This is a genomic window from Achromobacter sp. MUI-25009338, assembly GCF_057359325.1.
Genome location: NZ_CM170627.1, coordinates 221,851 through 278,781, shown reverse-complemented (window position 1 = coordinate 278,781; position 56,931 = coordinate 221,851). Strand labels below are relative to the sequence as shown.

General features: G+C 67.5%; 50 protein-coding genes (1 of these 50 only partly in view). 16 read left to right on the top strand and 34 right to left on the bottom strand.

What is annotated here, in order from left to right; all coding sequences use genetic code 11:
- On the bottom strand, positions 1–475 hold the start of the coding sequence (locus tag AC1IQ6_RS01290) for a TerC family protein (RefSeq protein ID WP_102773139.1). The gene continues 536 nt to the left of window position 1, outside the view; only the first 475 of its 1,011 coding nucleotides appear in the window; the start codon lies at positions 473–475; its stop codon lies beyond the left edge, outside the window.
- Between the two features lie 155 nt (positions 476–630).
- On the opposite strand from AC1IQ6_RS01290, the gene proP reads away from it, so the two are divergent.
- Positions 631–2,163 carry a glycine betaine/L-proline transporter ProP gene (proP, locus tag AC1IQ6_RS01285; protein WP_111826139.1) on the top strand — a complete coding sequence of 511 codons (1,533 nt, stop codon included), beginning with the start codon at positions 631–633 and terminating at the stop codon, positions 2,161–2,163.
- 98 nt (positions 2,164–2,261) lie between these two features.
- Positions 2,262–3,101, top strand: coding sequence for a hypothetical protein (locus AC1IQ6_RS01280; RefSeq protein WP_485865690.1), 840 nt, complete (start codon positions 2,262–2,264; stop codon positions 3,099–3,101).
- Positions 3,102–3,183: 82 nt separating this feature from the next.
- Here the strand turns inward: AC1IQ6_RS01280 and AC1IQ6_RS01275 are convergent, their stop codons facing one another.
- The 3 genes from AC1IQ6_RS01275 to AC1IQ6_RS01265 form a co-directional block, all read right to left on the bottom strand.
- A complete protein-coding gene (locus AC1IQ6_RS01275) occupies positions 3,184–3,774 on the bottom strand; it encodes a YceI family protein (protein WP_485865689.1) in 591 nt (196 codons plus the stop codon).
- Positions 3,775–3,917: 143 nt separating this feature from the next.
- Entirely contained in the window at positions 3,918–5,387 is a 1,470-nt protein-coding gene (locus tag AC1IQ6_RS01270) for an MFS transporter (protein WP_485865688.1), read from the bottom strand.
- Between the two features lie 86 nt (positions 5,388–5,473).
- Complete coding sequence (locus AC1IQ6_RS01265) at positions 5,474–6,271, bottom strand: AraC family transcriptional regulator (protein WP_102773520.1); 798 nt, start codon at positions 6,269–6,271, stop codon at positions 5,474–5,476.
- 168 nt (positions 6,272–6,439) lie between these two features.
- Between AC1IQ6_RS01265 and AC1IQ6_RS01260 the strand changes: the two genes are divergently transcribed.
- The 5 genes from AC1IQ6_RS01260 (at position 6,440) to AC1IQ6_RS01240 (ending at position 11,279) form a co-directional block, all read left to right on the top strand.
- Positions 6,440–7,960, top strand: coding sequence for an efflux transporter outer membrane subunit (locus AC1IQ6_RS01260; protein ID WP_485865687.1), 1,521 nt, complete (start codon positions 6,440–6,442; stop codon positions 7,958–7,960).
- Positions 7,957–9,486, top strand: coding sequence for an MFS transporter (locus tag AC1IQ6_RS01255; protein ID WP_485865686.1), 1,530 nt, complete (start codon positions 7,957–7,959; stop codon positions 9,484–9,486). The genes AC1IQ6_RS01260 and AC1IQ6_RS01255 overlap by 4 nt, the downstream gene beginning before the upstream one ends.
- 4 nt (positions 9,487–9,490) lie before the next feature.
- Entirely contained in the window at positions 9,491–10,579 is a 1,089-nt protein-coding gene (locus tag AC1IQ6_RS01250; RefSeq protein ID WP_485865685.1) for an HlyD family secretion protein, read from the top strand.
- A 229-nt stretch (positions 10,580–10,808) separates the two neighbouring features.
- Positions 10,809–11,030, top strand: coding sequence for a hypothetical protein (locus AC1IQ6_RS01245; RefSeq protein WP_111826144.1), 222 nt, complete (start codon positions 10,809–10,811; stop codon positions 11,028–11,030).
- Positions 11,031–11,060: 30 nt separating this feature from the next.
- Positions 11,061–11,279 (top strand): hypothetical protein, encoded by a 219-nt coding sequence (locus AC1IQ6_RS01240; protein ID WP_111826145.1) that lies wholly within the window; start codon positions 11,061–11,063, stop codon positions 11,277–11,279.
- A gap of 39 nt (positions 11,280–11,318) precedes the next feature.
- Here AC1IQ6_RS01240 and AC1IQ6_RS01235 read toward each other — a convergent pair whose 3' ends face one another.
- From AC1IQ6_RS01235 to AC1IQ6_RS01215, 5 genes are read right to left on the bottom strand one after another with little or no spacing between them, the layout of a single operon-like run.
- Positions 11,319–12,305 (bottom strand): fumarylacetoacetate hydrolase family protein, encoded by a 987-nt coding sequence (locus AC1IQ6_RS01235; RefSeq protein ID WP_485866542.1) that lies wholly within the window; start codon positions 12,303–12,305, stop codon positions 11,319–11,321.
- A 17-nt stretch (positions 12,306–12,322) separates the two neighbouring features.
- Positions 12,323–12,856 (bottom strand): VOC family protein, encoded by a 534-nt coding sequence (locus tag AC1IQ6_RS01230; RefSeq protein ID WP_485865684.1) that lies wholly within the window; start codon positions 12,854–12,856, stop codon positions 12,323–12,325.
- 18 nt (positions 12,857–12,874) lie between these two features.
- Positions 12,875–13,849: a Bug family tripartite tricarboxylate transporter substrate binding protein gene (locus AC1IQ6_RS01225; RefSeq protein ID WP_485865683.1), complete on the bottom strand. Its 975-nt coding sequence runs from the start codon at positions 13,847–13,849 to the stop codon at positions 12,875–12,877.
- Positions 13,850–13,880: 31 nt separating this feature from the next.
- The gene (locus tag AC1IQ6_RS01220) at positions 13,881–14,081 is read right to left on the bottom strand and encodes a hypothetical protein (protein ID WP_102773125.1); all 201 of its coding nucleotides are present in this window, start codon (positions 14,079–14,081) and stop codon (positions 13,881–13,883) included.
- A complete protein-coding gene (locus AC1IQ6_RS01215; RefSeq protein WP_485865682.1) occupies positions 14,081–15,670 on the bottom strand; it encodes an FAD-dependent monooxygenase in 1,590 nt (529 codons plus the stop codon). Before AC1IQ6_RS01215 ends, AC1IQ6_RS01220 begins: the two co-directional genes overlap by 1 nt.
- A gap of 150 nt (positions 15,671–15,820) precedes the next feature.
- Here AC1IQ6_RS01215 and AC1IQ6_RS01210 point away from each other — a divergent pair, with 150 nt between their 5' ends.
- Entirely contained in the window at positions 15,821–16,621 is an 801-nt protein-coding gene (locus tag AC1IQ6_RS01210) for a LuxR C-terminal-related transcriptional regulator (protein WP_102773123.1), read from the top strand.
- 3 nt (positions 16,622–16,624) lie between these two features.
- Here the strand turns inward: AC1IQ6_RS01210 and AC1IQ6_RS01205 are convergent, their stop codons facing one another.
- Positions 16,625–17,428 carry a nucleotidyltransferase domain-containing protein gene (locus AC1IQ6_RS01205; RefSeq protein ID WP_485865681.1) on the bottom strand — a complete coding sequence of 268 codons (804 nt, stop codon included), beginning with the start codon at positions 17,426–17,428 and terminating at the stop codon, positions 16,625–16,627.
- Between the two features lie 167 nt (positions 17,429–17,595).
- On the opposite strand from AC1IQ6_RS01205, the gene AC1IQ6_RS01200 reads away from it, so the two are divergent.
- The 3 genes from AC1IQ6_RS01200 to AC1IQ6_RS01190 all read left to right on the top strand — a co-directional run bounded on the left by AC1IQ6_RS01200 (position 17,596) and on the right by AC1IQ6_RS01190 (position 19,321).
- Entirely contained in the window at positions 17,596–17,820 is a 225-nt protein-coding gene (locus AC1IQ6_RS01200) for a CrpP-related protein (RefSeq protein ID WP_102773121.1), read from the top strand.
- Positions 17,821–17,929: 109 nt separating this feature from the next.
- Positions 17,930–18,799: an alpha/beta fold hydrolase gene (locus AC1IQ6_RS01195; RefSeq protein WP_485865680.1), complete on the top strand. Its 870-nt coding sequence runs from the start codon at positions 17,930–17,932 to the stop codon at positions 18,797–18,799.
- Positions 18,800–18,826: 27 nt separating this feature from the next.
- A complete protein-coding gene (locus AC1IQ6_RS01190; RefSeq protein WP_485865679.1) occupies positions 18,827–19,321 on the top strand; it encodes a DUF305 domain-containing protein in 495 nt (164 codons plus the stop codon).
- Positions 19,322–19,366: 45 nt separating this feature from the next.
- Here AC1IQ6_RS01190 and AC1IQ6_RS01185 read toward each other — a convergent pair whose 3' ends face one another.
- The 13 genes from AC1IQ6_RS01185 to AC1IQ6_RS01125 form a co-directional block, all read right to left on the bottom strand.
- Complete coding sequence (locus AC1IQ6_RS01185; RefSeq protein WP_485865678.1) at positions 19,367–20,584, bottom strand: pectate lyase family protein; 1,218 nt, start codon at positions 20,582–20,584, stop codon at positions 19,367–19,369.
- A 13-nt stretch (positions 20,585–20,597) separates the two neighbouring features.
- Positions 20,598–22,502 (bottom strand): CDC27 family protein, encoded by a 1,905-nt coding sequence (locus AC1IQ6_RS01180; protein WP_102773116.1) that lies wholly within the window; start codon positions 22,500–22,502, stop codon positions 20,598–20,600.
- On the bottom strand, positions 22,495–23,523 hold the full coding sequence (locus AC1IQ6_RS01175) for a KpsE/RkpR family capsule polysaccharide export protein (RefSeq protein ID WP_168202219.1): 1,029 nt from the start codon (positions 23,521–23,523) through the stop codon (positions 22,495–22,497). The genes AC1IQ6_RS01180 and AC1IQ6_RS01175 overlap by 8 nt, the downstream gene beginning before the upstream one ends.
- A 121-nt stretch (positions 23,524–23,644) precedes the next feature.
- A complete protein-coding gene (locus AC1IQ6_RS01170) occupies positions 23,645–24,364 on the bottom strand; it encodes an ATPase (RefSeq protein ID WP_102773114.1) in 720 nt (239 codons plus the stop codon).
- Between the two features lie 9 nt (positions 24,365–24,373).
- Positions 24,374–25,711 carry an ABC transporter permease gene (locus AC1IQ6_RS01165; RefSeq protein WP_102773113.1) on the bottom strand — a complete coding sequence of 446 codons (1,338 nt, stop codon included), beginning with the start codon at positions 25,709–25,711 and terminating at the stop codon, positions 24,374–24,376.
- Positions 25,712–25,718: 7 nt separating this feature from the next.
- A complete protein-coding gene (locus AC1IQ6_RS01160) occupies positions 25,719–26,879 on the bottom strand; it encodes a polysaccharide biosynthesis/export family protein (RefSeq protein ID WP_102773112.1) in 1,161 nt (386 codons plus the stop codon).
- A 42-nt stretch (positions 26,880–26,921) separates the two neighbouring features.
- Positions 26,922–28,979 carry a glycosyltransferase gene (locus AC1IQ6_RS01155; RefSeq protein ID WP_111826155.1) on the bottom strand — a complete coding sequence of 686 codons (2,058 nt, stop codon included), beginning with the start codon at positions 28,977–28,979 and terminating at the stop codon, positions 26,922–26,924.
- Complete coding sequence (locus tag AC1IQ6_RS01150) at positions 28,976–31,456, bottom strand: hypothetical protein (protein ID WP_485865677.1); 2,481 nt, start codon at positions 31,454–31,456, stop codon at positions 28,976–28,978. Before AC1IQ6_RS01150 ends, AC1IQ6_RS01155 begins: the two co-directional genes overlap by 4 nt.
- A gap of 39 nt (positions 31,457–31,495) precedes the next feature.
- Positions 31,496–32,755 (bottom strand): nucleotide sugar dehydrogenase, encoded by a 1,260-nt coding sequence (locus tag AC1IQ6_RS01145; RefSeq protein ID WP_111826157.1) that lies wholly within the window; start codon positions 32,753–32,755, stop codon positions 31,496–31,498.
- A 556-nt stretch (positions 32,756–33,311) separates the two neighbouring features.
- Complete coding sequence (locus AC1IQ6_RS01140; protein WP_111826158.1) at positions 33,312–35,777, bottom strand: TonB-dependent siderophore receptor; 2,466 nt, start codon at positions 35,775–35,777, stop codon at positions 33,312–33,314.
- 75 nt (positions 35,778–35,852) lie between these two features.
- Positions 35,853–36,815, bottom strand: a complete 963-nt coding sequence (locus AC1IQ6_RS01135; RefSeq protein ID WP_485865676.1) for a FecR domain-containing protein — start codon at positions 36,813–36,815, stop codon at positions 35,853–35,855.
- Positions 36,812–37,339, bottom strand: coding sequence for a sigma-70 family RNA polymerase sigma factor (locus AC1IQ6_RS01130; RefSeq protein ID WP_485865675.1), 528 nt, complete (start codon positions 37,337–37,339; stop codon positions 36,812–36,814). The genes AC1IQ6_RS01135 and AC1IQ6_RS01130 overlap by 4 nt, the downstream gene beginning before the upstream one ends.
- Positions 37,340–37,509: 170 nt before the next feature.
- The gene (locus tag AC1IQ6_RS01125) at positions 37,510–40,461 is read right to left on the bottom strand and encodes an autotransporter family protein (RefSeq protein WP_485865674.1); all 2,952 of its coding nucleotides are present in this window, start codon (positions 40,459–40,461) and stop codon (positions 37,510–37,512) included.
- 414 nt (positions 40,462–40,875) lie between these two features.
- Between AC1IQ6_RS01125 and AC1IQ6_RS01120 the strand changes: the two genes are divergently transcribed.
- Positions 40,876–41,343 carry a GNAT family N-acetyltransferase gene (locus tag AC1IQ6_RS01120; protein ID WP_485865673.1) on the top strand — a complete coding sequence of 156 codons (468 nt, stop codon included), beginning with the start codon at positions 40,876–40,878 and terminating at the stop codon, positions 41,341–41,343.
- Between the two features lie 114 nt (positions 41,344–41,457).
- A complete protein-coding gene (locus AC1IQ6_RS01115; protein ID WP_485865672.1) occupies positions 41,458–42,570 on the top strand; it encodes an FUSC family protein in 1,113 nt (370 codons plus the stop codon).
- Positions 42,571–42,589: 19 nt separating this feature from the next.
- Here AC1IQ6_RS01115 and AC1IQ6_RS01110 read toward each other — a convergent pair whose 3' ends face one another.
- On the bottom strand, positions 42,590–43,939 hold the full coding sequence (locus AC1IQ6_RS01110) for an alanine/glycine:cation symporter family protein (protein WP_102773102.1): 1,350 nt from the start codon (positions 43,937–43,939) through the stop codon (positions 42,590–42,592).
- A gap of 117 nt (positions 43,940–44,056) precedes the next feature.
- Here AC1IQ6_RS01110 and AC1IQ6_RS01105 point away from each other — a divergent pair, with 117 nt between their 5' ends.
- Positions 44,057–44,617 (top strand): LuxR family transcriptional regulator, encoded by a 561-nt coding sequence (locus tag AC1IQ6_RS01105; protein ID WP_102773101.1) that lies wholly within the window; start codon positions 44,057–44,059, stop codon positions 44,615–44,617.
- 16 nt (positions 44,618–44,633) lie between these two features.
- Here AC1IQ6_RS01105 and AC1IQ6_RS01100 read toward each other — a convergent pair whose 3' ends face one another.
- From AC1IQ6_RS01100 to AC1IQ6_RS01070, 7 genes are all read right to left on the bottom strand, one after another.
- A complete protein-coding gene (locus AC1IQ6_RS01100; RefSeq protein WP_485865671.1) occupies positions 44,634–45,413 on the bottom strand; it encodes an SDR family NAD(P)-dependent oxidoreductase in 780 nt (259 codons plus the stop codon).
- A 27-nt stretch (positions 45,414–45,440) separates the two neighbouring features.
- Positions 45,441–46,757: a TRAP transporter large permease gene (locus AC1IQ6_RS01095; protein WP_485865670.1), complete on the bottom strand. Its 1,317-nt coding sequence runs from the start codon at positions 46,755–46,757 to the stop codon at positions 45,441–45,443.
- A 9-nt stretch (positions 46,758–46,766) separates the two neighbouring features.
- Complete coding sequence (locus AC1IQ6_RS01090; protein ID WP_485865669.1) at positions 46,767–47,300, bottom strand: TRAP transporter small permease; 534 nt, start codon at positions 47,298–47,300, stop codon at positions 46,767–46,769.
- A 72-nt stretch (positions 47,301–47,372) separates the two neighbouring features.
- Positions 47,373–48,467 (bottom strand): C4-dicarboxylate TRAP transporter substrate-binding protein, encoded by a 1,095-nt coding sequence (locus AC1IQ6_RS01085; protein ID WP_102773097.1) that lies wholly within the window; start codon positions 48,465–48,467, stop codon positions 47,373–47,375.
- A gap of 37 nt (positions 48,468–48,504) precedes the next feature.
- The gene (locus tag AC1IQ6_RS01080; protein ID WP_479730795.1) at positions 48,505–50,055 is read right to left on the bottom strand and encodes a class I adenylate-forming enzyme family protein; all 1,551 of its coding nucleotides are present in this window, start codon (positions 50,053–50,055) and stop codon (positions 48,505–48,507) included.
- Positions 50,056–50,072: 17 nt separating this feature from the next.
- A complete protein-coding gene (locus tag AC1IQ6_RS01075; protein ID WP_111826165.1) occupies positions 50,073–51,251 on the bottom strand; it encodes an acetyl-CoA acetyltransferase in 1,179 nt (392 codons plus the stop codon).
- A gap of 96 nt (positions 51,252–51,347) precedes the next feature.
- Positions 51,348–52,757, bottom strand: coding sequence for an aminotransferase-like domain-containing protein (locus AC1IQ6_RS01070; protein WP_485865668.1), 1,410 nt, complete (start codon positions 52,755–52,757; stop codon positions 51,348–51,350).
- On the opposite strand from AC1IQ6_RS01070, the gene AC1IQ6_RS01065 reads away from it, so the two are divergent.
- A complete protein-coding gene (locus AC1IQ6_RS01065) occupies positions 52,756–53,061 on the top strand; it encodes a hypothetical protein (protein ID WP_146196899.1) in 306 nt (101 codons plus the stop codon). The two genes, AC1IQ6_RS01070 and AC1IQ6_RS01065, sit on opposite strands and share 2 nt — an antisense overlap.
- Positions 53,062–53,077: 16 nt before the next feature.
- Here AC1IQ6_RS01065 and AC1IQ6_RS01060 read toward each other — a convergent pair whose 3' ends face one another.
- From AC1IQ6_RS01060 to AC1IQ6_RS01050, 3 genes are all read right to left on the bottom strand, one after another.
- Positions 53,078–54,433, bottom strand: coding sequence for a type II toxin-antitoxin system HipA family toxin (locus AC1IQ6_RS01060; protein ID WP_485865667.1), 1,356 nt, complete (start codon positions 54,431–54,433; stop codon positions 53,078–53,080).
- 3 nt (positions 54,434–54,436) lie between these two features.
- Positions 54,437–54,712 carry a helix-turn-helix domain-containing protein gene (locus tag AC1IQ6_RS01055; RefSeq protein ID WP_485865666.1) on the bottom strand — a complete coding sequence of 92 codons (276 nt, stop codon included), beginning with the start codon at positions 54,710–54,712 and terminating at the stop codon, positions 54,437–54,439.
- Between the two features lie 703 nt (positions 54,713–55,415).
- Positions 55,416–55,805 (bottom strand): hypothetical protein, encoded by a 390-nt coding sequence (locus tag AC1IQ6_RS01050; RefSeq protein WP_485865665.1) that lies wholly within the window; start codon positions 55,803–55,805, stop codon positions 55,416–55,418.
- Between the two features lie 221 nt (positions 55,806–56,026).
- Here AC1IQ6_RS01050 and AC1IQ6_RS01045 point away from each other — a divergent pair, with 221 nt between their 5' ends.
- Positions 56,027–56,653, top strand: a complete 627-nt coding sequence (locus AC1IQ6_RS01045) for a tyrosine-type recombinase/integrase (RefSeq protein ID WP_485865664.1) — start codon at positions 56,027–56,029, stop codon at positions 56,651–56,653.
- The last annotated feature ends 278 nt before the right edge of the window (positions 56,654–56,931 follow it).

Below are 56,931 nucleotides of genomic sequence, written 5' to 3'. Positions count from 1 at the left end.
CGCCGGTCACCACCAGCAGCGCGCCGAACAGGTAGAACATCCAGGAAAACTGCGCCAGCAGCCAGACCCCGGCCAGGATCATGGACACGCGCATCACGATGGCGCCCAGCACCCCGTACAGCAGCACGCGGCGCTGCAATTCGAGCGGCACCGCGAAGTACCCGAATATCAGCGAAAAAACGAACATATTGTCCACGGACAGGGACAGTTCGATCAGGTAGCCGGTGTAGAACTCCAGCGCCTTGCGGTTCGCGGTGGCGCGGTCCAGCGTGGCGTCCAGGAAGCCCCACAGCAGCGCGCCGAAGAGCGTCGCCAGCGCCACCCAGGCCAGCACCCAGCATAGCGCTTCGCGCGCCGAGACGCGATGCGCGCGCCTGCCGCCCAGCACGTACAGGTCCAGCGCCAGCACGACCAGCACGAAGCCGACGAAGCCGGCCCACATCGCCGGGGTGGCAAAGGTTTCGACCTGGTTCATGGAGGCCTCCCGCTGCGAGGCGTATGCACGAATCCAGTCTAGAGCGGCGCCAGCGGCCGAACAATTCGGCCCAAGCGAAGCGATGGTCAGGTTTTTTCGAATCCGCGCGGGCCAGGGGTAGAATTTTCGTATTGCACCTTCGCGGGAGACTGACCATGGCAGAGAGTTCCCCAGCGTCACAGCAAGTCCGGCCCCTGGAGATCGGCGACATCACCGTCATCGACAACACCAAGCTCAAAAAGGCCGTCACCGCCGCCGCCCTCGGCAACGCCATGGAGTGGTTCGACTTCGGCGTCTACGGCTTCGTGGCCTTTGCGCTGGGCAAGGTGTTCTTTCCCGAGGCCTCGCCTGCGGTCCAGACCATCGCCGCGCTGGGAACCTTCTCCGTGCCTTTCCTGGTGCGCCCGCTGGGCGGCGTGTTCTTCGGCGTCATGGGCGACCGCTACGGCCGCCAGAAGGTGCTGTCGCTGACCATCATCATCATGGCCATCAGCACGTTCTGCATCGGCCTGATCCCCTCCTACGCGTCCATCGGCCTGTGGGCGCCCATCCTGCTGCTGCTGTGCAAGCTGGCCCAGGGCTTCTCGGTGGGCGGCGAGTACACCGGCGCGGCCGTCTTCGTGGCCGAGTACGCGCCGGACCGCCGCCGCGGCTTTCTGGGCAGCTGGCTCGATTTCGGCTCCATCGCCGGCTTCGTGCTGGGCGCCGGCCTGGTCGTGCTGCTGCAGGCCACGCTGGGCGAACGGACCTTCCTGGAATGGGGCTGGCGCGCGCCGTTCTTCGTAGCCGGCCCGCTGGGCCTGCTGGGCCTGTACCTGCGCCATGCGGCCGAGGAAACGCCGGCCTTCACCCAGCAGCTGGAGCAGATGGAGCAGGAGGACCGCGACGCCGTGCAGGAACGGCCCACCGTGTCGTTTCGCGAAATCTTCTCCAAGTACCGCAAGGCGCTGCTGGTCTGCATCGGCGTGGTGCTGGTGACGAACATCACCTACTACATGCTGCTGACCTACATGCCCACCTATCTGTCCAGCAGCCTGGGCTATTCCGAAGAGCATGGCGTGCTGATCATCGTGGTGGTCATGATAGGCATGCTGTTCGTGCAGCCGGTGGTCGGCTTCTTCAGCGACAAGATCGGCCGCAAGCCGTTCCTGCGCGCCGGCAGCATCGGCATACTGGTGATCGCGCTGCCGGCCTTCACGCTGGTGGGCAGCGACAACACCGGCCTGATTTTCCTGGGCCTGCTGTTCATCGCCGTGTTTCTCAACTGCATGACCGGGGTCATGGCCTCCACGCTGCCGGCGCTGTTTCCGACGCGCATCCGCTACAGCGCGCTGGCCAGCTCGTTCAACGTGGCCATCATCGCCGCCGGCCTCACGCCCACGGTGGCGGCATGGCTGGTGGAGGAAAGCGGCAATCTGATGATGCCGGCCTATTACCTGATGGCCGCCTCGCTGATCGGCATCGTCACGTCCTTCTACCTGCCCGAGACCGCCAACCGCCCGCTGCGCGGCGACACGCCCAATGCGGCCAGCCGGCACGAGGCCCACGCCCTGCTGCAGCAGGCCCACGAGCATATCGAACAAAGCGTGCTGGACATCGAAGCCGAGATCGCCGAGCTGGAAGAGAAGCTCGACGCGCTGCGGCAGCGCCGCCAGCGCCTGGCCGACCGCCATCCCGACCTGGAGTGAAACGCGCGCCGCGTCCTCTACAATCGCCGCAGTCCGCGGCGGGCGCACCGCCCTGGCCGAAAGACGGACCGCTCTCTAACAACAAGGATATGGCAGTAATGGCAACACAACACACTCAGCCTGCGACAGGCGAGCTGATCAAGACTTTCCGCCACGGAAAATTCTTTGTTTATTTCCTGGTGGTGCTGGGCATCGTGTGCCTTGCATTGGCCGGCTTCGTCGTCTACCTGAGCACCATCGCCCCGCAGAAGAATCCCCCGCTTTTCTTCGGCACCGCCGGGTTCCTGGCCTTCTGCGGCGTGTGCGGACTGGCCGCCAGCGTGTGGCAGAAGAAGCTGCGCCAGCCGAGCTACGAGGTCTATGAAAACGGCGTCGCGCAGATCGTCGGCTCGCAGAGGCAGTACACCCCGTTTACCGAAATCGAAGACCTGTACCTGTTCAGCTCCGGCCAGACCGTGATGAGCGGCATGGCCACCAACCTGGCCTATCGCCGCAACGCGGGCGAACCCTTCAAGTGGATCAGCCAGCACCTGTCGGGCTACATGGACTTCCAGCAGCTGTTTCGCGAACTCTACCTGCGCGAGCGCCAGCCCGTCGTGCTGGAGACGCTGGCCCGCGGCGGCGCCGTCACCTTCAACTACATCAGCACCGGACAGGTGTGGCGCAAGCGCGTGAGCGGCAAGTTCCTGAACATCACCACGCAGCCCATCGTCATGACGCGCGATGCGCTGGAAGTGCAGGGCCAGAAGGTGCCGCTGTCCAGCCTGCGCAACGTCGACCTCAACGCCTGGAGCGAGAAGGTCGTCATCAAGGACGCGGCCGGCAATACGGTGCTGTCGACCATCGGCCTGGGCATTCTCGGCCTGGACCTGTTCCTCAATACGCTGAGCCTGCTGCTCGAACAGCACCAGGACGCCGCGGCGCGGCAGTCCGCCTGAAGCAATGGCAAGGTAATAGCAAAGGGGCCGCGGGCCCCTTTTTTTTTTCGCTTGCGCGATAACCCCGGACCCGCGCCGGGCCTCAGCGCGCCGCGTCGGCGACGGCCTCGACGGTGATGCGCAGCTGGACCTCGTCGCTGACGGCCGGCGCGAACGCGTCCACGCCGAAATCGCTGCGCTTGAGGGTCGTGGTGGCGTCGAAGCCGATGGCCGGGCGCTCCAGCATCGGATGCACGCCCTGCTTGTTCTGGCGCGCCTGCAGCACCACGGGCTTCTCGACGCCCTTCACGCGCAGCACGCCCTTGATCTGCAGCCTGCCGTCGCCCTGGTCGGTCACCGAGGTGCTCTTGAACTGGATGTCGGGATACTTGGCGGCCTCGAAGAATTCGGCGCTCTGGAACATCTCGTCCAGCTTGGCCACGTGCGACGTGAACTGCGGCACCGGCACGCGCAGGTCGACCGAGGAATTCGCCGGCCGGGCCGCGTCGTAGCGGACCACGCCGGTGATGCCGCCGGCATGGGCGGTGGGCTTGGAAAAGCCCAGGTGGTCCCAGGTCACCACGACCTCGGTGTGGGTCGGGTCGATCCGGTAGTCGACCGGGGCGGCCTGGGCGGTCACGCTGCCCAGCGCCACGACGGCGGCGGCAAGACAGGCGGCGTAGGTTTTCTTCATGCGGTTCTCTCTGTGCTTGGCGGCCCGCGACGGGCCCTCGGTTCGTCATGGGGCGGGCAGGAATCGGCCCCCTCGTGAAACATGCGACAAGCATAGGAAATGCATCAATAACGCGCTAGCCGTCAAAAAACGATCGCACTGTTCTATTCTCGATAACAAGACAACGGGGCCCGGCGGGACGATGCATGAGGCGCAGGCTCAGCTGCTGCCTGAAGGGGTCTGGCGGCAGCCGCCGCGCTGAACACCGCCAACAGCGGCGCCGCCGCCAGCACCGCGAACAGCCACCACGCCGCGCCCGAGGTTCCCGCGATTCCGCCGGGCGAGTTCAAGCCGCCCAGGTTGGCCAGCATGCCGGCCAGCGCCGAGCCCAGCGCGGTGGCGAAAAGCTGCACCGTGGTGATCGACGTGGCGGCGGCGTCCTGGTCGTCGGCGGGCGAGACCTGCAGTATCCGCGTCAGCAGGTGCGGCCATCCCAAGCCGATGCCGAAACCCACCAGCGCCAGGCCCAGGCCGATCCACCCCAGCACCCGCCAATCGCCCTGCGCGTGCAGCGGCAGGCTCAGCGCCAGCGCCACCATGCCCGCCAGCACCAATACCGGGCCGGCGACGATGGCGCGGCGGATGGCGCTGCCCTGCCAGCCCGAACTCCAGATTTCCGACACGGTCCAGCCCGCGGCCATCAGCGCGGCGAGGTAGCCGGACACCAGCGGCGTCTGCGCATGCAGGGTCTGCAGGAAGTACGGCACGAAGGTTTCGCTGGTCATGCCCACCACCAGCAGGCCGATGGTCAGGTACAAGGCCAGCAGCGGCGAGTCCAGGCGCAGCGCGCCCCTGGGCAGCAGCAGCGTCTTGCTGGTGAATTCCCTGCGCACCAGCAGCGCGACCAACGCCGCCGCCAGCGCCAGGCCGGCGAAGTTCCAGCGCGCGTCCGGCGAGGCGCTGCCGACGCTGACAGCCAGCACCGCCGCAGTCAGCAACAGCAACTGCGCCAGCGGCAGCCTGCCGGCGCGGGCCGCGGCGTCGCGGTTGCGCGCCGGCATCACGCGCCAGACCAGCAGGAGGTACAGCACCGTGGCCGGCGCCAGCATGCCGAACGCCGCCCGCCAGGCGTCCATTTCCGCGAACACGCCGCCCACCGCCGGCCCCAGCAGCGTGGCCACGCCCCACATGCCCGAGATCAGCGCCATCGCCCTGGGCCACAGCCGCGGCTCGAACACCTCGTAGATCATGGCGTAGCAGAGCGCGAACAGGAACCCGCCTCCCAGCCCTTGCAGGGTGCGGCCGAACAGCATCAACGGCATGCTGGGCGCCAGCGCGCAGACCAGGCTGCCCGCGATGAAGCACAGCGCGGCGATCGCGTAGGCGCCGCGCGAACCGGCCGCGGCCAGCAGCTTGGCCGTCAGCGCCGAGCCCAGGATCGAGGCCACCACGAACAGCGTCGTGTTCCACGCGTACAGGTCCAGGCCGCCGATTTCACGCACCACCGACGGCAGCACGGTGGTGGCGATGTAGATGTTGATGGCATGCAGCGCGACGCCGCCCGACAGGGCGACGGAGCGCGCCAGATTCCTGCCGGAGAGCACATCCCCCCAGCTTCCCGCTTGCTCAGGCATGGCGCCCTCCCCAGGCAATGATTAATAAAACAATAATTGTCTTGTTATATTAAAAAGGGGGACGTTTGGATGTCAACGATCCGCGTTCACGCAGGCCCCGTGCGCTCGGCCAGGAAGCGGCCCGGCGGCTTGCCCACCGCCTTCTTGAACATCGTCACGAAAGCGCTGGCGCTGTCATAGCCCAGCTCATAGGCCACGGCCTGCACCGACAGCCCCGAGGTCAGGCGCTGCAGTCCCGCGATCACATGCCATTGATGGCGCCAGCGCCCCACGCTCATGCCGGTCTGCTGGCGGAACAGCCGGCTCATGTTGCGTTCGCTCATGCCGATGCGCGCCGCCCATTGCGGCAGCGTGGCGGCGTCGGCGGGATCGGCCAGTATGGCGTCGGCCAGCTTCACCAGCCGCGCATCCGAGGGCCGCGGCAAATGCAGCTGCTCCAGCGGCGCGGCTACCAGTTCGTCCAGCAGCACGGCCATGATGCGCCCTTCGGGGCCTTCCGGCAGGTACAGCCGCGGCAGCGCGCAGGCCCGGTCTATCAGGGCCTGCAGCAGCACCGACACCGCGAGGCTGCAGCACGTCTGCGGCAGGCCCGCGACGGCGTCGGGTTCGACGAACAACGCATAGCCGCGGACTTTTCCCGACGGCGTGGCGCGATGGATCATGCCGCCCGGAATCCATACCGCGCAGCCGGGCGGCACCATCCAGACCCCGCGCTCGGTCTGGCACGTGATGACGCCGGAAACGGTGTAGAGCAGCTGCGCCTTGCGATGGCTGTGCGAGGGGTACTCGCCGCCTTCGGTGACCAGCGAGATGCTGGCCGCGACCACGGGCCGGTCGATCCGGTGCGGCTCGGCGTAGGAGTGGGGAAGTTCTTGCGGTTGCATGGGGCGCGGACAGGTGGCGATAGCGGCCACGATACGGCAGCGGCCCGATGGCGTCATCACTATCGATGGCCAGTTTGTTTATCGATCCAGCCGTGCCGAGATGGCCGGATCGATAAATACATTGGCCATTTCGTGGAATGACGCCAGCCTAAAAGAGAATGAGAATACTTGCATTCTCCCAACCCCAAGGCGGCCCGCCTGCGCGATCGGCCGCCGCGCTACGTCCGCCCCATGATCCGTTTTTCCCGCACCCGGACGCCCGCCGTCTTCCTCGGCCTGGTACTGACAGGCTGCTCCGTCGGGCCGGCCTTCCAGCCCCCGCCCGATCCCGCCGCCGCCGCGACCCTGCAGCCGCGCGACGCCGGCTCGCTTGCCGCCGCCCTGCGGCGCGAACCGGTGCCGGCCGCCTGGTGGGACCTGCTCGACGATCCCATCCTGTCCAGCCTGCAGCGCCGCGCCGCGCAGGCCAACCTGGATCTGCAGGCCGCCGCGGCGCGCGTGGCCCAGAGCCGGGCCAAGCTCGGCATCGCGGGCGCGGCGCAATTGCCGCGGCTCGGCGTCGGCGGCTCGTATGCGCGGCAGGCCGACAGCGAGAACGGCAAGATGGTGGCGCTGGGCGCGCCGTCAGCGCCCTACGATTACTGGCAGGCCGGCTTCGACGCCTCGTGGGAAATCGACCTGTGGGGACATGCGCGCAAGCTGCGCGAACAGGCCGGCGCCGAGCGCGCCGCCGCCTGGTACGACCAGGAAGCCGTGCGCGTGGCCATGGCCGCCGAGATCGCCCGCAATTACCTGCAGCTGCGCGGCATCCAGGCGCAGATCGATATCGCGCGGCAGAACGAGAAGATCGCCGAGCACGCGCTGCGCCTGGCCGAAAGCCGCGCGCGCAACGGCGTGGCGACGCAGTTCGACACCGCCGCGGCCAGCGCCCAGCTGGCCACGGTGCGCGCGCTGCAGCCCGAGCTGGCCGAGCAGCGCGACGCGCACATGAACGCGCTGGCCTTGCTGCTGGGGCTGGCGCCGCGCGAGCTCGACGCCGAACTCGGACCGGCCCGCAAGCTGCCCGATCCGCCGCAGGCGGTGCCGGTGGGCCTGCCGTCGGAACTGGCGCGCCGCCGCCCCGACATCCAGCGCACCCAGGCGCGCCTGCAGGCGGCCACGGCCGCGGTCGGCGTGGCCACGGCGGACTTCTATCCACGCCTGACGCTGGGCGGCGGCCTGGGCCTCGAATCCTTCCACGGCAGCGACCTGAGCAACTGGGCTTCGCGCCAGTTCACCGTCGGGCCGACGCTGTACCTGCCCATTTTCGAGGGCGGCAGGCTGCGCAGCACCCTGGCGCTCACCGAGGCGCGCCAGCAGGAAGCCGCCATCGACTTCCAGCGCACGGTGCTGCGCGCCTGGCACGAGGTCGACGACGCGCTCAACGCCTGGGCCGCGCAACAGCGCCGCCACGTCGAACTGCGGCACGCCTACGAACACAATCTGCGCGCCCTGCGCGCGTCCGAGGCCGCCTACAAACAGGGCGCGGCGGACTATCTGCCGGTGCTGGTCGGACAGCGCAACCTGCTCGACAGCCAGCTGGCGCTGACCCATAGCGCGACCCGCTCCACCTTGACGGTGGTGGCCCTGTACAAGGCGCTGGGCGGCGGCTGGGACGCGGCCGCGCAAGACAGCGGGGAGGTCCGGTGAGCGCGCACGCAGCGGCCGCCCCGGCCGCCCCCGAACGCCGCGCGCGCCCGCTGGTCGCGCTGACCGGCATCTTCCTGGCCGCGATGACGGCCGGCCTGAACAACCGCGTCGGCGCGCTGGCCCTGGCCGACATCCGCGGCGCGCTGGGCCAGGGGCTGGACGACGCCTCCTGGCTCCACACGGTCTATGCGGCGGGCGAGCTGGTCGCCATGCCGTTCGCCTCGTGGTTCGCCATCACGCTGTCGCTGCGCCGCTTCCACCTGGGCATGGTGGGCCTGTGCGCGCTGATCGCGCTGGTGCTGCCGTTCGTCCACAGCCTGCCGCTGCTGCTGGCGCTGCGCGGGCTGCAGGGCCTGGCCGGCGGCGCGCTGATTCCCGTGCTGATGATGGCCGCGCTGAAGTTCCTGCCCGCGCCGATCCGGCTGCACGGGCTTGCGCTCTACGCCATGACCGCCACCTTCGCGCCCAACGTCTCGACTTGGCTCACCGGCCTGTGGACCGACAGCCTGACGGACCTGCGCCTGGTCTACTGGCAGGCGATCCCGCTGCTGCTGCTGGCCGGCGCGCTGGTGGGCTGGGGCCTGCCGGACGCCCCGTCGCAGGCCGAGCGCTTCAAGCGCGCCAACTGGCCCGGCATGGCCATGGGCGTGATCGGGCTGATCCTGGTCACGGTGGCGCTGGACCAGGGCGTGCGGCTGGACTGGTTCGAGTCGCGCCTGATCACGGCGGCGCTGGCCGTGGGCCTGGTCTTCACCGCGGCCTATCTGGTGAGCGAATGGCGCCACCCCGAACCCTTCGTCAAGCTGCAGCTGCTGGGCCGGCGCAACCTGGGCCTGGGATTCACGGTGTTCGTGTGCCTGCTGATCGTGATGCTGTCCGGCTCGTCGGTGCCGTCCGCCTATCTCGGCCGCGTCTGGGGCTACCGGTCGCTGCAAAGCGCGCCCATCGGCCTGATCATCGGCCTGCCGCAATTGCTGCTCGGCCCCTGCGTGGCCGCGCTGCTGTACCGCAAGTGGGTCGACGCGCGCGTCGTGTTCGCGCTGGGACTGGCACTGATCGCCGCGGCCTGCCTGCTCGGATCGCGCCTGACGGCGGACTGGGTCTGGCAGCAGTTCATCGTGGTGCAGACGCTGCAGGCGCTGGGCCAGCCCATGGCGGTGGTGTCCCTGCTGTTCCTGGCCACCAGCGTGGTGCAGCCGCCCGAAGGCCCCTACGTGTCGGGCACCATCAATGCGCTGCGGGTGTTCGGCACCCTGGCCGGCAGCGCGGCCATCGGCCAGCTCACGGTGGTGCGCGAGCGCTTCCACGCGGACATCCTGCTCGACAGCCCGGGCCTGCTGCATGGCGGCTGGACGCAGCTGATCGAGCCGGCCCGCATCGCCTCCGCATTGCACGAGCAGGCCTTCGTGCTGGCCACGTCCGACGCCTATCTGGCGCTGGGCCTGCTGGCCGTTCTGATGATTCCCCTGGTGCTGCGCCTGCAATACATCCCGGCGCCGCAACCCGCTACTACTTCTCATGGATGAACCTATGCCTCAGCTCAAGACCGGCAAGACCGCCGTCGGCGCCCTGCTCGCCGTCACCGTCGTCGCCGCGCTTTTCTACATCAACCGTCCGGAAAGCACGTCGGACCTGCAATCGACCGACTACGCCTATGTGCGCGCCGACTTCACCCAGGTCGCGCCGCAGGTCTCGGGCCGCGTCGCCGAAGTGCTGGTCGAGGACAACCAGCGCGTGGAGCCGGGACAGCTGCTGGCGGTGATCGATGACCGCGACTTCGCCATCGCGCTGGAGCACGCCCGCGCCAGGGTCTCCAGCGCGCAGGCCGTGATCGACAGCCTGGACGCCCAGATCGCCCGCCAGGAAAACGAGATCGAACGGGCGCAGGCCACCGTCACGGCCGACAGCGCATCCCTGCGCCTGGCCCGGGCCGATCTGGCGCGCTACCGCAATCTGGCGGCGGACGGCGCCGGCACCGTGCAGGCGCTGCAGCGCGCGCAGGCCCAGGCCACCATCCACGGCGCCAATCTGGAAAAGGACCGGGCCGCCCATCAGGCCGCGCTGCGCCAGCTCGACATCCTGCGCGCCGAACTGCGCAAGGCGCGGGCCGCGCTGGCGCAGACGAAGGCCGAAGAGGCCGCCGCGGAACTGAATCTCTCGTATACGCGCATCACCGCCCCGATCGCGGGCACCGTGGGCCAGCGCGCGCTGCGCGTGGGGGCCTTCATCGCCACGGGCAAGCCCGTGGCCGCGATCGTGCCGCTGGACGCGGTCTACATCGAAGCCAATTACCGCGAAACCCAGCTCGCGCGCGTGCGCCCCGGCCAGCCGGTGAAGATCCGCGTGGACGCGTTGCCCGGCGTCACGCTGCGCGGCACAGTCGACAGCCTGGCGCCGGCCAGCAACGCCAGTTATGCCCCGCTGGGCCCGCAGAACGCCACCGGCAACTTCACCAAGATCGTGCAGCGCCTGACCGCCCGCATACGCCTGGACGCGGACCAGCCGCAGGCCGCGCGCCTGCGCGTGGGCATGTCGGTCGAACCCGAGATAGACGTGTCCGCCGAGCCGGCCGCCGGCCGCAAGGTCGCCGCGCGCGGCGCTACCTCGTATTCCGACTGATTCGAAGCCCCTGCGGGCCGGATATCGGCGTATCTGTGGCGTGTTCCAAGTACTGGAACCGAAACTTTCACCAAATCATGTGAGGACAATTTTCAGCGTTTTCCCCGCAATCGCCGTAGGCCCCAAGGCCCGCCCATACACAATGTCGGATTTGAAGCGATTTTCTAATAGCGCCTGGTTATTTGCCTGACTAGGCTGGCCCTGAAGCTGCCAAAAAAGGAAAGAAGAAATGCACAGGGCCAGTGAACAGGAACACGACAAGCAGGCGCTCATCATCGGCTGGATTCTGGACGGTCCCAGGCCCGTCTTCACCGATGTGATCAGCGAAGTCCGCAGGTGGATGGACGATGGGCTCGAGGTCTATGAAGTGACCCGGGTCCACGGCAGCAGTGGCAAGCACCTCAGCCCTTTGGAGGCCCGCAGTCCGCGCCGCGCGCGGGCCGGCCTGTGACGGGCGGGGCGCCGTACAGGAGGAAAAACAATGAGAACCGGAGTCATCAGTCTCAACGGTTACCGTCTCGAGTACAAGCTGTGCGAAGTCTCGTTGCGGCCGGGCTGGAACGTGTGGGTGCGCACCTCGCCCCACAAGAGCTGGACGCAGATCGGCACGGGCGATCGCGTGTTCGCCAATGAACATGCCGCCATGAGCGGCGTGAAGCACACGGCCGAGGAACTCAACGCGCGGCGCCTGAAAATATAGCGGCGCGGGGCCTGCCCCGCGCCGCGTCTGCCGCCGGCCTCAGCGGCCGCGCACCTTCACCGCCTGGTCGATGGCGCCGAACAGCGATTGCCTGCCGTCCAGCGCCTCGATGCGGACCCGGTCCCCGTGCCGCAGGTAGGGGCGCAGGTCTTGTTCCGGCGCGCCGTCCAGGATCTGGCGCACGCGGGCCTCGGTGATGCAGGCGCTGCCGGCGGCCGGGTCCTCGTTGCTGATGGTGCCCAGGCCGATGATGCTGCCCGCGCCCAGCGCCCGCGTGCGGGCCAGGTGCGCGATGACCTGCGAGAAGTTGAAGATGGTCTCCACGTTCGAATGGGGCTGGCCGAAAGCCACGCCGTTGATCGAGATGTGGACGCGGAAGTTGGGCATGCTGTCTTTCCACAGCGCGCCCAGCGCCGCCGGCGTGAGCGCGATGGGCGCGAAGCTGGTGGCGGGCTTGCTCTGGTAGAAGCCGAAACCCTTGGACAGTTCGTCGGGAATCAGGCCGCGCAGGGACACGTCGTTGAGCAGCACCACCAGCGCGATGCATTGCTCGGCCTGCTCGACGCTGACGCCCATGGGCACGTCCTTGGTGATGACGGCGACCTCGGCTTCGAGGTCGATCTGGTGCGCCTCGTCGACGGCCTCGATGTCGTCCTGGGCGCCCAGCATGACGTCGGAGCCGCCCTGGTAGACCAGCGGCTCGGTTTCATAGCGCGGCGGAATGGGCTCCTTGCGCCATTGATAGATCAGGCGCGCGTGATTGCGGTAGACGGACGCGTCGGCCCACTGGTAGGCGCGCGGCAGCGGCGCCATGCAGGCGGCCGCCTCGAAGGCCGGCGCGCCGGCCCAGCCGGCGGCGTCCAGCGCCTCGCTTTGCGCGAGCAGCCGCGGCGCGAGCGCGTCGAAATCATCCAGCAGCGCTTGCAGCGTCGGAGCGGCCTGCGCGGCCGTCCAGTGCTGGCCGGCCGCGTCGACCAGCATCAGCTGGCCGTCGCGGGCGCCGTTCTTGCGCGTCGCCAGACGCAAAGGCAGGTTGGACAGCGTCATTGCATTCCTTTGCCGGCGGTCCGGCCGGATTGGGTGTCGGTCCATGCGCGCAGCGTCTGGTGGGCGGTCTTGGCGAAGCCGGCGACGACCTCGGCCGGCGCCACCTCCACCGTCAGCTCCAGGCGGAAGCCGTTGGGATCGAAGAAGTAGACGGATTCGATGTAGCCGTCGTGGTCGGTCACGCCCAGCACCTCGATGCCGTGCGCTTCCAGCCTGGCCTTCATCGCCACCAGGTCATCCATGCTGTCGACGCGCAGCGCCATGTGGTTGACCCAGGACGGCGTGTTGGGCGAAGGCAGCGCGGCGGTGTCGTCGCCCAGGTCGAAGAAGGCGATGTGCGAGCCGTCGGCCATGCGGAAGAAGATGTGGACGTACGGGCAATAGTCGCCCGTGCTGGGCACGTGGTCCTTCTTGATGACGTGCACCAGCGGCAGGCCCAGGATGTCTTCGTAGAAGTGACGGGTTTCCTCGGCGTTCTTGCAGCGCCAGGCGAAGTGGTGCAGACCGTGTACGGGACGGGGCGAGTTCATGTCGTACTCCTTTCTGGATCAGTCCAGAACGATGTTGGCCTGGCGGATGACCGCCCCCCATTTGAGGGACTCCGCGCGGGCCAGGGCCTTGAATTTTTCGGGCGTGCTGGGCAGCGGCTCGAAGCCGAAATCGCTGAAGCGCTGCAGCACGTTCGGATCGCCCAGCGCCGCGTTGAGCTGCCGGTTCAGCAGCGCGACGACCTCGGCCGGCATGCCGGCCGGACCCAGCACGCCTTGCAGGGCGAAGACCTCGACGTCGTTGACGCCCTGCTCCGCCAGCGTGGGCACGTCCGGCACGGCGGCCGAACGCTGCGCGGTGCCGATGGCCAGCGCGCGCACCCGTCCGGACTTGATGTAGGAAATGCCGGACGCGAGATCCAGGAACATGACGGGCACGTGGTTGCCCAGCAGGCTCTGTATGGCGGGCGCGGCGCCCGCGAAGGGCACGTGCGTCAGGTCCGTGCCGGTGCGGCTCTTGAACAGTTCCATGGCCAGGTGATGCGGCGAGCCGTTGCTGACCGAGGCGAAGTCGACCTTGCCCGGGTTGGCGCGCACGTAGGCCAGAAACTCGGCCAGGCTGCGCGCCGGGAAGTCGGGATGGACCACCAGCAGCAGCGGAAAGCGGCCAATGGCGCCGACGTACGTGAAGTCGTTCTCGGGGCTGAACGCAAGCTTCTTGAACAGGTGCTCGTTGAAGAACAGCAGCGCGTTGTCGGCCGACATGATGGTGTAGCCGTCAGGCTTGGACCGGGCCACCAGGTCGGCGCCGATATTGGTCGAGGCGCCCGGCCGGTTGTCGATCATGAGCTGCTGGCCCAGCTTGGGCCGCATGCTTTCGGCCAGCGCGCGCGCCAGATTGTCGGTGCCGCCGCCGGCCGGATAAGGCACCACCCACTTGATGAGGCGGTCCGGATAGGCGCCCTGGGCGGCGGCGCAGGCCGGCCCCGCCAGGGCGCTGGCGGCGAGCAGCTTGAGTACGTGACGACGATTCATGGATGGTTCTCCCCCGGTGTTTTTCTTGGACTCAGCCTGCCGACAGCGACGGCTGCGGCAGGTCTTTCAAGGCGGCGTCGATGGCGGCCTTGCAGGCCGCCTCGTCGCCCAGCCGCTCGAACAGCAGCAGGGCCAGCCTGGACAGGAACAGCGACTCGCGCTCCCGGCCGGCCTGGCCGATCGCGTTGCTGCAATAGGTATAGACGCGGTCCTGCGCTGCGGCGTCGAACATCACGACGGACTCCTCTGGATTTGGCATGCTTGGGCAATGGCGGCCTGCACCCTGGCGGCGTCGGCGCGCCGCCAGCGCGCACAGACATGGCCGTCGGGCCGGACGAGATAGGCGGTTCCTTCGGTTGCGCCATAGGCGCGCGCGGCGGGGCTGGAGACCGGCGCCGCCACCGCGCGACAGGGCACGGCGCCGGCGTCCCGCGCCAGCGCCATCGGCTCGGGCCCGAAGCACAGCAGCGTGAACGCGTCGCCGGCCAGCAGATCCGTGACGAAAACCCCGTCTCGCACCGGCGCGTCATCCAGCGGCGCGCCGGGCGGCGGACCGGCCTCGAACGCATCGCTCGCGGCCGACAACGCCGAGGACTGGTAGTGGATGGCGTGCGTCTGGCGCGGGTTGATCAGCCGCGCGATGCCCGGATGCGCGCCCGCCAGCGACAGCGCGGCCTCGCGCATCAGCTCGAAGCCGCGGTGCGGCGGCGACATGAATTCGGTGCTGCGCATGGCGCTGGCCGCGTTGACGTGAAACGCCTCGGTGCGCTCCTGGCTATAGCTGTCCAGCAGCGCGTCGCCGGCCTGCCCGCGGATGCGCGCGGCCAGTTTCCAGGCCAGGTTGTCGGCGTCGTCGAAGCCGGAATTCAGGCCGCGCACGCCGAAGATCGGCATGGCGTGGGCCGAGTTGCCGGCGAACAGGATGCTGCCGTGGCGGTAGCTGTCCAGCGTCATGGCGCCGGCGCGGTAGATCGAAGTCCAGACCGGCGTCCACGGCAGGTGGCCTTCGCCGATCGCGTCCAGGTGGTTCTGCACGAACGCCCGGATCTGCGCGGGCTCCATCACCTGGGCCGCGTCCTGCCCGGCGGCCAGCTGGTAATCGACGCGCCAGATGTCGTCCGGCTGGCGGTGCATCAGTATCGTGGTGCCCCGCGCCCAGGGCGGATCGAACCAGGCCCGGCGCTCGGTGGGCGACTTGCTGGGCAGTTCGATGTCGACGATGGCGTAGCGCCCCTGGTATCCCACGCCTTTGAGTTCCAGGCCCAGGCTGTTGCGCACGAAGCTCTGGCCGCCGTCGCAGGCCACCAGCCAGTCCGCCCGGGCGTCGTAGTCGCCCAGCGGGTTGCTGACGGTCACGGCCACCCCGTCCGCCTCCTGCCGCACCGCGGTGATCCTGCTCTGCCAGCGGAAGTCGATGGTGCCCGGCCGCTTCCGGTTCACCGCGGCGATCTCGTCGAGCAGGTACTGTTCGATGTAGTACTGCTGCAGGTTGATCATGGGCGGGAACTTGTCCGCCTCGCCCGTGGGCATGTCGAAGCGGAAGACCTCCCGGTCGCCATAGAAGCTGCGCCCGCGGGTCCAGGCCAGACCCTTCTCCATGAAGCGCGCGACCACGCCCAGCCGGTCCAGGATCTCCAGGCTGCGCCGGGAGATACAGGCGGCGCGGCTGCCCTCGCAGACGGAATCGTCGGCCTCGATCACCACGCTGCCCACGCCCCGGCGGGCCAGCCCGAGGGCGACGGCCATGCCCACCGGGCCGCCGCCCGCGATCAGCACCGGGTGCCGGCCGGGCTCGTCGCGCCCGGCCAGGCCGGCGGGCATCCGCGGCGCATAGCGTTGATACGTGAAAGGTCCGATATGTGTAAGCGGCACGATTGGCAAGCCCTGGTTTTTCGTACATTGATGTCGAACAATTATCTGGCTTGCCGCCGCTTAAAATGTCATACAAAAATACGACGTACTAGCCCGAGCATGAAAGTCACCCGCCTGTCCTCGAACGCCGCTTCGGCCAGTCCGCAGCTCGCCCTGCGCCTGATCGAAGCCATCGGCTCGCACGCATTCGCCACGCAGGTGCTGGAATCCCTGGAAGACTTCGTGCCGGCCAGCCACTGCACCATCTTCGGGCTCAAGAGCAACGGCCGCATGGAGGCGCTGTCCAGCGCCAGCGCCATCGGCCAGATCGCCACCATCACGGCGGTGGACTACATGCAGATGGGCTTCGACCAGCTCGACTCGAACACGCTGTGGCTGTCCAAGCGCAAGCCGGGCCGCGAACGCCAGTTCTGGATGGGGCACCAGTTCGCCAGCGACGTGACCCACGCGCGCTACCGCCAGCTTTGCTACGACGTGCCCGGCATCCGCGAGCGCCTGTCGCTGCTGTCCGTCTTTCCCGACGGCTACCGGATCTCGCTCAGCCTGTACCGCAACCATTCATATCCCGACTACAGCGTGGCCGACATGCACTGGCTGTCGCTGCAGGCGCCGATCCTGGCGGCCGCGGTGCTGCGGCACGTGACGCTGTTTCCGCAATCGCTCACGCCCCGCGCCTCGGAACAGGAACTCATTTCCACGCTGTCGTATCGCGAGCGCCAGATGGTCGCCCACATCCTGGACGGCCTGACGACCAAAGAGGCGGCCGCGCGCATCGGCATCGCGCAGACCACGGCGGCCACGTACCGCTACCGGGCTTTCCGGCACCTGGGCGTGGGCACGCTGGGCGAGCTGTTTGCGCTGATGCGCAGCCCGCCTGCGCGCCGCAAGCACTACCGATAGCGGCTATGGCGCCGCCGGCGGCGCGTGCCGGTTCACGTAATCGAGCAGTGCGTCCGGCATCGCCTGCACGGGATCGCGCGGCGGCGCGTCGCTTCGCAGGTCGACGTAAAGCGCGATCGCGGCCAGCAGCGCCGCGCGCACGGACTCGCGCTCATGCGCGGCCACGGTGGCCGCCAGCCGCGCGCTGGCCGGCGGCGGCAGCCTCTCGATCTTCCTGACGCCGCGCTGCGGCCCGCCGGCCCGGCGGTGCAGCATGGGCCCCAGCACCTGGTCGCGCAGCAGGCCCAGGATGCCGATGGCTTCGAACAATTCGCCGCGCGCCAGCTTGGCGGCGCCGTAATGCAGCCAGATCCATGCCCTGCGTTCGAACCATTCGGGCGTGGCGGCCGGCCATGCGATCGCCGCGGCCTCCAGCCGCGCCTCGATCCACTGGCGGTCGCGCGCGAACAGCACGGCCGGCCGCTCCACCCGCCGCTGCAGCTCCGCCGCGGTCACGAACTTCAGGTCCACGTGCAGCAGTTCCGGGCCGTACAGGCAGATCAGCAGCCTGGGCTCGCCCACGTGCTCGCCGGTAAACGCGGAAAGCAGCCCGCCGATGCGCTCGGTGAACGCCAGGCGCGAGGCCATGACGTCGTCATAGCTGGCGTCGTCGCAGACGATGACGAAGTCCAGGTCCGAATACGGGTCCAGGCCGCCGTGGATATACGAGCCTCCGACCAGCAGCGCGATCATGCGCGGGTCCGCCGCCACCGCCGCGCGGACTTTTTCCAGGAACCCGCCGTGCAGGGCGGGAAGCGTGTCTGCCATGTCGAATCCTCCGAACCGGCAGGCCAGATTACCGAATCCGCCGCCCCGCGGACAAGCGTCCCCGATAGCCGCGCTGCCCGGCATACCCGTGCGGCAATACTATTGCGGTTTATATCCGTCAATTTCATACTTCCAGCCCGGGCCTGTACTTCCACGGAGGTGCTGCGGTGTATGACGACATCCGAAAGCAAGGGGCGCGGGCCGCCCGCGAGGGGCTGACCCTCTGGGACTGTCCCTACTTCCGGGCGGATGCGATGCCCGGACACACGGGCGAATCTCCCGAAAAATGGCGGGCCAAGGTCGAAGCCTGGGAGGCCGGATGGAGAGCCGAGGTCGGCATCCGCCGGCCGCCGCCGGCGCGCAGCCGGCCGGCCAGGCGGCGCGGCGCCTAGTGTCCCGTCCCGTCGATACGTCCGCACGCGCGCCCTCGCCGGGGCGCGCGCGGCTTTCGGCACGCCGCTTGCTGACTCACGCCGGCACCGCTGTTGAAGAGCCCGCGCCATGATCGAGCACGATGTCGAAGTCGGCGACCTGACGGTCCATTTCTACGATTCCGGAAAAATCGAGGGTGCCACCTTGCTGGTCCTGCACGGATGGCCCCAATCCGCGTGCTGCTGGTTCGAGCTCATGTCGCGCATGAGCGGCCTGCGGGTACTGGCGCCCGATCTGCCCGGTGTCGGCGCCTCTTCGGGACGTCCGCCGCGAGGCGACAAGCGCGCCCTGGCCGCCATCCTGCTGCAAGCGCTCGACCGCCTACAGGTCGACCGGTTCTGCGTGGCCGGCCACGACGTGGGCGGGATGATCGCCTACGCGCTGATGCGCATGCAGCCCGCGCGGCTGAGCTGCGGCGCCATCATCGGCGTGTCGGTGCCGGGCGTAGCCCCCTGGACGCGCGTGGCCGCCGATCCGGCGCTATGGCATTTCGGCCTGCACCGGGTGCCACACCTGCCCGAAGTACTGGTGCGCGACCACGTCGCGGAGTATTTCGATTTCTTCTACACGGCGCTGCGCGGCCCGGCGGGCGGCGTGCCGGCGCGCAACCGACAGGCGTATTGCCGCGCCTATGCGCGCCCCGACGCCCTGAGCGCCGGCTTCGACTGGTATCGGGCGTTCGACGAAGACGCCGCCGCCAACGCCGCCGACGCCGGCCCCTGCACCGTGCCCCTGCTTTACGTGCGGGGCGGCGACGACGCCGCCGCGCTCGAAAGCCATGCCAGCGGATTGCGGCAGGCGGGCTTTGCCCGGGTCGAGACGGCGCGCATCGCGCGCGCCGGCCACTTCGTCCCGGACGAGGCGCCGGCCGAACTCGCCGCCCTGCTCACCGGTTTCATCGCCGAATTCGGCTGGAGCGAGCTGGCGTCGCACCCGTAGGCCGCCACCGACGGATACCCCCCAGCCATGAAGCACAGCCCAACCGATTCCGCCCACGACAGCCACGCCGGCCGGCCGTACCTGAAGTTCTGGATCAACATGGCGCTCGGCCTGGCCGTCATGTACTTCGTGATGTTCTCGATGATCGACGGCAGCCGCGACTTCCGCAACAACCTGAACATGTTCTACATGGCCGTCACCATGTGGGCGCCCATGGGCATCTTCATGCTGGCGACCATGCCCGGCATGTTTCCGCGCAAGACGCTGAACCTCGTGCTGGGCTGCCTGTTCTTCGTGCTGACGGCCGTGTCGTTCGCCGCCACGCGCCGCCAGGCCGCGATCGACGACCGGCAGTTCATCGCCTCGATGGTCCCGCACCATTCCGGCGCCATCCTCATGTGCCGGCAGGCGTCGCTGACCGACGCCGAACTGATCGAGCTATGCAGGAACATTGCCGCCGGGCAGCGGCGCGAGATCGAGCAGATGAACGCCATCGCGGCGCGCCTCGATTCGCGCCGTTGAACGCGGCGCCGGCATCGCTGGATACCGATAGAGTGAAATCCTGCTTCAGCGCCGCGCGTCGGCGCAATCCGCGCCGGTGCGCCTTGCGGGCAACGGCGTGTCGCCGCCGGTATTGCCCGCGTACCGCCGGATCTTCTCTGCCAGCTCCGGCGTGGCGCGCTCGTAGCCGTAGCAGTATGGCGGCGTCGGCGCGGCCTCGGGGCGGTAATCCTGCAGCACCGGCTTGGCGTCGCCCAGGTACAGATTGTCCTTCAGCCGCAGAAAGGCCTTGTGGTCCTGCGTGTAGCCGTGTTGCGCCTTGCGCCGCTCGTACGCGCCGCGGTCCGATTCGCCGTTCGGCAGCGCGCTGCGTTCGGAGGCGATGGGGATATAGCGGCAGTAGTTCACGTTGACGCCTTCCACCGTGGGGTAGAACTCGGGCTCCACGCACTTGCGCCGCGTATCGTTGCTGAAGATGTTGCCCTCGATCAGGGCCTTGGCCTCCAGGCTGAAGCTCATGCCATAGAAGTCCCAGTTCTCCAGCAGGTTGTTGTACAGGTGGAAGGTGCCGAACTGCCCGCGCGGATTGCGCTGCACGGTGTTGAAGAAGTAGTTGTGGTGCAGCGTGACCCGCGCGATCGAATCGCGGCCGTAGTTCTGGAACAGGTTCTTGGAGGTGATGTTGTTGAGCAGCATGACCTTGTTGGAATCATGGAACTTGGTCCACGAGATCGTGACGTCGGTCGAGCCGTTCTTCACGTTCAGCAGCCGGTCCGACATGCGCGACAGGTCGAGATGGTCGACCCATACGTCGCGGCTGCCGTTGGCCACGTTCACCGCCTGCGTCAGCCGCTTCAGGCGGCCGTCTATGGTCAGGTGCGTGAGGATGACGTTGCGGCTGCCGTACACGCCCAGCCCGTCGTCGATCAGCGCCACGCGCCTGCCGCGCCCGTCTATGGTGACATTGGACGGCACGCGCAGCTGCGATTCCAGCACGATGGTCATGTCGGACGCGAAGCGTATCCACGCTGGTCCCTTCTTGGCCTGCGCGAGCGCCGCGCGCAGCGTGCCCGGCCCGGCGTCCCGGTCCGACGTGACCTCGATCCAGCGTCCGCCCTGGCCGCCCGTGGCGCGCGCGCCGTAGCCTTCGCGCTGCGCCAGCAGCCCGGAGACCAGCGGACAGTCCGCGTCCGGCGTCGCGCAGGAATCGGCGGCCTGGACCGTGCCGCCGTACAGCAGCGCCAGGACCAGCAGGCCGCGCATCGCGCTCAAGATCGGCTTCATGGCGTGTCGCTCCCTATCGTTGCGCCGATCGGTCCGCGGCCGCGACGTGACGCCAGATCCCGCCGCTCAGGCGCAGGTCTTCCGGCGGGCCGGCCAGGTGCTCCCTGAGCCGTTCGAAATAGGCCTGCTGCCAGCGCTGCGCGTAAGCCTCGGCGTCCTCGCCGGGCGCGGCCGAAGGCAGCATCTCCAGCGTATAGGCCACGCGCCCGTTCTCCCAGCGCGGCGCGTAGAACACCGAAGGCACGCCCAGGCGGTGCGCGAGGTGCGAGGCGAAACCGGAGTAGGTGACCTGCTGGCCCGCGAAGGTGGTGCGCGGGGCGGCCGGATTGGCCGCGCCGTCTATCGCCAGGCACAGCACGTAGCCCGAGCCCAGCGCGCGCATGCAGGCCTTGGCGACCTGGGCCTCGGTCTGGTCGGCGGTGGAGATCAGGGCGGCGGAATAGCTGCTCTGCGCGATGCTGGGCGCGGTCGCCAGCCAGCGCGACGGAATGCCCAGCAGCTCCAGCGCCATGAGACCGGCATACATCGGCCCCACGTGCGCGGTGGCCACCACCACGCCGCGGCCGGCCGCCAGCAGCGGCGCGAAAAAGCGCTCGCCGGTGTCGAGTTCGCCCAGCAGCTGCATGGCGTCCTCGACGTCGTCCTCGCGGCATTCGAGCCAGTCGAACAGCAGATGGTCCATCAGATGGCCCCAGCGCGCGCGGCGCTCCCATTGCGCGCGGTCCACGCTCTGGTCGCCGCGCAGCGACCAGGCCCAGTCGAGCCGGGCCTGCGGAATCGGCGCGGTGTCGAGCTTCGTCTCCAGCTGCGCCATGGCCTGCTCGAAGGTGGGCGGCAGCTGCAGGTTGCGGCGGGCGACGTAATGCTCGAACAGCGCCTCGGCCTCCTGCTTGCGGCCCGCCTGCGACAGCGCGCCGATGGCCGAGCGCTGCCAGATCTGCTTGTCGGGCGATTTCTCCACCAGGTGCAGCATCTGGTCGGCGGCCTCGTCGTACTGCTGCGTGTAGCGCAGGGCGCGGGCGTACAGCGCGCGCGTCTGCTCCAGCTCGGGCGCCAGGTCCAGCGCCTGCTTGAGCGGTGCGACGGCCTCCTTGTAGCGCCCGGCGCGCAGCAGGGTCTCGCCGTACAGCGTCAGCAGCCTGACGTCGGCGGGCGCGGCCTGCAGGCCCGCCTCGAAATGCGCCGGCGCGTGCGTCTTGCGGTCGTCCTCGCCGCCGCGGCGCAGCAGCGCCAGCCCGAGCGAGGTGCGCAGCGGCGCGCTGTCGAGGCCCGCCTTCAGCGCCGCCTCGCCCAGCATGATGGCGGCTTCCACCCGTTCGTCGTCGAGCAGGGCGCGCAGGGCCACGGTGGCCACGCGCTCGTTCGGCAGCTGGTCGGGGTCCAGCGCCGCGGCGATGCGGGCGGCCTCGGCCGCGTCGCCGTTGCGCACGAAAGCCAGCAGCCACCAGTAGGTTTCGTCGGCGTCGCGCTGCGCCAGGCCCACGGTGGCGCGGGCCACCTCGGCGGCCTCGGCCTTGCGGCCGGCCTGCACGCGCAGCTGAATGCGGGCGGCATGCAGCGCCGCGGTGTCGGGTTCGATCGCGGCGGCCGCGTCGGCCTCGGCGATGGCGCGGTCCCATTGCTCGGTGCGCGCCAGCAGGCTGGCCAGCAGGCGGCGGTCGTCGGCGCGCGCCGGATAGGCGGCCGCCAGCCGCTCCAGCGCGGCGATGGCCGGTTCCAGCCGGCGCTCGCGCACCAGCGGCGCGACCAGCAGCCGGCGCACGTCGCGCCAGCCCTCGCCCGTCTGCGCCAGCGCCGGATCGAGCCGGGCCATTTCCTGCGCCGGATCGGGCGCGCCGAGGATTTCCTGGATGACGCCGCGCAGCCGCGCCGTGGCGTCGGCCTGCGCGCGGCGTTGTTCGATAAGCGCTTCAGCCATGACGCAATCCCCTCAGCAAAGCCATCGCGACACGGGCGATGAACATCAATACGAAGCCCAGCGCCAGCGCCTGCAGCAGCAGAATCCCCGTGCGCGGGCTGCTGGGCCGGTCCGTGGGCACCGGCTGGGCGATGATGGACAGATAGCGCTGCAGGCGCAGCGTGTCGGTCATCGCCTGCTGGTACGACTGCTGCGCCAGGGTCAGGTTCGAATCCGCGAAGGCCTGGGTGTTGCGCAGCGCCTCGTACGACTTGAGCTGCTGCGCCTCGGTATTGCCCTGGCCGCTCAGGCGCTGGCGCACCGATTTCAGCCGCTTCTTCAGCGACGCCACCTGGAGTTCGGCCGGCTTGAGCATGAAGTGGTCCTTGTTGCCCAGCGCGCGGATCTTGTCGAGATTGGTCTGCGCGCTGCTCAGCTCGGTTTCGAGCTGGCTGGACAGGTTAAGCAGCATCGACACGGTAGCGGTCGGATCGATATTGCCGTGCGAGGTGCGCCAGGCCGTCAGGGCTTCGCGCGCGGCCAGCGCCTCTTTCTCGGCCAGCCTGACCGACTCTTCGCTGACCTTCAGCTTGTCGGCCACGCCTTTCTCGTTCATGGAGCTGACGAACTCCTCGGCCAGGACGATGAGTTCCTTGGACAGGGTTTCGGCGTGCTGCGGCGAGAACGCGCTCACCCGCAGCACGTCGATCTGCTCCAGCGCGTTGAACGAGACGTGCACCGCGGCCCGGTATGCGCGGTACAGCTCGTCCTCGCTGGAGTCCTCGTCCAGGCGGTTCAGCGGGTCCAGGCCGGAATTGGCCAGGAACTGGCGCAGCCCCACCTTGCGGTCGAGCTGGCGCATGCAGTCGCGCGACTTGAGGAACTCGCTGACCGCCCAGCCGTCGACGAAACCGCCCAGCATGCCGCCCATATTGCCCGTGGTGATCAGGCTGGCGGCCCCGCCGCCGCCCTGCTGGCCGGAGGCGGACTGCACGAAGAAGCGCGACTCCGCCTCGTAGCGCGGCGTGGCGACGAACAGCACGTAGGCCAGCGCCAGCGCCACCGGCGCGACCACGATGGCCGCGTTGATCCAGCGGTGGCGGCGGCGCTCGCGCAGCGCGGACTCGCGCTCGCGGCGGCGGCGCGCGATCTCCGAGCCGCCTTCAGAAGCCGAACTGGCTTTCCTCGAAGTTTCCTGCGAGGAGCTCATCGCCTGCGCCGCCGGAGTCGCCTCTTGATCGCCTCGGCGGGTACTTCTGGAGGCATTGGTCGAGGTCGTCTTCGATGCGGAGGGCGCTTCGTTCATAAATCAAGCCTTTGTAGCAGTAGTCCGCCAGCTGGTTCTGGCGGTAACTGGAGAAAATGAGTGTCCGGCCGACCAGCCGCTCTTCGAACAGCGCCAGCCACAGCCGGGTGAAACGGCAGGGTTCGAAGGGAATGGACCCCTCGATCACGTAGACGTCGAACGCCGGCGCCAGCGCCAGCGCGAACGAAAACTCCTGCCGCGCGTAGAGCGGCCAGTGCTCCATGGGCCTGGCCAGGAACTTCGGGTCGCTGACCAGGTCGGCGACCAGTTCGTAGGTGGCGTCGGCGTCCAGTTCGTACATCTCGCATACGAAGTCGATCATGCTCAGGCCGCTGGCCTTGCCGCGGATGAAGCCCTGGCGGCCTATCGCCCACGAAACGTTGCCGTCGTGCTTGACGAAGCCCTGGCGCGGCGGCCGCAGATTGCACAGCAGGTCCACGAGCTGGCGGTGCATTTCCGGCGCCGGCGACAGCAGGGCGTAGCGGCCCACCGGAATGTCGAGCGTGGCGCGCGACAGCAGCGGCTGCCGGCTTCCGTAGGCATAAGGCTCGTCGGTCACGCCATTGAGATGGATCATCGTCTTGCCTCACATCGGCTGGACATTGGGGCGGGCCAGCCGTTCGCCCGCCAGGGCGACCACGAACAGGAACACCAGCGCCGTCAGGAAGTAGCCCAGGCTCGCGTCCTGCGATTCGTAGGCGTCGAAATAGACCGAGCGCAGCAGTTGCATGCCGTGGGCGAACGGAGACCACAGCATCCACGGGCGCAACTGCTCGGGCAGCTGTTCCGACACGAAGAACACGGCCGCGAAGATCTGCAGGAAGCGCTCGATCACCGGCGCCAGCCGCAGATAGAACGGCCAGAAGGTCGCGATCGAGCCGAACAGCAGGCCCATGGCCGAGCCGCAGCATCCCATCAGCACCACGTACAGCACGAAGCCCGCCCAGCTCTGCGGCAGCGTGATCAGCTCCAGCGCATGGCCGGCGCTGATCAGCACCGCGAACACCACCAGGTACACCGATACATAGATCATCGCCTGCACCAGCGCGCACATCAGCGGCGTCACCCCCTGGAAATTCAGCAGCCCGCGGGCCGACACGTAGGCCGCGCTGCTTCTGAAGATGACCTGGCGGAACATGATCCAGGTGGTGGCTCCCAGCAGCGAGAAGGTCTGCACGTCCATGCCCATGATGAAGTGCGTACCCATCAGGATGTACAGCGACGAAATCAGCGTCAGCAGCACCACGGGCCCGACCAGCGCCCACAGCAGCGCGATGCGGCTCTCGCCGTGCATGACGTGCAGCTGGTAGATGACCATCGCCAGCAGCGTGCGTCCCACCGGCCGGCCGCGCGCGGCCGTCGGCTGCGGCGCTTCGTGCAGCACTTGCAGGCGCTCGCGCAGCGTCGCGAGATCGCCGGCCTCGTCGGGCGACAGCTCGATCTCCATCGCGATGTCGTTGCGCGAGGCATGGCGGCGCGCCTCGCGCGCCTCGTCCTGCTTGCGCCGCTCCACGCGCCGCGCGTGCGCCGCGGCCAGGCGCGCGTCCTCGGCTACCAGCCTGGCCGGCATGTAGCCGGGCGCGAACACCTCCACGCCCTCGCGTATGTCCTGCTCCAGCAGGCGCACGATGATGCGCAGGCGGCGCCGCGAAAAGTCGGCCAGCGTCTCGTCGACCTTGCTGCGCCCGATCTCCGCGTCCAGCTCGGCCTGCACGGCCTCGTACACCGCACGCCGGGCCGCCACCGAATCGTGCGGCTCGCCCTGCAGCCGCGCCAGCAGCGGCTTGAGCAGCACGTCCGGTTTGGCCTGGGCCTCGAACAGCGCGGCCGGGTCCAGGCGCCAGACCGCGGCGCCGGACCCTACTGCGTAGTCGCTGCTTTTACGGCGCGAGCGCCATCCCTTGATCCTGTCCTCGTTGCTCATCGACACGCTATTGGGTGATGGCCGACGAGTTGGAGGAACCCGAATCGCTGTCGATCGCCCGCGTGGCGCTGAAGCCCGCGCTCATGGTGACGCGGAATGCCGACAGGACCTTCTGCACCTGCGTGAACGGCGCGTCCGAAATATAGATGGCCTGGCCTTCGTGCACGGTGAATTCGCGCGCCAGCGCCACCTGCTCGGGTCGGGTCATGTCGAACTGGTAGACCACCGGCAGCTTGTCCGGCTTGCCGTCCACGCCGGCCGTGGCGGGCGTGAACAGGAACACCGAGCGCGGGTCGGCCGTCTTGTCGTCCAGGCCGCGGGCGTCGGCCAGCGCGTCCAGCACGCTGTAGTTGCGCTTGCTGATGGCCACGCGGCCCTGGTTGCCGGCCGCGCCCAGCACGGTCAGGTATTCGCGCGAGTCGTAGGCGGTGATGACGTCGCCCGGACGCAGCAGGATGTCGTTGTTCTGGTTGCGGTAGATGTCCGACAGCCGCACCGAGGCCACCTGGTTGTCGCGGCGCAGGCTGATCACCAGCTGCTCCGGATTGGTCTGCACCGGCGCGCCCTGCGCCAGCGCGCTGCTCAGGCGCTGCGACGTCTGGGTGATGGGATACATGCCGGGCTTGGTCATGTTGCCCTGCAGGGTGACCATCTGGCCGCGCGCGTCGGCCGCGCGCGTCACGCTGACGTCGGCCCCCATGACCAGCTTGCTCAGGCGCGCCACGATGGCGTCGTGCAGCTGCGCGAGCGTCATGCCGGCGGCCTGGAACTTGCCCAGGATGGGGAACTGGACGTAGCCCTGCCGATTGATTTCCTGGTTGCCCAGGTCGCTCACGCCGGACGGGTCGGCCGCGAACACGCCCAGCCCGCCGCGCTCCCACACTTTCACGTTGATGCCGTCGCCGGGAACCAGGCGGTCGAACCCGGCCTGCGTGAGATCGCGGTAGCTCACCGGAAAATCGGCCACGTCGGGCACCCTGCTGGCCTGCGCGAGCTCGCGCGAGACGGGCATCACCACGACGTCCTTGTCGTCGTGGGCGCCCGTCATCTCGCTCAGCATCGGCCCGGAACGCGGCAGCTGGCACCCCGCAAGCGTCGCGGTGGCAAGCAGCAGCATGGCCAGGGCCGCCTTTCTACGCGGACCCCAGGCCGGGACGTTCATTTGCATAACTACCTTTATCTCCAGGACATCGGTTGGATCGGTGCGGACTCAGGCCAGCATCCGCTGCATCGGAAAATCGATGCGCTCATCGTTCTCGGATACCGGCATGACCGGCACGCACAGGCTCAGGAACTTGCGCAGCATGGCGTCGAGCGAAAACACTTTCTGCGCGCGATGGCGGCTCTGTTCCTTGATGGTTGCGTCGCTGCGCGCCAGGTCCACCATGGAGGCGACCTTGTCGCAGGCCTCGTGCATGTCCGGATGCTCGACGTCGCTGAGCAGATGGCCCGTGACGTTCTCCACGAAGCACTCGCCCGCGCCGCCGGCCGGCGTCGACACCACCGGCACGCCCAGCAGCTGGGCCTCGATCAGCACGTTCGGCAGGCCCTCGTAGCGCGAAAGCAGCACGCTGGTGTCCATCTGCGAATACCAGTAGCCCACGTGGTTGGACAGGCCCACCAGCAGCAGCCTGTCGGTCACGCGCAGCTCCTCGGCCAGCGACACGATGTTGTCGTGCAGGCGGCCGTCGCCGACGATGACGAAGCGCGCCTGCGGCCGCCGCTTCAGGTATTGCGCGGCCATCTTGATCCAGAGCTGCGGCCGCTTGTCCGGCTCCAGCCGGAACACCCCGCCGATGGTCTCGGTGGCGTCGGGCGTGCTTTGCTGGAAGGCGCGCCACTTTTCCTCGTCCGTCGCCGAAGCGTCGGTCGCCAGGTCCGGCACGCCGTTGTACAGCACGTGAAAGCGCACGATGGGTATGCCCAGCCATTCCGCATAGGCCTCGGCGGCCTTGCGGCTGTTGCTGACGAAGTACACGCCGGGCACCTGGGCCAGGGCCTGGTACAGCTCGGGATATTCTTCGCGGAAGCGGTCCTTGCGGATGTTGGGCGGCAGCCCGCGGAACACCAGGTGGATGGTGGGCGCGCCGGCCAGCAGCGCCGCCAGCGCCCCGAACAGGCAGGTGCCGTCCTGCCACAGGCTGACCACGTCGAAAGGATTGGTGCGCAGCACCGGCGCAAGCCGCGTCACGCCGTAGTGCACCGGCGGCGGCAGCTGCTCCAGCAGGCGGCCCAGGCCGGCGTCCGGCACCTGCTGGTGCGACACCGAGACGGCGGGCAGCTTGTTGATCTCCGTGACCGGAATCTGCGCCTTGGTCAGCACCGGCAGGAAGAAGTCCAGGCCCTGCTTCTTGGGCGAGCCCGCGGGCTCGGTGTGCTGCTTGACCATCACTTCGACTTTCTCAGGCCGCATCACGACCGAGGACGGCCGGCGCTCGGGCGACTCGGCCATGCGGGTCAGCTCGTTGGCCAGCCGCGTCAACTGCCGCTCGGCGCCGCCCGGTCCCAGGCTGCCCGTGACCAGCGCAACCGACACCGGCTTGTCCGGCGACTGCTCGGGAATCTCCCGGCCGCGGAAGTGCAGGATCGCATGCTTCATCGAAATGATGCGGACGTCCTTGCCGCTGAGCTCGCGGTCCGGCTCCAGGGCCTGGTAGAAGGCGTAGTCGCTGGCCAGTCCGCTGGCCAGTTCCTCGGCCTTGCTGCCGGGCGCGAGCTGGTCGGCCACGGGCGCGATGGCCTCGAACGCGTCTGCCACCAGGCCGCGCTTGCGCAGGCGCTTGGCGAACTCGATGCGCATGTTGCGATCCGGGTAGTGCGCGATCAGCCTGCGGAACAGCGCGTCGGACTGCTCATGGGCGCGGATGTCGCTGAGCAGCTTGGCGCGCGCGAACAGCCGGGCCGGGCTTTTCGAGGTCTCGGGCAGATGGCGGTCGACCAGCGCCAACGCGTCGTCCAGGTGCCGTTCCTTCACCAGCCGGGTCGCGCAATAGCGCACGATCTCCAGGTCGTCCGGGCATTCGTTCAGCAGCGTGGACCACTGCTCGGACATGCCCTCGTTCAGGCCGGCCGCCTCTTTCAGGCGCAAGAGCAGATAGCGCACCTTCGAGTCGGCCATGTGGCCGCGCGCCAGCGCGTGGGCGCGCACCAGGTTTTCCTGCGCCAGTTGAACCCGCCCCGACGCCGCAACTATTTCCTCGAGCTGCGCCTGGACGTGCTGGAGCTGGGAGGCCTGGTCCTCCTGTTCGGTCATCAATGGTGGGTTCATGCCGCCTTCCTGCGATTGGCCTTTTCGATCCACACCAGGCAACGCTGGATGTAGTGGTCGAACTGCGCCGGGTTGTCGGAACGTTCCTTGAGCAGGCGCCAGTACGGCAGGGCCTGTTCGAAGCGGTGCAGGCGCATGGCGCCGACGGCGGCCAGGCGCAGGCCGACGGGATCGTCCGGAACCAGTTGCAGGATGCGTTCGCCCAGCGCCAGGCGCTCATTGGTGCTGGACGAATCCAGCGCCCGCGCCTCGGCGTACAGCACGGCCAGCACGCGGCGCTTTTCGTGGTCGATTTCCGTCATCTCCGGCCACGAGCGGCCGACCCGGTCCAGCAGGGTCCAGGCGCCCTGGTGGTCGCCGGCAGACAGCATTTCGCGGGCGCCGCGGATCGCGCGCGGCCCGAGGCGGCCGAGCTGGCGCTCCGCTTCTTCCTTCGCGCCCTGGTCGGCCGAGGCATGGGCCTGCACCGCCTTGTAGGCGTCGATGGCTTCGCCGAACCAGCCGCCGTTGAACGCCGCCCGCGCGAAGAACAGCTTGGCGCTGAACGGCGCGGATTCGGCGGCCGCGGCGCGCTGGAGATGGCGCATGGCGGTCTGCTTGTCGCCCAGCGCGTCGGCGGCGCGGCCGCGCATGGCGTCGAGCTCGGGGAAATCGGCCTGGGTGTCCAGGGCGATGTCCGTGAGGTCCATGACTTCCTTGTGGTTGCCCGCCAGCAGCGCGGCGCGCACGCCCAGCCGCATGGCGCGCTCGAACGCGCGCTGGGCGCGCACCCCGGTCAGCGCCTCGGGATTGAGCAGGCGATGCGCGCAGATGCGTTCGGCGGCGTCGCGCAGGCGTCCCTCTTCCAGCGCGCGGGCGCCTTCTTCCGCCCAGACCGGCGACTGCGACTGCAGCCAGGACTGGATCTCTTCATTCTCGCTGTCGTTCAAGCCGCAAGAGACCGCCAGCGTGGCCGCCGCCATGATGCTGCCGCGCCACGAGGCTTCCTTGACCAGCTCCAGCGCTTCCATCGGCTCCAGCGCGGGCGTCTCGGACGCCAGGGCGCGCAGGCCCGCGCGGTCGCCGGCCACCAGCCGGTCGCGCCACAGCACCGCGAAACCGCGGCCGTAGGACGGATTGGCTGCGCGCACCTCGTGCACCCAGCGGATCGCGGCCTCCATGTCGCCGCTGGCCTGCAGCAGCGACAGCACCGTGTCGGCCGCCTCCAGCGCCCAGGCGTCCTGCGGCGCGGAGATGCGGAACAGCCGCTTCCAGTTGCTCAGGGCCTCGTCCGCATAGCCCAGCTGGCCGGCGCAGACGGCGGCGGTGCGCACGATCTCGGGGGTTTCGATTTCATCGCCCAGCAGGCCGGCGGCCAGCGGATAGGCCAGGTCGTGGCGGCCCAGCTTGAAATGATTGCGCATCAGGATCTGCTCGGCCTTGCTGCCGGAAGCGACCGAGCCGTCGGCGCTGCCCAGCAGCGCCAGCGAGCCTTCGTAATCGCCCAGCTCTTCCTGGATGCGGGCCGACAGCAGCACGTGGTCGGGCAGGCCGGGATGACGGCGCAGCACATCGCGCAGGCGGCGCGAGGCTTCGCGCAGCTCGCCCGAATCCCACAGCTTCTCGATGCGTTCGGCGCTGTCCTCGGCGCTCAGCTTGGCCGCGGTGGGCTGCGAGGTGGACGCGCCCATGCGCGGACGCATGTAGTTCTTGAACCATTCGGCGCCCAGGCGCTCGGCGAAGACCGAGGTGTAGTGCGTCAGGTCCAGCCCGCCGTGCTCCATCGCCTCGGCCTGGCCGATCTTGTTCATCAGCGGCGTCGGATCGTAGCAGGGCACGCCGATGCGTTCGGCGCCGGCGGTCATCGCGGCGATCAGCTGCTGGCGCTGTTCGATCGGCACGTTGTCCGGCGTCAGGGCGTTGACGTGGGTGACGAACACCACCTTGTCCTTGCCCAGCAGGTCGACCAGCTGCTGCATTTCCTGCTCGACCTCTTCGTCGGGCAGGTCGCGCTTGACGATGCGGGCCAGCAGGCTGGCGTCCTCGGCAGACAGGCTCTTGTAGACCGCGTCCTGCTCCAGCTGGGCGCGCCGCTCATCCAGCCGGTCGGGATGGGCCAGCGACCAGAACATGCGGGTGCGCGTGCGGTCGGCGAAGAACTCGCTGAAGTAGCGCACCAGGTAGTTGGACTGGATGGGATAGCCGTCGATGGTCAGCAGCTTGCGCGAGGACAGCTCGACCATGTAGAGGTCGGCCGGCTTGTGCGTTCCGTAGCGGGCCTGCTCGCCGTTGGACGGGCGGAAGATCAGGCGCTGGACGTCGGTGGGGATGTCGCGTTCGCCGAACATGAAGCGCGCCTGCTGCAGCGCCTCGGTGCTGGTGTGCACGAAGCCGTAATTGCGCCCCAGTTGCAGCTTGATCGGGTAGCGCCCCACCGCATCGCGCAGCGGCGTGTGGATGCGGCAGGTGCCTATCGGAGCAATGGTAAATGCAGCCATTCAGGGTCTCTCCTGTAGTGATGGATGACGAGCCCGAACTTAAAGAGTCCAGTACAAGAGGTCGGAGGAAAGGCGCTTGCTGTCGAGCACCGAGCGCAGGTCGCAGACCATGCCGCCGCGCTTGACCAGGGTCGGCAGGTCTTCCCAGATGGTTTCCATGGTTTCGCGGTGCGGCACCGCCAGGATCAGCACGTCCATGTCGCGGAACTCCTCGCGCGGCACGAGCTTGATGCCGTACTCGTGCTCCATCTGCTCGACGTCGACCATCGGGTCGCACGCCGTCGGCGTGATGCCGTAGGCGCCCAGGGCGTTGTACAGATCCACCACCTTCGAATTGCGGATGTCGGGCACGTTTTCCTTGAACGTCATGCCCAGGATGCCGACGCGGGTGGAGGCGTCGAGGCGGCCGTTGCGCGCCAGGGTCTGGACCACGCGCGAAGCGACGTGGCTGGCCATGCCGTCGTTGATCCGGCGGCCCGACAGGATGACCTCGGGGTGGTAGCCCATCTCCTGCGCCTTGGAGGTCAGGTAGTACGGGTCCACGCCGATGCAGTGCCCGCCCACCAGGCCGGGGGTGAACTTCAGGAAGTTCCACTTGGTGCCGGCGGCGGCCAGGACTTCCGACGTGCGGATGCCGACCAGGTCGCAGATCTTGGACATCTCGTTCATCAGCGCAATGTTGATGTCGCGCTGCGTGTTCTCCAGCACCTTGGCGGCCTCGGCCACCTTGATGGAGGAAGCGCGGTGCACGCCGGCGTCGATGATCTGTTCGTAGACCCCGGCGATGACTTCCAGCGAGGCCTCGTCCTGGCCGGACACGATCTTGACGATCTTCTCCAGCGGATGTTCGCGGTCGCCCGGGTTGATGCGTTCGGGGCTGTAGCCCAGCTTGAAATCGACGCCGCAGCGCAGGCCCGAGGCGCGTTCCAGCTCGGGGCCGCAGATTTCCTCGGTGGCGCCGGGATGGACGGTGGACTCGAAGACCACGATGCATCCGGGGCGCAGCACCGGACCTATGGACTGGCAGGCGCGCACCAGCAGCGAAAAATCGGGGTTATTGCGTTCGTCGACGGGCGTCGGCACGGCGACCACGAAAAAATCGCAGCCTTCCAGTTCCGAGACCTGGTGGGTGAACTGCATGGGGGAAGCAAGCAATGCATCGCGTTCGATCTCGCCTGTCCAGTCATCACCCTCTTTCAGTCGCGCGATTCGCCGCTTGTCCACATCAAAACCGATGACATCAAAGCGCTTGGAAAATGCCACTGCTACCGGCAGGCCGACATATCCAAGGCCACACACTGCGATTCTCTTTACCACGGGGGACCTCACTGTTTTCGTCGTGTCGTGCGACACTAGAAATTGACATCCAAAGACGAGTAATCGACATGACATCGAAATACGTTCGTGTTTGGACGGGCGTATTGCTTGTAGATTGTTTACATCCAGATACCCGGCTGAGCTTGCCGAGCGACGAGCCCACGAATCGTAGATGGGCCGAACAGCAAATTTCTTTCTAAAAATTTATATTGCTGTGGAAATAAATCGGATCGGTCGCAATAAACCCCGGGAAATCCCTCAAACGATTACATCCATTACATAAATGGCAACATAATCGCGCCCGGATATTGTTAGTAAATATTGAAATTGGTTTTTGTTGATTTTGATTAATCTGGCTGAAACCATGCGCGCGCTGACCTGGAGTTATTTGCTGATTACCCAATGAAATGTCACCGCTTCAAATTCAAGTCACCACCACGGCAATATTTCAGAAATAAAGACGCGGCCGCGCAGGGCCGGCCGGAATGAAAAAGGCCCGCGCGCAGGCGGGCCTTCGGGCAAGCGGATCCGGCAGGACCTAGAAGCGGTATTTCAGGTTGAGCATGGCGTTGCGCGGCGCGCCGTAGTAGCCGGTGTTGAAGGTCGTGTCCAGGCTATCGAGATACTTCTTGTCGAACACGTTGTTCAGATTCAGCGTCGCGGTCAGCGATGGGCTGAACTCGTGGCTGGCCATCAGGTTGACCACGGCGTAGGCCGGCTGGCTCGCCGTGACCGTGCGGCCGAGCTGCCAGGGCGTGGCGGAGTAATGGATCCTGCTCTGCCAGTTCACGCCGGCGCCCACCACCGTGCGGTTCCAGTCGCCCGGCAGGCGGTACGTGGTCCAGACCTTGACCAGATGTTCGGGCATGACGGTCTTGATGCGCTTGCCGTCTGCATCCTCGCTGCGGTTGTAGGCATAGGACGCGGACACCTGCCAGCCGGGACTCAGTTCACCGGTCAGTTCCAGGTCCAGGCCGCGGGTCCTGGCGCCCGGCACGGCGCGGTAGGCCGCCACGTTGTCGGTGCCCGGCACGATCTGGCCGTCGTCGGCGATCGCCAGGTTGTCCTGGCGGATTTCATAGACGGCCGCCGACGCCTCCAGCCGGCCATTGGCGAATTCGCCCTTCCAGCCCAGTTCGATGTTCTCGCCCTGGCGCGGGTCCAGCATGCGGCCGTTGCGGTCGCGGTAGTACTGCGGCTTGTAGATCGACGCATAGCTGGCGTAGATCGTGGAGCTGTCGTCCAGGTCGTAGAGCACGCCGGCATAAGGCGTGACCCGGCCGTTTTCCTCGGCCAGCATGTCCTGGTCGAAGGGCCGGCTGGCGGGCGCGGCGAACAACTGCTGGTAGTGCCATTTGTAGTTGCTGACGCGGGCGCCGGCGATCAGCGAAAGCCTGTCGGTCGGACGCAGCCGCGTGGCCAGGTAGGCGCCGCTTTCCCGCGTATAGGTGTCGTTGTCGTAGTTCTTGACCAGGTCCGGATGCACCGACTGATTGCGCCAGCCGTAGAGATTGAACGGATTGGCCGCGGCCGCCCCGCTGACGTCGCGCATCACGTCCGACTTGGTGTCCGACTCGGTGAACGACACGCCGGCCACCAGTTGGTGTTCGCGCCCGAACAGCGTGTACGGCCCTTCGAGATGCAGGTCCAGGCCGGTCTGCACCTGCCGGCTGTTGCCGCCTTGAATCCAGAGCGGCACGCCGGCGCCGGTGACGGGGTTGGCGAAGCCGGCGGTCAGAGAAGCCATCGCGGTCTGGAAGTCGCGCTGGCTTTCCAGCCGGTTGAAGGAGAGCTTGCCGGTCCAGCCGCCGCCCAGTTCCTGGCGCAGCGACCCGAACACCGTCACGGCTTCGACGTCGAAGAAGTTGTTGCGCGCCGCCACGCTGCGCGACCGGCGCAGGTCCGCCTGTTCTCCCGTGCTGTAGAACAGCGGCGTGCCCAGCCCGCCCAGCGTGCCGGTGGGCTGCTTGCGCTGGTAGTCGATGCCTGCGGTCAGTTGCGTGGTGGCGGTCAGGTCGGCCTCGATCACACCGTAGAGCACGTCCTTTTTTTCGCGGTAGTAATCGATGAAGCTGCCGCCGCGCTGCTGCGCGGCGATGGCGCGACCGCGCACGCTGCCCGATGGGTTCAAGGGGCCGGCCACGTCGGCCTCCAGCCGGAACCGGTCCCACGAGCCGGCCCCCGCCGAGACATGGCCCTGGAACTGCGTGGTCGGGCGCTTGCGCACGAAATTGAGCGTGCCCGCCGGCTCGCCCACGCCGCTCATCAGGCCGGCGGCGCCGCGCAGGACCTCGACGCGGTCGTAGACCACAGTGTCGGCCAAACTGGGCGCGACGTCCTGCGTGCCAACCTCGACCACCGTGGGCACGCCGTCGAGCTGGTACTGGTCGATGGCATAGCCGCGCGAATAGACGTTGAAGCGCTCGCTGCCCATGTTCTGCACCGAGATGCCGGGCGCCTGCTGCAGCACGTCGCTGACGCTGTTGAGGTTCTGGTCCTCGATGCGCTGGCGCGTCATGACGCTGACGGTCTGCGGCGTTTCGCGCAGCGACAGGTCGAGCTTGGTGGCGGTGGCGCTGGCCGGTATGGCGTAGCCGCCCAGCGCCTCGCTGCTTTCGCCCAGCGAGTAGCCGTCGACGGTGACCGCTTCGAGCTGCGCCGCGCCCGCCGGCTCGCGCACGATGGCGTAGCGGCCGGCGTCGCCTCGGCGCGCCATCAGGCCGGTGTCGCGCAACAGCGCGGCCAGCGCGGCGTCGGGCGGGTAGGAGCCATGCAGCCCGGGGCTGCGCAGGCCACGCATCAGGGCCGGGTCGTAGACCAGCACCAGGCCGGCCTGCGCCGCATAGCGGTTGAGCGCCGCGTCCAGCGGACCGGCCGGAACGTCCAGCGTCGCGGCGGCCTGCGCCAGTGCGGCGGCCGGCAGCGCGGCGGCCGCTGCGCCGCCCAGCGTCAGCGCGCAATGCAGAATGCCGCGGAACGCGTGTCGGCGAGGTAGGTGCTTCATGGTGTGGAACCCTTCAGGTGTGGAACTGAAGGACAGGACGGCCGGGCATCGAGAAGCGCGCAATGCCGTTACAAATCAGCGGAGCGTAATGCGCAGCACGCCGGGCAGCACCCGCTCGACGCGGATCGGCAGCAGCTCCTCCAGGGCCTGCAGCGCCTCGTCGCCCTGCAGCGGCATGACGCCCGACACGCGCAGGCCCTGCAACGCCTGGCGGTCGAACCAGAAATAGGCGCGGCGATGGCGCGCCAGCTGGTCCAGCACGTCGGGCAGCGGCGCATCGCGCACCGAGATGCGCCCATGCGCCCAGGCCTCGGCGCCGTCGGCGTCGATCGCGCGCAAAGGCCCCAGGCCCTGGCGCGTCATGCGCACCGCCTGGCCCGCCGGCACGGCGGCGCACGGTTCGGCCTGCGCCGGGCAGACCTTGACCTGTGATTCGGTCACCAGGACTTCGGTGGCGCCACGCAGTTGCCTGACCACATAGCGCGTGCCCAGGGCCGTGGCCTCGCCCTGTTCGGTGCGGACCACGAAAGGACGGCGCGCCGGGTCCGCGGCCACTTTCACCAGCACTTCGCCCTGGCGCAGCATGATGCGGCGCTCAGTACCGGTGTAGACCACGTCGACCGCGCTGTCGGTGTTCAGGACCAGCGTGCTGCCGTCGGCCAGCCAGAGTTCGCGCAGTTCGCCCACGTGGCTGCGGTGGTCGGCCAGCAGCCAGGCCGGCGGCGCGTAATGCAGCAACAAGGCGGTCAGGGGAGCCAGCAGCGCCAGCGCAAGCAGGGCCCGACGGCCCTTGGTGCGGGATTTCCGGCCAGCGGAAAGTATGGCGCGCGCGCGACCGCCGGGCAGCGCCTGCGCCTGCTGCGCGAAGATCGCCCATACGCGGTCCAGTTCCTGCCAGGCGGCCTCGTGGCGGGCGCTGCGCTCGCGCCATTGGCGGCAGGCTTCGCGGTCTTGCGCGCTGACCTCGCCCGAACTCATGAGGCCGTGCCAGTCGGCGGCCTCTTCGAGCAGTTTGCGCTGGAGGCTGTCGTCGTTCACGGCCCCGGGTTCCAGCCCGCCTGCACGAATGCGTCGCGGCAGGCAAGCAAGGCCAGCGCGATATGCCGGCGCACCGTGGCCTCCGACACTTTCAGCGCCAGCGCGATGTCTTTGTGCAGCATGCCGTCGAACACGCTCATCAGGAAGGCCTGGCCAGCCTGCCCGGGCAGCCTGTCGATGGCCAGGCTCAGCGCGGTCAGGGCCTGCACCGCCGCGGCCACGCTTTCCGAGGAGGGCGCGCAGCCCGACGCGTGCAGGGCGGCGTAAGTGTCGAGGTACGCGCGCTCGATGTCCTGGCGGCGGCTTTCGTCGATGATCAGGCGCCTTGCGATGGTGGCCAGCAGGGCGCGCGGTTGCAGCAGATCTTCGACGCCGCCCCGCTGCAGCAGGCGCAGGAAGGTGTCCTGGGCCAGGTCTTCCGCCGACGAACGGCAGCCCAGCTTGCGCCGGACCCAGCCGAAAAGCCACGCATGATGCTCGCTGTAGAACAGGTCGAAAGTGCTGCGACGCTTGAGCAAAGACATGGAACGGACTGTGCGATGGCTGCGTGAGTAGAGTGCTCCGAATTCTAAATGATATTGATTCTTTTTGTTAATAGAACGAAAAAGAGCCGCGACGGACCGGACGAAACCGGCCCGCCGCGGCTCGCGGCGCCCGCGCGGATCGGGCGCGCAGGCATTAGAAATGCACGGCCTTAGAAACGCACGGCCAGCCTGAAGATGCCGGACTGCTGGCGATTGCCGCCGCCGAACTGGGCGTCATAGGCGAAGCCGGCCGTGGTGTTGCGCGTGATCGCCACTTCGGCGCCCAGGCCCAGCACCGCGGCGTCGCGCGCGATCGGCACGCCCGTTACCGAGAACGTGCTGCCGCCGTCGAACGCCAGTTCCTGGCGCGGCTTCACGTCGCCCATGGCGTGGCGCCAGCCCAGGGTCGCGGTCAGGCGGCCCGGCGCGCGGTCGGAACCGAACTGCCATGCGCCGCGCAGGCCCAGCGTGGTGCTGGTCACGTCATCGGTGCTGCCCTTGCCGTGCAGCGCCGCGGTGCCGCCCGATTCCTCGAAGTCGCGCGTGCGGACCTGGTTCCAGGCCAGGCCGGCGAACGGCTCGACGGTGTAGGCGTCGCCCAGCGACAGCTTGTAGCCGAGTTCGGTGAACAGCTGCGTCGAGGACGCGCTGTACGACGATTTGAGCTGCTGGTTCAGGCTGCCGGCCGCGACGTCGCGCTTGGTGTCGATGTCGTGCCAGGTGTAGGCCGCGCCCGCCATGAAGCGGATGTGGCCGGGGCCGGCCGCGAAGTTGCGGCCGCCGAACAGCGTCGCCGTATAGCTGTCGATGCTGGTGCGCGAGGCCACGTCGTCGATCGAGGCATGGCTGCCGGTGTAGCCGACCGCGCCGCCCAGGCGCCAGCCGCCGCCCACCTCGCCGTCGCCGCCGACGAACAGGCCGCCGGCCGATTGGCTGAGGCTGGAGGCGTTGCCGTCGCCGCCGAAATGGCTCCAGTTGCCGAAGCCCTGCGCCCAGATCGGTGATGCGCCGCTTTGCGGCATGGCGTCGGACGACGACGCGCCCAGCTGCGCCGTGGGCCGTCCCGCCAGCATCGGCGCGTCGAGGTTGCCGCGCAGATGCGCCAGCGGCAGCGAGCGCACGGTGTCGGCCTGGCTTTGCAGCACGCTGGCGGTGCTGGCGTAGGCTTCGCCCGACAGCTGCTTCAGGGCCGAGCGCGCCTGCTCCGGCGTCATGGTGAGCACGGCCGTCGCCACCTGGCTGGCGCCCGTGGTCTTGTCCGCGGCGATGCCGCTGCCGACCAGCTGCGATTCGCCGGCGGTGGGCGTGGACGATCCGCTGCCCGTCACGGGGGTCTTGTCGCCGCCGGTGGCGGGCTGGTCACCGCCCGTCGCGGGCTTGTCGCCGCCGGTCGCGGGCTTGTCGCCGCCGGTCGCAGGCTGGTCGCCGCCGGTCGCGGGCTTATCGCCGCCGGTCGCGGGCTGGTCGCCACCGGTCGCGGGCTGGTCGCCGCCGGTCGCGGGTTTGTCGCCGCCCGTCGCCGGCGGTTCTTCCTTGTCCAGCGCGTCGCCCACGCTGCTTTCGTTGTCGGTGCCGCCGATGTCGCCGATCGGCACGTCATTGCGCGCCAGCGTCATGAACGCATTGTTGGCGTCGTAGCTGAGCGTGGGCGTCAGGAACGCATACGAGCTGGTGGCGCCGGTGAAGCGGCCCTGCACGCCGCCGTCGGCGGTCAGGATGTTGTAGGTGGTGCGCGGCGCGTAATTGCCATTGGGTCCCACGTGCGCCACGGAGCCGTCCAGCCTGGCCACGCCGGTGACGTGGATGCGGTCGCTGGCGTTGCTGGCCGGATCGGCGTGCACGCGATAGATGGTGTTCTCGCCGAAGTCGAGGTTGCCGTTGATGGTCAGCGTGCCGATGGGCGAGCCGTCGTTGCCGGGCGACACGACCGCGGTCGGATACAGCGTGGTGCTGCCCAGCTGGCCGACGCCGGCCAGCACGACTTCGCGGCCGATATCGACCGGGCCGTTGAGCTTGCCGTCGATTTCCAGCGCGCCGTCGGCGATCAGGATCGGGCCGGTCAGGCCGCTGCTGTCGGCGGTCAGGATCACCGAGCCCGGGCCGGTCTTGACGAAGCCCTGCGTGCCTTGCAGCGGGTTGTCGATGATGTCGACGAACTGGCCCGAAGCATAGGTGCCGTCGCCCACGACGATGGCCGGCGGATTGCCGCCGCTGCCCACCAGGGTGATGGGCGCGCCCTGCAGGCGATAGCGGTCGGTGGCGAACTGGATGCCGGACACGCGCACCGGGCCTTCGACGTTCACCACGCCGGTCTGGCCGGCGAAGATGGCGTAGCCCGCATCGGGCAAGGCGCCGGTGGCGTTGGTCGGGCTGCTCCAGTTCGCGCCGCCCGCGCTCCAGGTGCCGCTGCCGCCGCCGGCGCGGGTGGCCGAGGCCAGGCCGTCGCCGTTCCACAGATTGGTCGTGCTCGGGCCCAGGATCAGGTTGATCTGCTTGTCGCCGGTCAGCGTCTGGATGGTCGCGCCGGGCGTCGAGTCGCCGGTGACCGGGCCCAGCGTCAGGCCGTTGCCGCTCAGGGAACCGGTGTACGACATGATCCGGTAGTAGCCGGCGTTCACGCCCAGCGTGTTGACCGAGACATTCAGCGTCGTGTTGTTGAGCGCCACGTCGCCGCGCACGGTGATGTTGTCGCCGGTGCCGGGCTGCGTGATGGGCAGGCCCGCGTAGCCGGTCTCGAAGTCGAACACCGCGTTGTTCATCGACACATTGCCGTTGACGACCAGATTGCCGTTGGAGACCCCGGTCGGCGTGCCCACGGAATAACCGGGCGCCACGCGCGCATTGCTCACATTGAGATCGCCGTTGATCGAACCGAAGCCCGCGATGGTGCCGTTCGATGTCGCGTTGACGCCGCCGCCCAGCGTGACGCCCGCCCCGCCGCCATTGCCGCCGATCACCAGCGTGCCGCCGCTGACGTCGACCCCACCGGGAAAATTGACCGAACCGTCAAACACCCGCGTATCGCCCGACGTCACGGTCAGGTCCGCAGCGATGACGCTACCTCCGTAGGACGCGCTCAGCGCGAGCGTCGCCGTCAGCCATTTCTTCGTGCCCTGTATCAACGTAGATACTCCCTATCTCGATTAATCGCCGCATTAATTCCGCATTACCGAATTGCTGTAAAAGTGTTTTTACGTAACAATCCGGCCTGCCTGAAATTGAATGGGCTTCCGCGAAAAAAGGACGCAATGTATACCGCTTTTTTGGCAATAAAAAGAATTAGCGGTCAAACAAGGGCTAGATAATTGAAATAGTGCGATTGGATACCAACCGCATGATTTCATTGGCTAAATGGATGGCATCCGGTTTGTTCAGCGTGCATCTACGGATACCATCTTTATTACCGAAGCGGCGATATTCGGATACCATCCTGATCCACGAATTCCAGGCCGGATCGCAGTTTTTCTGAAGCAATTCAGAAATAACTGGAAATAAAACCCGGCTGGCGTCCCTGCAACCCGATTTCGAGAATCTTCATGCGTTTTCGCTCCGCAACCGTTTCCGATCTGCCCGCGCTGGGCGCGCTTGCGCTGGCTTCCAAGGCTCACTGGGGTTATTCGGCCCGGCAACTGGAGCAATGGCGCGACGACCTGACGCCGCATGCGTCGTGGATCGGCGCGCGGCCGTTCGTGGTGGCCGAAAACGATGACGGCCTGATAGGTTTCTACACGCTGGAGCCTGGCGGCGACGGCATCTGCGCGCTGGACAATCTGTGGATCCGCCCCGGCCTGATCGGACAGGGCTTCGGCCGCCGCCTGTTCGCCCACGCGGCCGATCGGGCGCGCGCGCTGGGCGCGACGGAAATGCACATCGACGCCGAGCCCCATGCCGAACGGTTCTACCTGTCGCGCGGCGCCCGCCGCCTGGGCGCGGTGGCCGCGCCCATCGACGGCGAGCCGGCCCGCGTCAGGCCGCAGTTGACGCTGCGCCTCGAACCGGCTTGAAGGCGCCGCCGCCCTAAAAGCGGGCAAGCATGGCCTGTGCGCTGCAAGCGCATCGTCCTGCCCGGGCATGTCGCTTGCTCGCCGGGGTACCGGTACACGCCAGCCGCCGATATTTTGAAAAACCCTGCTTCGCCACGCCGCTCCCGCGCTCCCGCCGCGTTCCTCGCCCTGCTGAACCGCCGGTCCGTCGACGGCGCGCTGGGGCGGGACATCATCCGCCTGCCGGTGCAAACCGTCGCAGCGGTACTGCTGGCCTATGCCTGCATGCAGTGGCTGAACCTGCCGGACATCGCCTGGGGCGCCTTTTCCGCCCTGTTCGTGGTGCGGGCCAGCGTGGAAGGAACCATCGGCGAAGGCACGGCCCGCGTGCTCGGCGCCCTGATCGGCGTGGCGATCGGCGTCTCGCTGGTCGTGCTGTCGCAGGTGGGCGGACTGGCGATCTGGTGGAGCATCGTGATCGGGGTCGGCCTTGCGGCCTACATTTCGATGCGCTGGCCGACCCTGAGCTACAGCCTGGTCACCGTCACCATCCTGACCGTCACGCCGGACGCCGACATCCTGGCCGGCGCCATGCATAAAACCGTCGCCATCATGATCGGCTCGGCCTCGGGCATCCTGGCCGCCGCGGCCGTACTGCCGTTGTCGGCGCGCCGCAGCGTGCGTACCAGCCTGGCCGTCTCCATCGAGGCCTTCGGCGACCTGCTGGTGCAATGGGCCGCCGCCTTGAACGACGGCAGCCAGCGCCCCTGCCTGCACGGCCGGACGGCCATGGAAGAAGCGCGCCAGCGCGCGCGCGACATGTCATCGCAGGCGCGCACCTTTCCCATGGATCTGCTGTACCCGCACGGCGCCGCCTATCGGCTGCATGACGGCATAGACCGCCTGTGGCGCACCGTCACCCTGATGGAGCGCGCCGGCGACGTGCCGCTCACGGACAACATCTGCCGACGCCTGGGGCCCGCGCTGGACGAGATCGCCGCAGCGGCGCGGGCGCAGGTCGAGGACCTGGCGCAGGCGCTGCGCGAGGACCGCCGTTCGGCGCCGCCGCCCCGTTTCGGCTCGCCGCTGCGGCAGCTGGACGGCATCATCGAGGCCGCCATGGGCGACGGCGGCTTCGACCCGACGGAACGGGAGTCCGTCGAAGTCATCCGCTGGGCCTTGCATGAAGTGGCGCGCGAACTGGACGCGCTGGCCGAGCACCTCGACGGCGGCTCCGCGCGCCGGTAACACGGCCGGCGCGGGCGGGCTATTCGCGGTTCGCGGCGAAATGCTCGCGCGTCAGCTTCACCACCAGCGGCGACAACAGCACCAGCGCGATCAGGTTGGGCACCGCCATCAGCCCGTTCAGCGTATCGGCCAGCAACCAGGCGAAATCGAGGTGGGCGATGGCGCCGAACGGCACGGCGATCACCCAGACGATCCGGAACGGCAGGATGGCGCGCACGCCCACCAGGAACTCCCAGCAGCGCTCGCTGAGATAGCTCCAGCCCAGGATGGTGGTGAAGGCGAAGATCGCCAGCGCCACCGCGATGACGTAGCGGCCGATGCCGGGCAGCGCCGCGTCGAACGCGGCGGCCGACAGCACCGCGCCGCTGGCGCCGCTGGTCCACAAGCCCGAGCACACGATGACCAGGCCGGTCATCGTGCAGATGACGATGGTGTCGATGAAGGTGCCGATCATCCCGATCATGCCCGAGCGCACCGGGCTCTTGCTGGTGCCCGCGGCCTGCACGATGCCGGCGGTGCCCAGCCCGGCTTCGTTCGAGAAAATGCCGCGCGCCACGCCGTAGCGCATGGCGGCCATCACCGCCGCCCCGGCAAAGCCGCCGGTGGCCGCGACGGGCGAGAACGCATGCGTGAAGATCAGCGCCAGCGCGGTCGGGATGGCCTCGGCCATGACGATCAGCGCGATCACCGACGCCACGATATAGGCCACGCACATGAACGGCACCAGCGCCTCGGCCACCGCGCCGATGCGGCGGATGCCGCCCAGCACCACCAGCCCGATCAGCGCCATGGAGACCAGGCCGGTCACCCAGTCGGGCACGCCGAACGACGCGCCCAGCGCGTCGGCCATGCTGTTGACCTGCACCATGTTGCCGATGCCGAATCCGGCCAGGCCGCCGAACAGCGCGAACAAGGCGCCCAGCCAGGCCCATTTCGGGCCCAGGCCGTTGCGGATCGCGTACATCGGCCCGCCGGTGAATTCGCCGCGCGGGTCCTTCTCGCGGAAGTGCACGGCCAGCAGCACTTCGCTGTACTTGGTGGCCATGCCCACCAGGGCCGTCGCCCACATCCAGAACAGCGCGCCCGGACCGCCCAGGAAAATGGCGGTGGCCACGCCGGCGATATTGCCGGTGCCCACCGTGGCGGCCAGGCTGGTCATCAGCGCCTGGAACGGGCTGATCTCCCCGGTGGATTCGTCGCCCTTGGCGCGGCTGCGCCACGCCAGGCGAAAGCCCGCCGCGATCTTGGTCAGCGGCATGAAGCCCAGCCGCAGCATGAGGAACAGGCCCGTGCCCAGAATCAGCACCAGCATCAGCGGCCCCCACACCAGGCCGTTGACGCCGTTCACTATCGAATCGAGAGTCTCCATATGTGTCTCCTCTTGGAACAAGCCTAGATTGTGCACGAGCCCCGCGGCCTGGCCGTTGTCGGGCCGGCCGCGGCTGCGGTATATATGTCCTCGATAGAGCGATAAACGGAGACAGGCATGCGGGACCACAATCTGGCGTTGTTGGCATTCACGGAATCGCCTGCTCCGCAGGTCGTCTGTCGTTCGCGCAAGATATCCGAGTGCAATCACGCGTTCGCGCACCTGTTCGGCTACAAGCGCGAAGAGCTGGTAGGCGAATCGATCCTCAAGCTGTATCCGTCGCGGGCGGACTACCACGAGATCGGCCAGCGCTGCCTGAATCACCTGCAGAGCAATTGCTACTACGAAGACGAACGCTTCATGCAGCATCGCAACCGCGAAATTTTCTGGGCCCGCGCGCGCGGCATCACGCTGACCTCCGACGATCCTTTCGACCTGATGATCTGGAGCTTCGAGCGGATCGCCGACAATCCGGTCAAGACCGCCAACCTGACCCGCCGCGAGCGCGAGATTTCCGGCTACGTCGTCAACGGCCTGAGCTGCAAGGAGATCGCCGCGCGCCTGAAGATTTCGCACCGCACGGTCGAGGTGCACCGCGGCCGCATCATGCGCAAGCTGGAGGTCAAGAACACCGCCGAGCTGGTCTCGCGCATCATCATGGTCGACCGCAAGGCCTGAGGCTTGCGGCCGGCCGTCAGCGCGAGACGCTGCCGGTGCGGCTCACGCCGGCCGCCAGGTAGCCGCCGTCGACGGCCAGGATGTGGCCGTTGATGTAGCCCGCGCCCGGCGAGGCCAGAAAGACGATGGCCTCGGCGATCTCCTGCGCGGTGCCCAGGCGGCCCACCGGCAGCATGGCCTCGAACGCGGCGCGGGTTTCCGGCGTATAGGCGTCGGCCGTCATGGCGGTGACCACCGGCCCAGGCGCGACCGCATTGGCGGTGATGCCGAGCGGGCCCAGCTCCATGGCCAGTTGCCGGGTCAGGCCGATGACCGCGGCCTTGGAGGTGCCGTAGGCGGCGCGGCCGATGCCGGCGCGCACGCCGCTGATCGAGGCGAGGTTGACGATGCGGCCGTAGCCGCGCGCGGCCATGCCGGCGGCTGCGCGTTGCGCGCAGCGGAAGGTGCCGGTGACGTTGACGGCGAGAATCCGCTCCCAGTCCGCGATGGGGTAGTCCAGCAGCGGCGCCACGCCCATGATGCCGGCGCTATTGACCAGGACTTCGATCGGGCCGAGCGCGGCCTCGGCTTCCCGGAAGGCCTGCGCCACCGAGGCGTCGTCGGTCACGTCGATGGCCAGCGCCACGGCCTGGCCGCCGGCCGCGACGATCTCCTGCGCACATGCCAGCGCGCCGTCGCGATGGAGGTCGGCCACCGCCACCTTGTCGCCGCGCGCGGCCAGCGCCTGGGCCGCGGCCCGGCCCAGGCCCGAGGCGCCGCCCGTGACCAGCGCGACATGGGTTCGTTCTTGCTGCATGGAAGCTCCCTTGCCGGATGCGCGGCGTCATTTGCCCAGCATCATTTCGGGCAATAAGGTGACAATGGCCGGGAAGGCGAACAGGATGGCGGTGGCGATGAATTCCATGATGACGAACCACCAGGCGCCCTGGAAGATCTTGGTCAGCGGCGTGCTGCGGTCTATGCCCGCGATGACGAAGACGTTCAAGCCCACTGGCGGCGTGATCAGGCCGATTTCGCACATCTTGACCGCCAGGATGCCGAACCAGATCGGGTCGAACCCCAGCGACACGACGGTGGGGAACATGATCGGCAAGGTGATCACCAGCATCGAGAATGCGTCCAGGAACATGCCCATCGGCACATAGGCCAGCAGCAGCAGGATCACGATCAGGGTGGGCGAGACGTCGGATGCGACGATCACTTCGGCGATCTGCTGCGGCACCTGCACCAGGCTCAGGAAGAAGCTGAAGATGCCCGCCCCCAGCATGGTGAAGAGGATCATCACGGTGGTGGTGATGGCGTTGCGGAAGCTCTCGTACAGCTTGCCGCGCAGCGAGCCGCGCGCCTGCGCCGCGCACAGCAGCATGATCAGCGCGGCCAGCGCGCCCACGGCGGCCGCCTCGGTGGCCGTCACGATGCCCAGGTAGATGCCGCCCAGCACGATCACGAACAGCATCACCACCTGCCAGCCGTCCTTGAGCGAGGCCAGGCGTTCGCCCCAGCCATGGCGCGGCAGCGGGGCCGCGCCGACGCGGCCGCTGGCCGCGACGACCCAGATGCCCGCCACGAACACCAGCGTGGACAGCAGGCCCGGCAGCACGCCGGCCACCAGCATCTTGCCGGCCGAGACTTCGGTCAGCGCGGCGTAGAAGATCAGCAGCACGCTCGGCGGAATCAGCACGCCCAGCACGCCGCCGGCGGCCACGGCGCCGGCCGACAGCCGCGGGTCGTAGCCCGCGCGCTTCATCTCCGGAATGGCCACCGCCCCGACCGTGGCGGCGGTGGCCACGCTGGAGCCGGACGTGGCGGCGAAGCCGGCGCAGGTCAGCACCGACGACATCGCCAGGCCGCCCGGGAAATGGCCCACCCATTTGCGCGCCACGTTGAACAGGCGCGCGCCCACGCCCGCATGATGCGCAAACGCGCCCATCAGGATGAACAGCGGGATGACGGTCAGCAGGTACGAGGCCGACTGCGCGTACGAAAACGATTTCATGCGGTTGAGGACGAAACCGAAGTCCTCGACCATGACGATGCCGGCGACGCCGGCCAGGCCCAGCGCGGCGAACACCGGCGTGCCCAGCAGCATCAGGACGAAGATCAGGCCGGTGGCGATCAGCGTGGCGGTAGTGGTGTCCATGCCGGCTCCTCAGTGCATTGCGGCGGTCGCGGCGTCGACCGCGCGCCTGGGCGCGCGGCTGCACAGCGCCCGGACGGCGCAGAAAAGCATCTGCAGCGCGCCGAACCACAGGCCGATGGCGACGGCCGCCTTGGCCCACCAGATCGGGACCTCGACATAGCCCCAGCGGAACTCGCGGATCGCCACCGATTCGATCGCCTCGCCGGTGGCCGGATAGGCCAGCACGGCCAGCATCGCGGCCGCCAGCAACCAGGCCAGACAGTCGAGCGCGCGCCCGGCCGCCTCCGGCAGCCATTTCCGGGCCATGGTCACGCGGATGTGCGCGTCATCGAGCTGCGTCCAGCCCAGGCCCATGAAGACGATCATCACCATGCTGAGCTCGGACATCTCGAACAGGCCCGGCAGCGGACTGCCGGCGATGGTGCGAAACGCTGCGTCGATGGTGGTGCCGAGCATCATGAACAGCAGGAAAGCCAGGGCGATCGCGCCCATGATATTGGAGAGGGCAAGCAGCAGCTTGCCGAGCGGGGTTTCTTCATTCATGTGGAGGCCGTTCGAAGAAGAAGGCGGCGCGGCGGCGCCCCGCAGGAGGCGCCTGGCCGCGGCCGCCGTGGGTCATGCCTGGGCGGCCAGCTCGTCGAAGCGCTTGAGCGTGCCCTGCGGGTCGTACTTGGCGATGGCGGCGTCGATCAGCGATTGCATGCGCGCGCCGTCGATGCGCGCGGGCTTGGCGACGTTGTCGAGCCAGGCCTGGACTTCGGCGGGCTGCACCAGCGCCTTGGCCTTGCGCTTTTCCTCGTCGGACAGCGAGGAGAACTTCGCGCCTTCGGCCAGCGCCGTCTTGACGTACTGGCGCGCGGCCGCGTCGAAAATCTCGGTGTACTTGCCGCCGTAGATTTCACCCACGATGTCGTTGCACAGCGCCTTGACCGGCTCCGGGAAGGCTTCCCAGGTGCGCATGTTGATGATGGTGGCGGACGGCCCGTGCGGACCGTCGCCGATGTCTGTGAAGTAAGGCGCGATCTCGTGCAGCTTGTAGCCGACCGCCGTGATGAAGTCGAACCCGTACACGCCGTCCAGCACGCCGCGTTCGAGCGCGGTGTAGACCTCGGGCGCGGCCATCGGCACGGCGGTGCCGCCCAGCCGCTGGATCACGTCATTGGCCACGCCGTAGCCGCGGATACGCTTGCCGCGGATGTCCTCCACCGACTTGATCGGCTCGCGCGTGACCAGCGGCGCGTAATACCAGTTGGTCCAGTACATGACCTTGGCGCGGTAGCGCTTTTCCCATTCATCGCGCAGCGGCTGGAACTGCTCGTAGACGTCGCGGCACACCAGGTGCAGCGCGTCGGCGCGGTTCATGCGGTAGTACCACTCCAGGCCGCGCGTGACCGGCAGCTGCGCCTGGTAGTAGCCCGGCGAGATCAGCGACATCTCGGAGGTGCCGTCGCGCACCGCCGACAGGTGCTCGCCCACTTTATTCAGCGACTGCGCCCAGTAGCGGCGCACCTTGACGGCGCCGTTGCTGCGCGTCTCCAGCTGCTTGAGGAACCAGTCGTCCAGGCGCGATGGCCCGGCCGTCTCGGCGATGTAGCTGTCGAACTTGATGGATACGGGCTTGTCCGCCGCCAGCAGCCGGGACGGCCAGACCGCGGGGGCCGAGACGCCGGCCAGCAGGCCGGCGGTCTTGATGAAATCGCGTCTTCTCATTGTTGTCTCCTGGTGGTTGATTGGGCCGGCCTGTGCGTCAGGCCGTGCCGGGGCGCGCTGCCGTTTCGGCCTGCAGCGCTTCGCGCAACTCCGTCTTGGGAATCTTGCCGTAGCTGTTCTTGGGCAGCTCCGCGCGAAAGCAATAACGCTTGGGGGTCTTGAACGCGGCGATCTCGGCGCGGCACCAGCGGTCCAGCTCCTCTGCCGGCGCCTGCGCGTCCGGCCTGAACACCACGAAGGCGACCACTTCCTCGCCCCACTGGGCGCTGGGCGCCCCCACGACCGCCACTTCGAGCACGGCCGGATGGCGGGCCAGCACCTCCTCCACTTCGCGCGGATAGATGTTCGAGCCGCCCGAGATGATCACGTCCTTGCTGCGGTCGGTCAGCGTCAGGAAACCTTCCTGGTCCAGCCGGCCGATATCGCCGGTGCGCAGCCAGCCGTCGACCAGCGTGGCGCGCGTGGCCGCTTCGTTGTTCCAGTAGCCCGCCATGACGGCGTCGCCGCGCACGATCACTTCGCCTTCGACGCCGGCCGGCGCGTCCGCCATGGACGCATCGACCACGCGCACTTCCATGCAGCTCTGCGCCACGCCGACCGAGGCCAGGCGCGCCTGCCACCGCGGATGCGCGCGGTCGGCGATGATCTCGCGCGCCAGCGCGGTGATGGTCATGGGGCTTTCGCCCTGGCCGTAGATCTGGGCGAAGCGCGGCCCCAGCACCTGCAGGGCGTCGAGGATGTCGGCCTGGTACATGGGGCCGCCGCCGTAGATGACGGTGTGCAGGCCGCGTCCGTCGCGTCCGTCGCGGCGCGCCTGCTCGACCAGCCGCTTGACCATGGTGGGCGCCGCGAACAAGGACAGCGAACCGCAGGCCTCGGCCGTGTCGAGGATCTCGGCCGGATCGAAGCCGCGGCTGGCGGGCACGATATGGCGCGCGGCGCGGCGCACGTACACGAAGTGGTACAGCCCGGCACCGTGCGACATGGGCGCGGCATACAGCATGCTGTCGCCGGCCGCCACCGTTTCGACGTCGGCGGCGTAGCACAGCGACATGGCCACCAGGTTGCGATGCGTCAGCATCACCCCCTTGGGACGGCCGGTGGTGCCGGACGTATAGAACAGCCACGCCAGCGCCTGGGGCGCCAGGGCGAGCGGCGCGCGCAGGCCGTCGGCCAGCCCGGCGCGGGCCGCCTCTTCATAGGCAGGGCCGTCGAGTTCCAAATGCAGGCACGCCGCGGGCACGCAATCGCCCGGCAGATCCTGCGCGGTGTCGGTCAGCACGACCCGGGCCTGCGAATCGTCCAGAATCCAGGCCACTTCCTTGGGATGCAGTTTCGGATTGACCGGCACCACCATGGCGCCGATCCACCAGCAGGCGTAGAACAGCTCCAGGTACTCGACCCGGTTCTTCATGAAGAGCGCGACGCGGTCGCCCTCGGTCACGCCGTGTCCGGCCAGCCAGCGCGCCAGGCCGCCGGCGCGCAGCGCAAAGGACCGGTAGTCGGCGTGCAGGCGGTCGCCCTGGAACAGGGCCGGATTGTCGGGATGCAGCAGGGCCGCGGCGTGCAGCCAGTTCGAAATATTCATGATGCGGGAGCGAAAACTCAGGCCCGGGCTGCCTGCAGGATCGAGGCATAGTTGGCCACCGCCGCGCCGCCCATGTTGAACACCAGGCCGAGTTCGGCGCCGGGACGCTGGATGCCGCCGGCGCGGCCGGTGAGCTGGCGGAACGCCAGCGCGTGCATGGACACGCCGGTCGCGCCGACCGGATGCCCCTTGGCCTTCAGGCCGCCGGACAGGTTCACCGGCAGGCTGCCGTCGCGCAGCACGGTGCCGTCGTCCAGGGCCCGCCGCCCCTGTCCCGCCGGGGCCAGTCCCATCGCCTCGTAGATCAGCAGCTCGGCGATCGTGAAGCAGTCGTGCACCTCGGCGAAATCCAGGTCGCCCGCGCCGATTCCGGCGTCGGCATAGGCCTGCGAAATCGCGCGGCGCGGACCTTCGAAGGCCAGCAGGTCGCGGCCGCGCAGCGGCAGGAAATCGTTGACCTGGCAGGCCGCGCGAATACGCACTTCGCGGGCGAACGGCGCCGCATGTTCGGCGGCGGTCAGCACGACCGCCGCCGCCCCGTCGGTGACCAGTGAGCAGTCCGTCAGGCGCAAGGGCGGCGCGATGAGGGGGTTCTTGTCGGACACGGTATTGCAGAAGTCCGCGTCCATGGGCCGGTGCATCTGCGCCAGCGGGTTGTCCATGGCGTTGCCGTGGTTCTTGGCGGCGATCCGGGCCATGGCGGGCAGCGGATCTTCGTATCGCTCGGCGTACTGGCCGGCCGCCAGGGCGAACAGCTGCGGAAAGCTCAGCCCGGCCTCGGCGGCATCGTTCTTGTAGCCCGCGCCGGCCAGCGCTTGCGTAACCTCGGCCGTGGTGCGCGAGGTCATTTTCTCGGCGCCCACCACCAGCACGGTGCGCGCAGCGCCCGCCTGGATGGCGCGCATGCCGGCATGCAGCGCCGCCGAGCCGGAGGCGCAGGCGTTCTCGCAACGGGTGGCCGGCTTGAAGCGCAGCGCCGGCGCGGCCTGCAGGATCAGCGAGGCGGCGAAGGCGTCAGGCACCAGGCCGGCGTTGAAATTGCCCAGGAACACTGCGTCGATGCTGGCCGGGTCCACGCCGGCATCCTCGATCGCCTCCGTGGCGGCCATGACGATAAGCTGTTCGAGGTTCAGGGCGTCCAGGCGGCCGAAGGGCGTATGGCCGCTGCCCACGATGGATACCGGTATGCCGGGCATCGTCGTCTCCGTTGATTTTTCTGGTTTTTTCAGTATCGGACGACGTACCCCGTATATCCATACGTGCAGCTACGTACAAAAATACGTACAGAAAGATCACACGACGTTGGACACCCGCCTGGCAAGATCGCCCTTGAGCAGCTCCGCCAACCGGGTCAGGCCCTGCGTCAGGCGATTCCGGTCGATGGCTCCGCCCAACGACACACGAAGCGCTGCGGGGCTGTGGGCCTCCGTGGAAAACGACTCCGAGTCGGTGACGCTCACCCCTTGTTGCAGCGCCGTTTGCGTAAGCCGGTAGAGGTCGATATGACGCGGCAACTGGAGCCAGAGATGCAGCCCGTTCGGGTCGGCCTGGATATTGCCGGGCAGGATCGATGCGGCTATGGCCTGCCGATGCCGCAGCTCGTTCTTGACCTGTGCAAGCCATTGAGCGGCAGCCCCCGACGCTATCCAGGCCGAAGCCATTTCAGTCATCCAGGGAGCGGGCATCAGGGCCAGCGAACGCAGGGCATCGAGAACCGGACTCAACGGCTCACCGGCAGGCACGACCAGGTAAGCCGTTCGCAGCCCTGGCGCCATGCATTTGGATAGCGTCGAAACGTAGTAGACCGGGGCCGCGGACGTGTCGGCGGCCAATGAGAACATCGTGCTCGGCGCACGATCGCTCAACAGCCAGTAGGGATCGTCCTCGATCACCGGCAGCGCGTATTCCTCGGCAACACGCAACAGCGCCGTCCGCCGCTCGTGGGAGAGCGTCAGCGCAGTGGGGTTCTGGATCGTCGGATTCAGGTACAGCATCGCGGGACGATGCTGCTCGCACACGCGCTGGAGGTCGGCGGGGTCCATGCCGAGTTTATCCGACTTCACCCCGACGGCCTGGCGCTGAAGTACGCGTACCGCGGCCAGGAAACCCGGATAAGTCAGCTCATCGCATGCAATGGCGTCTCCGGACTGGCTCCTGGCCAGCAACAGCGCCGCGATGGCGGTCTGGGCGCCCGGGCAGACCACGATCCGCTCGATCTCCGTGTCGCCTATCATCGGCCGCAGCCATTTCGCCGCTGCTGCCCGATGCCGGCTGGCCCCCGCACCCACGTGATAGCTCATCAGGTCCATCGAGCTTGCCGCCGCCTGCGTCGCGTCGCCGCCTTGCGCAAGCATGTGCAGAAACTCCGCGCTGCCGAGCAACGGCGGGATATTCATGCCCAGGTCGATCGTCCCCGCCGTTTCGGCGCCCGAATAGGCCACATAAGTCCCGCCCGACCCCTGGGCTTCCAGCAAGCCTTGCTGGCGGACTTCCGTGTACGCCCGGGTGACGGTCGTGAGATCGACGCCCAATGCCTGGGCCAGCTCGCGCTGCGGGGGCAGGCGGTCACCCGCCCGAAGCACGCCGTCCTCCACCGCCGTGACGATTTGCGCGGCGATCTGCTGGTACCGGGGGCCCGAGCCCGCGGTCAGGGGCCGCACCCAAGACGTGTTTGCTTTCTTCAGGCGACGTGGGAGAGACATGCCTTATCTTGATGTATGGGGTTTTTGCACCCTGCGCAGGCAGGAAAAAACATACAAACCGAGAAATTCAACAGTTTGTATGGATTTTGACGGTAAAATTCGGCTGGTTTGTAGGGAGTATAGCGTTCACTCCGCGCGTCCGACCTGCGCTCGTTTCGAGGAAATGATGAATTTTTGGATCCCTGTAGTCTTCGGTACGTTCAAGCTCCTCGTGTTGGGCACCGGCATGTATCTCGCCATCAAGTCCCATTACGACGGAGAAAAAGAGGAGAAGAAGAAAAAGCAGGAGATGAAGGCGCCGTAGGGCCGGTCCTTTGTCGCTAAGCTGCGAGTTTGTCGGCAGCCTGTTGCAGGCCGTCGAGGATGGAATCAGCCACGTACATGGGGAATCCGGCGGGCAGCAACGCGCGAACGGTCTTCACGACCCCGGGCGTGCGCGCCACCAGGTCGTCGACCACCGCCTCCGCGCCGCGGCCATCGGGCGCCACCACCCCATGCTCGGCGCCCATGGTCAGCCAGTGCCGGCGCAGGATGTCCCGCATGGCCCAATGGGGATTCTTCGAACGCACGGCCATGGCCATCCTGGCCTTGAATGGCGAAAGCTGGTTCGCCCGCGTGCCGATCACCGGGTAGGCCGACAGCACGTCGTACAGCGGCGTGAGCCGGTAGCTGCCGCCAGCGTTCAGAAAGAGACTGAAGTTCTTCGCGTGGCCGTCAGTGGCGCGCAGCATGCAAAAGAGGACCTGCGCCTGGAAGAACTTGCGGCGGTCTCCATCCGGGTCTGTGGAGGTGGCCAGCAATTTCGTGATGGCGCGCACGCCCGGCCCGCCGTCCGCCTCGTATTTCAGGTGAGGCGGTGTCCCGGTGGCCTGGCACATGTCTTCTTGCGGCAACCGGACGAGCCAGCGCTTGCCGTCAGGAGCGGTCCACCACCTGCGGTCGAAGCGCTCGACCGCGAGCACCTTCATATCTTCGAACTGGAGGGCCTTTGTGCGGGCCACCGGCAGGCCATAGGCGTGCAGGATCTCTGAACACAGCCACTCGTTCTCGACGGAGTCGCGCATATCGAACTGAACGTTGCCGACCAGGCCCAGCGGCAACTTGAAAATATGGGTGCTCGGCGTCGCGCCATGAGGCAGACACCACCGGTCGTCGTACCGGAGCAGCGCCGTCTTCTCTTGAGCGCCGGCGATGGAAACACGAAAGCCTTCGTCGTCTGTCGCGTCTCGGCTGCCCACCGCGGCCGGCGCCAGAGTGTTGCGCAAGACCTGGGCCACTTCGGCGTCGTCCAGCGGCGTCGCGTGGACCTCGTCAACGCCGTCCGGCGGTGCCGCGTCCGGCAGCACCTGCAAAGCGCCCGCGCAATCCCGGCCGATTTCGGCCAGCAGCGCGAACGCATCGGTCGAACCGGCCTGAAATCGACGCGCGACACGCTCACGTATGTCCTTGCTGTCCGGCAGCAGGTTCTCGAAGTACGTGCGGACGGCATCGCCACGGTGCGGCTTGTTGCCAGGGGTGAAGGGCAACGACAGCGACAGCGGCCGGCCTTGGGGGGAAGCAACCCAGGCGTCGGCGTACTGCAGCTTTTCGGCAGCATGAGAATGGATGCTCCAGGTGCCGACGAATTCGCCGTTCATCCAGAGATTCAGGGTGCGGGTGTGCGAGCGTCGACCCACGGCTCACCACGCCGGGCGGGGCGGCACAGAGGTTTCCGGCGACGCCGCGGACGGTGATGCGCTGTCCTGACGCAGCACGAGTTCGACGCCCAGGATGCTGAGAAGCTCCAGCAGCCGGCCGGCGCTGACCTTGTCGGCATGACGCTCGAGATTGGACAAGGCCTGCTGGCTGATGCCCAGGCGCTTAGCGGTATCTGCTTGAGTCAGGCCGGACTGCTTGCGAAAAGCCTGGAGCAGTGTCGGCAGCTGGCCTGCGGTCCGTACGGGGAATTCGGACATACAAGTTTGACGTTGTATTGCTGGTTTACAAACTTTACTGCGTAAGGTGGGAATACGCAATGGAAGTTGTAGAGATGGAATACAATTCCTAAGTTGTATTTCTGTCTTACCAATTCAGGATTGTAAAACTCTCGGACGACGGCTTTGGCACCGTGACCGGGCGGAAGCGGTCCCTTGAACTTCTCCAACATCAGTGCCGAATGGTCGCACAGACATAGCGTGCCGGTGGCGACATTAGTAGTGAAAGCGAGAAATCAGGCCGCTCCAATGTTCCTTGCAATCACTTGATTTGAATGGCTGCGGAAAGGGCCTCCTGTCTCTTGGCAGACAAACTCTGCGTGCCAGGCAGAACAACACGCATTCTAGGATGCCGGGCCACACAGGAAACCGGCCCCGCACCAGGCGCTGTCACTGCGAGACTGCTATCGGCCAGAAGCAGCCAGTGGCGGTAAAAAACACCCAACGTTTGAGTTAAGAGGGCGATGCAGCAGCAGGTCTCTCCACGATCTCTGCAATATCAGCAATGCTTCCAATTGTGAGCAGAACGGGAGACAGCTCTTCAACTCGCTGGTGAGGGCGCCACGCAAAACGCCACTCATGCTGCGAGCTGAATTTAAGTGGCTTAGAGAAAACTGCACCAAGCGCACTGTTGCCTCCATACACGACGGCGGCATCCACGCCCGCCCACTGAGGCAGAGCGATCTCAGCCCGCATGATGCAACCTTTGGCAGAAATCATCTACCTTATGGATGACTAGGCATGCATCGGTGCCAGGAAAATCATCAAATTGACGCTCATCCCGGAGCTTTGAAAAGCAGATGGTCAAATAATTCGTCCCGACGTCTGTTCTATAGACAACTTCGCCGATAGGTTTGATGATCTGCCCCGTGTGCATAACAGTGATCAACACGGAACTAGCTGGAGACGTGTTTATACGAACTAATTCATCATCATGTCGTGCTGCGTCAGTCTCTTGTTGTTTATAGTCAGTCGCGGGCCGCAGACGAAACTCACCAAGACCAAGAGAGCGCTCCAGCCATTTTTTTTCGGAGTATCTATATAGCTTTGGCGGCCGCATAAAATCGGTTTTCATAAACCCCTAACATAATTTAGACCGAACCCATCTGCATCCCATATTTGGCGCTTGCAGTCGGTCAAATTTCTCAGAAATGGGTTACGCGGAATGTACCAAAACTTGCCTGATAACGCCTCGGATGGCTGCTTTTTAGCTTGGTCTTGGGAGACTGCTTTGGGTCGGATAGCGACCCTCCGTAGGAGCACACTGAATCTCCCTTTACGCGAAACGAGATTGTCATGGAATCCGCGAATGTCACCGTTGGCCATCGTGCGCCATGGAACAAAGGCAAAATCACCGGGCAGAAGCCACCTCTAAAGCTAGGAGAAATTTGGGCAATCCGAACGAGACTGCAGATGGCGTCGAACGCCCGGGAACTCGCAATGTTCAATCTCGCAATCGATAGCAAGCTTCGCGCGTGTGATCTCACGCGATTGCAGGTGCAGGACATCCGTCACGGAAGCCACGTGGCCGCCAGAGCCACCGTCATGCAACAAAAGACCCTGCGTCCGGTGCAATTCGAGACCACGGGGCAAACCCGTGAGAGCGTTGAAGCATGGATCGAGACGCGAGGGCTAAAGGCGGCGGATTTTCTGTTTCCGAGCCGGTTGCATACGTCGCCACAACTATCGACGCGGCAGTACGCCCGGATTGTGCATCGCTGGATCGCATCGATTGGCCTAGACGATACCGCATATGGAACCCACACTATGCGCCGTACAAAAGCCTCGTTGATCTACCGCCGGACGAAGAATCTTCGGGCTGTACAACTGCTGCTCGGGCATACAAAGCTGGAAAGCACAGTTCGCTACCTTGGCATCGAGGTCGACGATGCGCTTGAGATGGCTGAACAAACCGAGGTTTGATGCATCCCGGCCGGCAAGCGGACGCTTGCCGGTCAGGAGCGGCCTGTCGGAAATTTGTTCAGATGGCCTATCTGGCTAACCAAAGTCGTCCCGAGTTGTTACGTTAGGTGGCACTGCAATCAGCGTCAACCTACGGGGCCGACCGCTGCTGCTATGGCCGCGCAGCTGCCCAAACGACCTTCGACAGGTTTGCGCCGGGGGCATCTGGATGTCACTGGGGCTAACGCCACGCGGTTTCGACGTAAAATGTCACATCAATCATGGGCACACGTTCACGT

Coding starts and splice junctions, on each gene's coding strand:
- proP (WP_111826139.1), top strand. CDS start 631: ATGGCAGAGAGTTCCCCAGCGTCACAGCAAGTCCGGCCCCTGGAGATC.
- AC1IQ6_RS01280 (WP_485865690.1), top strand. CDS start 2,262: ATGGCAACACAACACACTCAGCCTGCGACAGGCGAGCTGATCAAGACT.
- AC1IQ6_RS01275 (WP_485865689.1), bottom strand. CDS start 3,774: ATGAAGAAAACCTACGCCGCCTGTCTTGCCGCCGCCGTCGTGGCGCTG.
- AC1IQ6_RS01270 (WP_485865688.1), bottom strand. CDS start 5,387: ATGCCTGAGCAAGCGGGAAGCTGGGGGGATGTGCTCTCCGGCAGGAAT.
- AC1IQ6_RS01265 (WP_102773520.1), bottom strand. CDS start 6,271: ATGCAACCGCAAGAACTTCCCCACTCCTACGCCGAGCCGCACCGGATC.
- AC1IQ6_RS01250 (WP_485865685.1), top strand. CDS start 9,491: ATGCCTCAGCTCAAGACCGGCAAGACCGCCGTCGGCGCCCTGCTCGCC.
- AC1IQ6_RS01245 (WP_111826144.1), top strand. CDS start 10,809: ATGCACAGGGCCAGTGAACAGGAACACGACAAGCAGGCGCTCATCATC.
- AC1IQ6_RS01240 (WP_111826145.1), top strand. CDS start 11,061: ATGAGAACCGGAGTCATCAGTCTCAACGGTTACCGTCTCGAGTACAAG.
- AC1IQ6_RS01230 (WP_485865684.1), bottom strand. CDS start 12,856: ATGAACTCGCCCCGTCCCGTACACGGTCTGCACCACTTCGCCTGGCGC.
- AC1IQ6_RS01225 (WP_485865683.1), bottom strand. CDS start 13,849: ATGAATCGTCGTCACGTACTCAAGCTGCTCGCCGCCAGCGCCCTGGCG.
- AC1IQ6_RS01220 (WP_102773125.1), bottom strand. CDS start 14,081: ATGTTCGACGCCGCAGCGCAGGACCGCGTCTATACCTATTGCAGCAAC.
- AC1IQ6_RS01215 (WP_485865682.1), bottom strand. CDS start 15,670: ATGCCCGCCGGCCTGGCCGGGCGCGACGAGCCCGGCCGGCACCCGGTG.
- AC1IQ6_RS01210 (WP_102773123.1), top strand. CDS start 15,821: ATGAAAGTCACCCGCCTGTCCTCGAACGCCGCTTCGGCCAGTCCGCAG.
- AC1IQ6_RS01205 (WP_485865681.1), bottom strand. CDS start 17,428: ATGGCAGACACGCTTCCCGCCCTGCACGGCGGGTTCCTGGAAAAAGTC.
- AC1IQ6_RS01195 (WP_485865680.1), top strand. CDS start 17,930: ATGATCGAGCACGATGTCGAAGTCGGCGACCTGACGGTCCATTTCTAC.
- AC1IQ6_RS01190 (WP_485865679.1), top strand. CDS start 18,827: ATGAAGCACAGCCCAACCGATTCCGCCCACGACAGCCACGCCGGCCGG.
- AC1IQ6_RS01185 (WP_485865678.1), bottom strand. CDS start 20,584: ATGAAGCCGATCTTGAGCGCGATGCGCGGCCTGCTGGTCCTGGCGCTG.
- AC1IQ6_RS01180 (WP_102773116.1), bottom strand. CDS start 22,502: ATGGCTGAAGCGCTTATCGAACAACGCCGCGCGCAGGCCGACGCCACG.
- AC1IQ6_RS01170 (WP_102773114.1), bottom strand. CDS start 24,364: ATGATCCATCTCAATGGCGTGACCGACGAGCCTTATGCCTACGGAAGC.
- AC1IQ6_RS01165 (WP_102773113.1), bottom strand. CDS start 25,711: ATGAGCAACGAGGACAGGATCAAGGGATGGCGCTCGCGCCGTAAAAGC.
- AC1IQ6_RS01160 (WP_102773112.1), bottom strand. CDS start 26,879: ATGCAAATGAACGTCCCGGCCTGGGGTCCGCGTAGAAAGGCGGCCCTG.
- AC1IQ6_RS01155 (WP_111826155.1), bottom strand. CDS start 28,979: ATGAACCCACCATTGATGACCGAACAGGAGGACCAGGCCTCCCAGCTC.
- AC1IQ6_RS01150 (WP_485865677.1), bottom strand. CDS start 31,456: ATGGCTGCATTTACCATTGCTCCGATAGGCACCTGCCGCATCCACACG.
- AC1IQ6_RS01140 (WP_111826158.1), bottom strand. CDS start 35,777: ATGAAGCACCTACCTCGCCGACACGCGTTCCGCGGCATTCTGCATTGC.
- AC1IQ6_RS01130 (WP_485865675.1), bottom strand. CDS start 37,339: ATGTCTTTGCTCAAGCGTCGCAGCACTTTCGACCTGTTCTACAGCGAG.
- AC1IQ6_RS01120 (WP_485865673.1), top strand. CDS start 40,876: ATGCGTTTTCGCTCCGCAACCGTTTCCGATCTGCCCGCGCTGGGCGCG.
- AC1IQ6_RS01110 (WP_102773102.1), bottom strand. CDS start 43,939: ATGGAGACTCTCGATTCGATAGTGAACGGCGTCAACGGCCTGGTGTGG.
- AC1IQ6_RS01105 (WP_102773101.1), top strand. CDS start 44,057: ATGCGGGACCACAATCTGGCGTTGTTGGCATTCACGGAATCGCCTGCT.
- AC1IQ6_RS01100 (WP_485865671.1), bottom strand. CDS start 45,413: ATGCAGCAAGAACGAACCCATGTCGCGCTGGTCACGGGCGGCGCCTCG.
- AC1IQ6_RS01095 (WP_485865670.1), bottom strand. CDS start 46,757: ATGGACACCACTACCGCCACGCTGATCGCCACCGGCCTGATCTTCGTC.
- AC1IQ6_RS01090 (WP_485865669.1), bottom strand. CDS start 47,300: ATGAATGAAGAAACCCCGCTCGGCAAGCTGCTGCTTGCCCTCTCCAAT.
- AC1IQ6_RS01085 (WP_102773097.1), bottom strand. CDS start 48,467: ATGAGAAGACGCGATTTCATCAAGACCGCCGGCCTGCTGGCCGGCGTC.
- AC1IQ6_RS01080 (WP_479730795.1), bottom strand. CDS start 50,055: ATGAATATTTCGAACTGGCTGCACGCCGCGGCCCTGCTGCATCCCGAC.
- AC1IQ6_RS01075 (WP_111826165.1), bottom strand. CDS start 51,251: ATGCCCGGCATACCGGTATCCATCGTGGGCAGCGGCCATACGCCCTTC.
- AC1IQ6_RS01065 (WP_146196899.1), top strand. CDS start 52,756: ATGCCTTATCTTGATGTATGGGGTTTTTGCACCCTGCGCAGGCAGGAA.
- AC1IQ6_RS01070 (WP_485865668.1), bottom strand. CDS start 52,757: ATGTCTCTCCCACGTCGCCTGAAGAAAGCAAACACGTCTTGGGTGCGG.
- AC1IQ6_RS01055 (WP_485865666.1), bottom strand. CDS start 54,712: ATGTCCGAATTCCCCGTACGGACCGCAGGCCAGCTGCCGACACTGCTC.
- AC1IQ6_RS01050 (WP_485865665.1), bottom strand. CDS start 55,805: ATGAAAACCGATTTTATGCGGCCGCCAAAGCTATATAGATACTCCGAA.
- AC1IQ6_RS01045 (WP_485865664.1), top strand. CDS start 56,027: ATGGAATCCGCGAATGTCACCGTTGGCCATCGTGCGCCATGGAACAAA.